Here is a 54,255-nt window from a genome sequence, read left to right as displayed (position 1 = left end):
ACCTCCCACCACTCCTGGAAGGCCAGCGGATCCTCTTTCGTCGGCTTGGCAACCCGCCTGACCTGAACGCCTGTGCCGAGCATCTCGGCGCCCTCCATGAACTGCTTGACCAGCCCTACGTCCTGAGTCATCATGCGCTTCGTCTCACGCGGGTTCTCGACGTAGCCCCCAGTCGGGTCGTCGGGCATGGGCGCCTCCTCCCAACGGCTTTGACGCCAGGCTGGCAGGTGGGGGCCGACGGCTCCAGCCTTGGGCAAGGCTTCCGTAGGCAAGTTCGCTGGGCGTTCGGGCCAGCAGGGGGCCAGCAGGCGATCATGGAAATGCGAGAGCCCCGCCGGGCTACCGGCAGGGCTCTTACCTTTTCGCAGTACAGAAGCTACTAGCTTCACGTTCCACCTTGCAGGGGCGGCAGGATTCGAACCTGCGGCCTTCGGTTTTGGAGACCGGCGCTCTGACCAGCTGAGCTACACCCCTTCGGTGGGACCAACCTTGGCACGGCCCGACGCGGAGATCCACTGTATTTCTCGTTCAACCGGGTGCGAGTCGTTCGCCGGTGTGGGCGCCGGAGCTCCGCAGCCACTCGATCAGTTCGGCGTTCTCGCTCGTGAGGGCGATGTCGAGCGGGGTGAGCCGGTCGTAGCCGATCCAGTCGATGTCCGCTCCGTGGGCCAGCAGACGGCGTGCCGTGGACACCTGGCCGCCGTGGCAGGCCTGCCAGAAGGCGCTGGTGACGTCCTCGGATGAGACGCCGGCCGCGAGGAACTCCTCGACCGCGTCGAGGAGACCGAGGGCGGCGGCGTCCTGCAGGTCGGGGCGGGCCCCGAGGTCGAGCAGTCGGCGCGCGGCCCGCCACTGGCCGAAGCCGCAGGCGTCCGTGAGCGGGGTACCGCCGCCGAGGACGGCGCCCGGGGCGTTGACATCGGCCCCTGCGGCGACGAGGGCATCGACGGCGGCCACGTCGTCGTTGCTGGCCGCCCAGTGCAGCGGGGTCTCGGCGTGCGCCCCGACGAAACGGGCTCCCGGGTCGGCTCCGGCGGCGACGAGCGTACGGATCACCGCGGCCGTGTCGGGGTAGTGGCCGGGCCAGTCGGTGGCGATGTGCAGCAGGCTGCGCTCGCCTGCCGCCGCACCGCGCTTGACGATCCGCGTGGCGGCGAGTCCCGGGTGCGCGTCCAGGAGGTCCCGCAGGCCCGGCAGGTCGCCGGCCCGGATCGCGGCGGTGACGGCGACGGCGAGCGGGTCGCCGGATTCGAGGGGTTGCATGGACCGTCCTTGGCCGCGTTTTTCCTGGTCCATCCCTCGGCCTTTCCCGGGCCTTCCGTGGGCATGCCCTGAGTGTGGCGCCCAGCCTACGGGCCCGTGGTGGCGGGGCAGGGGGACGGCGCGGGTGGCGGGGGTCGCGGGCGGGGAGGATCGTGGGCAGGGTGAACCGTGCGACGGGGGGTTCCTCCGTGCGCCGGAGCCGGGAGACGGGCCGTCCGGGCCCCCGGCCGCGTGCGACGCCGCGCTGCGGCCGGATGCGCCGCGCCCTGGTGGCGCTCGCCCTCCTCGCCCCCGCCCTGCTGGGCGCGGCCCCCGGCGGTTCCGCCGAGACGATCTCCCTCGCGGGGAACGAGCGCGGCCAGCGGCTCGACGTCACGCTGACGCAGGTGGTCGACCCCGCGAGTCCGGCAGCCGGTCCCACGGGCGAGGCCGAGGCCGACGGGCCGGATCGGCTCCTCGCCGTCCGCTTCCGGCTGGAGAACACCGGTACCGCCGTCTACCGGGACTCCCCCGCACCGGCCGCGCACCTCCTCGACACCACCGGCCAGCGGTTCACCGGGCTCAACGACCCCACGACGGCGGGCGTGAACTTCCCCGACACCGTCACGCTCGACCCCGGCGGCACGACGGAGGGCTTCGTCACCTTCCGGCTCCCCCAGGACGCCGACCCGGCCGCGGTCCAGTTCGCCCTCAACACCGGCCTCGCCGACGACGTCGGCCAGTGGAGCCTCCCGTAGCGCTCGGGTCCCCTTGGCGGCGGGCGAGTTTCGGCCGCCCTCTTGACCGCTCTGGTCCAGACCAATAGTTTCCGGCATGCACCGCGCACGCGCTCACGCCCACTCCCCGCCTCCGCAAAGGAAGCCCATGCGCCGCAGCATGCTCGGCAGACTGGCCGTCGCCGCCTGTTCCCTCGCCCTGCTCACCGCCTTCGCGCCCGCCGCCGGTGCGGACGGCGGCGGAGCGAGCGGCGACGGCCGCTCGTACAAGAAGGTCGGTTACTTCACCCAGTGGGGCGTCTACGGGCGGGACTTCCAGGTCCAGGACCTCGAGGCGAACGGCTCCGCCGGCAAGCTCACCCACATCAACTACGCCTTCGGCAACGTCAGCCCGCAGGGCACGTGCTTCACCGGGAACGTGCCGGGCGAGGCCGACGCCTGGGCCGACTACGTCCGGCCGCTCGACGCCGCGAACTCCGTCGACGGGGTCGCCGACACCCCGGAGCAGCCGCTCGCCGGCAACTTCAACCAGCTGCGCGAGCTCAAGGCCAAGCACCCCGGCCTCAAGGTGCTGATCTCGCTGGGCGGTTGGAGCTGGTCCACCCACTTCTCCGACGCCGCGCTCACCCCGGCCTCCCGCAAGGCCTTCGTGGCCTCCTGCATCGACCTCTACATCAAGGGCAACCTCCCGCAGGACGGCAGCCGCGGCGGTGCGGGTGCGGCCGCCGGCGTGTTCGACGGGATCGACCTCGACTGGGAGTGGCCCGGTTCCGCGGGCGACACCGACACGAGGTTCCGGCCGGAGGACAAGCGCAACTTCACGGAGCTCGTCAAGGAGTTCCGCACCCAGCTCGACGCGTACGCGAAGAGCCAGCGCAAGAAGACGAAGTACGAGCTGACCGCCTTCGTCCCGACCGCCCCCGCCAAGATCGACGCGGGCTTCGACGTGCGCCGGATCATGCGCGACCTCGACTTCGTGACCCTCCAGGGCTACGACTTCCACGTCTCCGGCGAGCCGAAGACCGCCCAGCAGTCCGCGCTCTACGCCCGGGGCGACTTCAGCGTCGACGGCACAGTGGACGCCTGGCGGCTGCGCGGCGCGCCCGCGCACAAGCTGGTGATGGGCATGCCGTTCTACGGGCAGGGCTGGACCGGCGTCAGCGGCGGCGGGGACGGCATGGGACAGCCCGCCACGGGCCCGGCGCCGGCCACCTGGTCCGCCGGGTACGAGGACTACAAGGCGCTGAAGAAGCTGGCCGATTCCGGCACCTACCAGGTCCACCGGGACCGGCGCGGCGGCCATGCCTGGCTGTTCGACGGCACCACGCTGTGGACGTACGACGACCCGCAGGTGCTGCGCGCGAAGACCGGCTACGTCCGCGAACACGGCCTGGGCGGCGCGATGTTCTGGTCGCTCGACGCGGACACCTCCGACGGCGAATTGCTGACGGCCGTGGACCGGGGGCTGCGCGGGCGTTGACCCGCGCCCCTCTGGCCCCACCGGCCGACGCCACTGACCGGCGCCGCCGGGCCGCGGAAATCCATCCGGCCCGGCGGCGCCCCTCCACGTACGCTCCCCCGCATGAGGAACTCGACGGTACGGGCGGTCAACCAGCTGACGACGCGTTGGGCCGCGCAGGCACCGGTCGGGGACACGAGCACCGTGTTCACCGCGGCCGGGGTCTGGCCGCTGCTCGCCCTGCTCGCGGACGGCTCGGGCGGCCCGGCCCGCACCGAACTGGCGCAGGCCCTGGGCATACCCGCCGAGGCCGCGGGCGGGGCCGCCCGGGAGCTGCTGGCCGCACTGGCCGACGTACAGGGCCTGCGGACGGCGACCGGGCTGTGGGCCAAGGCAGGACTCCCGCTGGAGGAAGGCTGGACGGCGAGGCTCCCGGCGGGCGCCCGGGGAACACTGACCGGGGATCCGGACACCGACGCCAAGGCGCTCGACGCGTGGGCGTCGGACCGAACGGGCGGGCTGATCGAGCGCATGCCTGTGTCCCTGGACGAGAACACCCTGCTGGTACTCGCCTCCGCGCTTGCGCTGCGGCTGAAGTGGATCCAGCCGTTCGACGAAGGATGCGGGGAGCCGTTCGCAGGACCGTGGGCCGGCCGGCCCGTGCGCACGCTGCACCGCAGCACCTCCCTGCTCGACCGGGTCCGGGTGGCGCACGGCCCGTCCGGTGCGGTCACCCTGCTGGAGGTCGTCGGGGCGGCAGGTGTGGATGTCCACCTCGTGCTGGGCGAGCCGGAGGCATCCGTCGGCGACACGCTCACCGCCGGAATCGCCGCCGTCACCAGGGTCCTTCCCGTTACGGGAGCGAGCCTGCTCCCCGACGGGAACCCCGGTCCGGGACTGGCTGTCGGCACCGTGGCCGACCACTCCCCCGAACCCCGGCTGGACATCGAGACGGTGGCCTTCGATGTGCGGTCCGAGCACGACCTCCTCGACCACGCCTGGCTGTTCGGGCTGGAGACCGCCACTGACAGGGGCCACGGCCACTTCCCCGGCATCAGCTCCCAACCGCTGGCCATCGCTTCGGCCCGGCAGTCCGCACTGGCCAGATTCCACGCCGAGGGCTTCGAGGCCGCTGCTGTCACCGCCTTGGGGGCCAGGGCCGGCTGCGCGCCGCCCCGGCCCCGGTACCGGGCTCGCCGGGCCGTGGTGCGCTTCGACCGGCCGTTCGGGTTCCTGGCCGTCCACCGGACCTCGCGGCTGGTCCTGGCCGCCGGCTGGGTCTCCGAGCCCGAGTCCCCCTAGGGCCTGATCCGAAAGACAGGCCCTAAGCCCTGGCGCGGTGGGCGGCGGCCAGGGCTGCCGTGTCCGTGAAGGCGGGGACGTGGCCGGTGCCGCCGTGGCCGGAGACCGAGAGGGAGGCCGCGGCCGTGCCGTACGCCACGGCGTCCGCGAGGGTGTCGCCGAGGACGAGCCGGGCAGTGGTGGTGCCGGTGAAGCAGTCGCCCGCGCCCGTCGCGTCCACCGGGGCGGGGTTCACGGGCACGGGGTGGTACGCCGTCCGCGTGCCGTCGTCCAACAGCAGCCGGTCCGCTCCGGCGGTGACCGCGACCGTACGTGCGCCGAGCGCGCGGAAGCGGGCCGCGGCGGTGTGCGGATCGGCGGTGTCCACGAGGGCCAGCGCGTCGGCCGGGCAGGAGGTCTTGAGCAGCCCGGTCAGCGGGGCGATCCGGGCGAGCAGTTCCCGGGCCTCGGTCCGGCCGGTCAGCCGGGAGCGGAAGTTGGGGTCGTACGTGAGGTGCCCGCCCGCCCCGTGCACGAGGTGCGCGGCGGCCAGTACGGCGGCCCGGCTGCTCGGCGACAGAGCTCCGGTGATGCCGCTGGTGACGAGTGCGCCGCAGCGGGTCAGCAGCTCGCGCCAGGAGTCGACGTGCGCGGGCGCGAGGGTGGAACCGGCACTGCGGGTGCGCCAGTACACGAACGCGCGGTCGCCGTCGGTGTCGGCGGAGAGCAGGTAGGCGCCGTTGGGGTGGGGGGCGCGGCGCACGTGGGCGACGTCCACGCCGAGTTCGGTGGCCCGGCGCAGCAGCGGGGTGCTGAGCTCGTCGTCGCCGACCACGGCGAGCAGGGCGGTCCGGGCCCCGGCCGCGGCCGCGGCGGCCGCCGCGTTGAGCGCGTCCCCGGAGTAGGAGATGCGTGCCGGGGTGCCGTCGGTGGCCTCGCGCAGGGTGGTGCCCGCGTGGATCTCGACGAGGACCTCGCCGAGTACGAGCACGTCGTAGGCAGGGGCGTCGTACGCCGGGGCGGGTCGTCGGGACACGGTCACCCCTCCGCGCCCGCGCGGGCGGCGCCGTGGGGGTGGCGCGGGCGGGCCAGTCGGGCGAATACGGCGGCCAGTTCGGCGGGGTCGGCCGGCAGGCCGTTGCCGATGCCGACGGCCGTCGCGCCGGCGGCCAGCCAGTCGGGGGCCTCGGCGGGCCGGATGCCGCCGGTCGGGATGAGCACCGCCTCGGGCAGGACCGCCCTGAGGGACCGGACGAACCCGGGACCGCCCACGTGGGCCGGGAAGACCTTGGCCGCGCCCGCGGCCCGTACGGCGGCGGCGATCTCGCCGGGGGTGAACCCGCCCTCGATGAAGACGGCTTGGCGGCGCCGGGCGACCTCGCGGACCTCGGGAGCCGGGTAAGGGGAGATCAGGAAGGCGGCGCCCGCGTCCAGGGCGGTCCCGGCCTGCGCGGCCGTGGTGACCGTGCCGACGCCGATGAGGGCGGGCCGGCCGTGCGCGTCGTCGAGGGGGGCGGTGCGGGTGAGGGCTTCGGCCCAGCCGGGGGTGGAGGTGGTCAGTTCGACGGCGCGGCAGCCGGCAGCGAGCAGGGCGGTGGTGCGGCGGACGGCCTCGTCGGCGTCGGCGTCGCGCAGCACCGGCAGCAGCCGCTGGCCCGCCAGCACCTCGTACGGGTGGTTGGACACGGAAAGACCTCCCGTTGTTCCACGTACCGGAACGCCGTATCGTGTGGCGGAACCGTTTGGTCCAGACCCTACCCACCCCGGGAGTTGCCGTGTCAACGGATGTGGACGAAGACGAAGTCCCCGACGTCCCGCGCGCCGGACGGACCTCCGCTGCCGGTTCCACGCTGGAGAAGTCCCTGCGCGTCCTGGAGGCGGTCGCGGCCCCCGGCGGACCGCACCGGCTGACCGACGTGGCGACCGTGGCCGCGGTGCCCAAGTCGAGCACCTTCCGCATCCTGGCCTCGCTGGTCGAGCAGGGCTTCGTACGCCAGGAGGCCGAGAGCCGGTACGGGACGGGGCCGCGGCTGCGCGAACTGTCCGCCCTCGTCGGCGGCGGGGAGCCGCCGAGCATCGGGCGCATCCTGGGCGAACTCCAGCGGACCACGGGCCAGACGGTCCATCTCGCCCTGCACAGCGGGCAGACCATCACCTACATCCGCAAGCTGGAGGGCGACCAGCCGTTCCGGACGGCCTCGCGGATCGGCATGCGCATGCCGCTGCACTCGACCGCGATCGGCAAGAGCATCCTGGCGCGCCTCCCCGCCGCGGAGGTGCGCGACCTGATCGCCACCACCGGCCTGCCGCGCCGGACCCCGCACACGCTCACCACCGCGCCTGCCCTGGAAGCGGAGTTGGCGGCGGTCCGCGCCCGGGGCCACGCGCTGGACGACGAGGAGAACGAGCCCACCATCCGCTGCATCGGCGCCGCGATCCCGGGCCCGGCGGGACGGCCGGTCGGCGGGGTCAGCGTCACCACCGTCACCTTCCTCGTCTCCCGCGAGGAGATCGAGACGTACGCGCCCGCCCTGCGCGCGGCCGCGGAGGCGCTGGCTCCGCTGCTGTGACGGGCCCGAGGCGCCCAGCGGGTGCGTGCGGCGGGGGGCTGATCTAGCGTCGAAGGTGGAAGGGGAGGCTCTGCCGAGCCGGTCCGGTGCGGGGGCCCGGGCACAGCGGCCGTACAGCGGCCGCATGCGCTCGGCGCCGTTCCCGCGCGGATCCGACACACCAGGTCCCGGGCCGCGCGACGATCCCGGAGAGCAGGTGCATTCCATGCGCACGTCGACCCGTATCGCAGGTGTCCTCACCAGCCTGACCCTCGCCCTCGGTGGCGCGGCCCTCGTGGCCCCCGCCGCCCACGCGGACGTCACGACTTGCATCAACACGGTCGAACGCGAGCTGCAGGGCGGTGAAGCCACGACCGCCATCCGGACGGCGTGCTACGACGCACAGTCCGGCAACCACGAGAAGTGCGTGACCGGCCTGACCGCGAGCAGCGTGACCAACGGGACCGCGGTGAGCGCCTGCAAGGTGGCCCTCGACTAGCGGATCCGTACCCCCGAACCGAGCGCCGCCCTCGGCCGACCGGGCCGAGGGCGGCGCTTCGTCACGCCCGGCCCCGGCGCTCGGTCACGCCCCGCCCCGGCACTCCCCCGGCGCCGCCTCCCGCACGGGGCCGTGCTTCCATGTGGTTCCGCGTTCCTCGCCCGCACGGCCCGCTCCGGAGGCCGGGGAAACGAGTTCCCGAAAAACTTTCGGGAGAAGTGTTATCGGGGCCCCCGTCGACGGTCTCCCATGTATCGGGCATCATCGACCGCCGGTACGGACAGGGAACAACACATGAGTACTCAGCACACGGCAGCGCTGGTGGCAGCAGCCCGCGCGGGCGACCCCCGCGCACAGGACGAGCTCGTCAGCGCCCATCTCCCGCTCGTCTACAACATCGTCGGTCGAGCCCTGGGCGGCTCCTGCGACGTGGACGACGTGGTGCAGGACACGATGCTGCGGGCGCTCGACGGGCTGGGCGGCCTGCGCGCGGACGAGAGCTTCCGCTCCTGGCTGGTGGCGATCGCGATGAACCGGGTGCGGGCGCACTGGCAGGCCAGTCAGAACGGCTTCGGCGAGAGCACCCTGGAGGCGGCCTACGACGTCGCCGACCCGGGCGCCGACTTCGTCGACCTGACCGTCGTACGCCTCAACCTGGCGGGCCAGCGGCGCGAGACGGCGCGGGCGACGCGCTGGCTGGAGCCCGAGGACCGGGGGCTGCTGTCGCTGTGGTGGCTGGAGTGCGCCGGGGAGCTGACGCGGGCCGAGGTGGCTGCCGCGCTGGAGCTGTCCCCGCAGCACGCGGCGGTCCGCGTCCAGCGGATGAAGGCCCAGCTGGAGTCGGCACGGGTGGTGGTGCGCGCGCTGGAGGCCAATCCGCCGTGCGAGGAACTGCGGGCCGTGATGGCGGGCTGGGACGGCCGGCCCTCGGCGCTGTGGCGCAAGCGAATAGCCCGGCACGCGCGTGAGTGCGTACGGTGCTCCGGTCTGTGGAGCGGACTGGTTCCGGCGGAGGGGCTGCTGGCCGGTCTGGCCCTCGTACCGGTCTCGGCGGCCCTGCTGGCAGGGGTACGGACGGCCGGGGCGGCAGGCTTCGCCCCCGTGGCCGCTGCCTTCGCCGACGGCAGCGAGGGGGGCTTCGCGGACGGCGGCGACGCGGGCTTCGCCGACACGGAGACGCAGCTCACCGCGGTCGACAGTGCGGGCGGCGGCCGGGGCGCGCTGCGCAGGCGCCGGCGCAGCGGCCGCCGCCGGGTGGTCGGCGGTGCCGTGCTCGCCGCCTGTGTCGCGGGCGGCGGCCTGGTGTACCTCGGGGGGCTCCCCGGTTCCGGTGAGCCGAAGGACGGCGGCGCCACGCCGGCGGCCCCGCTGGCGCTCTCGGCGACCGAGTCCGCGCTCCCCTCGGAATCGGCCTCCCCGTCGCCCTCCGCTTCCCCTTCGCCCTCGCCGTCGGCCTCCGCCTCGCCCAGCCCGTCCGCGAGCCCGAGCCCGACGCAGAGCCGCAGCACCTCGCCGAGCCCGCGCCCCTCGGCGCCCAAGCCGGCGCCGGCCCCGCCGGGGATGGCCGGGCAGGTCCTGGCCCTGGTGAACACCGAGCGGGCGGCCGCGGGCTGCGGCCCGCTCAAGGAGGACCCGCAGCTGCGTGCGGCCGCTCAGGGGCACTCCGACGACATGGCGGCGCGGGACTTCTTCTCGCACACCAACCCCGACGGCGCGGACCCGGGGCAGCGGACCACCTCGGCCGGATACCGCTGGTCGACCTACGGCGAGAACATCGCCAAGGGCCAGCAGACCGCGCAGTCGGTCATGGACTCCTGGATGAAGAGCCCGGGCCACCGCGCGAACATCCTCAACTGCTCGTTCAAGGACCTCGGCGTGGGCATCCACCAGGGTGCCGGCGGCCCTTGGTGGACGCAGAACTTCGGCGCCCGGTAACCCCGCAGGCCACCGACCACCGGCCGCCGCCGCCCCGGAGGGCGCCGAGGCCTTCGGGCGCGGCGCCCCCGTGGGGGCGCCGCCTTCGTTCAGGGGCGCGGCCGGATGCCGCGCAGCTTCTCCGGGTTGACGATGATGCGCAGCGCGGTGATCCGGCCGTCGACGGCCTCGAAGGTCATCGCGCCGATGTTCACGCCGTCGAGGATGAACAGGAGGCCGGGCTCGCCGTTGATCTCGGCGACGCGCATCTCCCCCTCGGCGGCCTGGGGTTTGGCCAGGACGCCGAGCCACCAGCGGGCGACGTGGTCGGCGCCGTGCACCGGCCGGCGCGCGGCGGTGACGACGCCGCCGCCGTCCGCCCAGCTGACGACGTCGGGGGCGAGGAGTTCGAGCACCTCACCCAGGTCTCCGCCCGCGCAGGCCGCGCGGAACTTCTCGGCGATCTCCCGCTGTTCGGCCACGCCGGCGGTGAAGCGGGGGCGGCGGGCCTGGACGTGTTCGCGGGCGCGGTGCGCGCACTGGCGGACGTTCGCCTCGGACTTTCCGACGACCTCCGCGATCTCCGCGTAGGGGTACCCGAACACCTCGCGGAGCATGAACACCGCGCGTTCGGTCGGCGTCAGGGTCTCCAGTACGACCAGGACCGCCATGGAGACGGTGTCGGTCAATTCGGCCTCCTCTGCGATGTCGGGCGAGGTGAGGAGGGGTTCGGGGAGCCAGGGCCCGACGTACGCCTCGCGGACGGCCTGGGCCGACCTCAGGCGGTTCAGGCTCAGGTTGGTGACGGTGCGCACCAGGTAGGCGCGGGGGTGCTCGACGGCCGTCCGGTCGGCCCGGTTCCAGGCGAGCCAGGCGTCCTGCACGATGTCCTCGGCGTCGGCGACGCTGCCCAGCATGCGGTAGGCGGCGGCGAACAGCAGCCGCCGGTGCTCCTCGAAGTGATCGTTCATGATCGCCACCGTGACACCGGCCTCCTGTCCGATCAAGTGGGTTCACCTGGTCCAGGTGACAAGCGGCCGGCGCCGAACGTGACACCGCCGCGAAGTGACCCGCGTCACTCCTCTCCGGCGGCCTGGAGGTACGCGTTTCACGGGCGTCGGCCCCGGACCGCCCAGGCGCGGGCGGCCAGGGAGACGGAGCCGTCCGGTCCGGTGGGGAGGTTCGCGGCGAGCCGGGTGCGCAGCCGGTCCCGGGCGGCGGGGGCGAGGGTGGTGACGTAGCCGGGGGCCGGTCCCTGGCCGGACAGGAAGGGCTCCCACAGGTCCGCGAAGCCACGGAAGACGGTGGGTACCTCGATGGGGGCGACGGTCACCTCGGCCAGCCCCGCCTCGGTCCAGAGCGCGCGCAGCGGACCCGGGCGGCACAGCGGGAACCGTCGGCCCTCGTCCAGCGGGGCGGCCGCCGGATCGACGGAGGCCGCGGCGTCCCAGAAGCGGCGCAGGAGGCCCATGCCCTCGGTGTAGTCCCACACGTACGCCGCGACCAGCCCGCCCCGCCGGACCACCCGGGCGGCTTCGGCCACCGCGGGCCCGGGCGGTTCCAGGAAGTTGAGGGCCAGCCCGCTGACGGCCGCGTCGAACACCGCGTCGTGGAACGGCAGCGCCGACGCGTCGGCCACGGCGAAGCGGGCCGGCGCGGGCGCGGCGGCCCGGGCCGCGCGCAGGAATCCGGGGGACCGGTCCAGCCCCACCACGGCGCGCGGCCGGCACCGGGCCGCCAACGCCAGGGTCAGCGCCCCGGTGCCGCAGCCGATGTCGAGCCACCGCAGACCGCTCGGGGCGCCGAGCCGTGCCACGAACACCTCGGCGACCTGACGGCTCCACCGGCCCATGTACCGCTCGTAGGCGTGCCCCTCCGCCCACACGTCGGGCGGCCGCTGCTCCATGCGGAGGCTAGTGGTGGAACCCCGAGCGGGGCGCCGTGGTGGGTACGGGCGGGGGTGAGGCCGTGAGGTGCTCCACGGAGCGGCGCAGGTCGGCGACGAGCAGGGCGATCTGGTCCCGGGTCACGCCGTGCCGGACGAGGACGCGTTGGATGACCGTGTCCTGTTGGTCGGCGGGCAGCGGGTACGAGGGCACCTGCCAGCCCCGCATGCGCAACCGTTCGGAGAGGTCGTAGAGGGTGAAGCCGGCCGCTTGCGGGTCGGTGAGCTTGTAGGAGACGGCCGGCAGGCCGCCCTCGCCGTCGTAGAGGAGGGTGAAGGGGCCCATCGCGGCGATCTCGCCGGCCAGGTACCGGGCGGTCTGGGCGCAGGCCTCCTGGACGCGCCGGTAGCCGCCCCGGCCCAGGCGCAGGAAGAGGTAGTACTGGGCGATGATCTCGCCGCCGGGGCGGGAGAAGTTCAGGGCGAAGGTCGGCATGTCGCCGCCCAGGTAGTCCACGTCGAAGACGAGGTCCGCGGGCAGCAGGTCGGCGGTGCGCCAGACGATCCAGCCGACTCCGAGGGGCGTGAGCCCGTACTTGTGGCCGGAGGTGTTCACGGAGGCGACGCGCGGCAGCCGGAAGTCCCACACCACGTCGGGGTGGAGGAAGGGCGCGACGAAGCCGCCGCTGGCGCCGTCCACGTGGATGGGGACGTCCCAGCCGCTCTCGGCCTGGATCCGGTCGAGTTCGGCGGAGATCTCGGCGACGGGCTCGTAGACGCAGGTGTAGGTGACGCCCAGGATGGCGACGACGCCGATGGTGTTCTCGTCGACGTACGCGGCGAGCTGATGGGGCAGCAGGCCGTTGGCGCCGGGCTCCATCGGGACCTGGCGCAGCTCGACGTCGAAGTAGCGGGCGAACTTCTCCCAGCAGACCTGGACCGGGCCGCACACCAGGTTGGGGCGGTCCGTGGGGAGGCCGGCGGCGCGGCGGCGTTCGCGCCAGCGCCATTTGAGGGCGAGGCCGCCGAGCATGGCGGCCTCGCTGGACCCGGTGGTGGAGCAGCCGGTCGCGGTGGCGCCGGAGGGGGCGTTCCACAGGTCGGCCAGGATGTTGACGCAGCGGGACTCGATCTCGGCGGTCTGCGGGTACTCGTCCTTGTCGATCATGTTCTTGTCGAGGCAGTCGTTCATCAGGCGGTGGACGCCCTCGTCCGACCAGGTGGTGCAGAAGGTGGCCAGGTTCTGGGCGGCGTTGCCGTCCAGGAGGAGTTCGTTGCGGAGCAGTTCGTAGACGACCTCGGTGGGCGAGTGTTCCTCGGGCATCCGGTACTTGGGGAGGACCTCGCCGCTCAGTGCGGACGCGAAGACGTCCGTGTCGGCGTCACCGGAGCGTGCGTCCTTCGTCTCATGAAGAGCCATATCGGGACTATAGGGGACAGGGTCGCCCAATTCGGGATGAGATCGAGGCGACGCGAGGGGTGGATGACGCTCTGCTTCCGGCCGACTCTGTGGTGTGACCCTCCACATACGCGCCCGGGTAGTCCGAAAAAATTACTGTCCAGTAGACTCGGGTCCGCAGATCTTCCCGTTCGAACCCCGGGAGCCGGTCTGAACAAGAAGATCATCCAACTTGTTCTATGCGCAACATATCCGCCGATGTCCGGATAGTGGTCCGACATCCTCCCGGCCCTGATACCTCTCTGGCCATGAACAAGATCACCCGCCGTCAGGCCTTGGGGACAACTGCCGGTGCAGTCACCGTCCTTGGCCTGACCGCTGCCGCCGCGAGCATCGCCACAAGCGCCGCCGCGACCCCCACCGCGTCCACACCCCCGGGCACGGTCGACGAGGTCTACAAGGGCCGCCGCATCCAGATCACCCCGGGCGAGGGGGGCCACCACGGCGGCCACCACTCCCCCGGCCAGCCCACCGTACGAATAGACGGCCGCGAACTGCACGTGATGCGCAACGCCGACGGAACCTGGATCAGCGTGATCAACCACTACGAGACGTTCTCCGACCCGACCCTGCTCGCCCGCGCCGCCGTGCGCGACCTCCAGGGCGCCGCCCTCGCCCCCTTCGGAAGTGCGGCATGACCGTCCGCAAGAACCAGGCCACACTGACCGCCGACGAGAAGCGCGCCTTCACCTCCGCCCTGCTGGAGCTCAAGCGCACCGGCAGCTACGACCGTTTCGTCACCACCCACAACGGCTTCATCATGAGCGACACCGACTCGGGCGACCGGGTCGGCCACCGCTCCCCCTCGTTCCTGCCCTGGCACCGCCGGTTCCTGCTGGAATTCGAGGCAGCGCTGCAGAAAGTGGACGCGAACGTCGCGCTCCCGTACTGGGACTGGACCGTGGACCGCACCTCCCGCTCCTCGCTCTGGGCCCCCGACTTCCTCGGCGGCACCGGACGGGCCCGCGACGGACAGGTCCTCGACGGCCCCTTCGCCTACTCCACGGGCAAGTGGAACGTGAACGTACGCGTGGACGGCCGCGCCTACCTGCGCCGCACGCTCGGCGAGGGCGTCGCCCAGCTGCCGACCAAGGCCGAGGTGGACGCCGTGCTCGCCATGACGGTGTACGACGCGGCCCCCTGGAACAGCTCCTCCAGCGGCTTCCGCAACAACCTGGAGGGCTGGCGCGGCGCCAACCTGCACAACCGGGTGCACGTGTGGGTCGGCGGCCAGATGTCCACCGGGGTCTCCCCGAACGACCCGGTGTTCTGGATGCACCACGCCTTCATCGACAAGCTGTGGGCCGACTGGCAGGCGCGCCATCCGCAGTCCACCTACCTGCCGGCCGCGGGCACCGCGAACGTCGTGGACCTGAACGACACGATGCGCCCGTGGAACGACGTGACCCCGGCCGACATGCTGGACCACCGGAAGTTCTACACCTTCGACACCGAACCGGCCGCCGCCAGCCAGCGGTAGTGCAGTTCGGGGCGGCCGACCTGGCCGTACCGGGGGGTGCGGTCCGCGCGGCCGGTGTCCACCAGGTGCTCCAGGTAGCGCCGTGCGGTGATCCGGGAGATCCCGGCCGCCTCGGCCGCCCCCGCCGCGGTCAGCCCCTCGGGCGCCGCCCGCAACAGCGCGGCGACCCGGTCCAGGGTCGGCGCGCTCAGCCCCTTGGGCAGCTCGGCCGGGCGGGGTGCGCGCAGGGCGGCCATCGCCCGGTCCACGTCGTCCTGGCCGGCGGCCTCGCCCGCGGTCGCGCGGAACTCGGCGTAGCGCAGCAGCCGTTCGCGCAGCGTGGGGAAGGCGAAGGGCTTCAGCACGTACTGGACCACGCCGAGGGAGACGCTCTCGCGCACCACGGCCAGGTCCCGTGCGGAGGTCACCACGATCACGTCGACGGGATGCCCGGCGGCGCGCAGCCCGCGTGCGTAGCGCAGGCCGTGCCCGTCGGGCAGACCGAGGTCGAGCAGCAGCAGGTCGACGCGGGTCCGTTCCAGGACCCGGGTGGCCTCGGCCAGGGAGTGGACGGCGCCGACGGCGCTGAAGCCGGGCACCCGGCCCACGTAGAGCGCGTGCGCGTCGGCGGCGACCGGGTCGTCCTCGACCACCAGGACGCGTACGTCGCCCGCGCTCACCGCGGGCCCCCTGCGGCCGGATCCGCCGCGGCGCCCCGTGGGGGCACGGACTGATCCGGCTCCGCCCCCTGCGGGGCCGGCAGGCGGACCGTGAACTCCGCCCCGCCGCCCGGGCCCTGCGCGGCGGTCACCGTGCCGCCGCAGCGCTCGGCCACCTGCCGGACCAGGGCGAGACCGAGGCCTCGCCCCTCGCCCTTGCCGGACCAGCCCCGGCGGAACACGTCCACCCCTTCGGGCAGCCCGGGTCCGTTGTCCGCGACCCGCAGCAGCAGCTCGTCCCGTTCGGGCCGCAGCGTCACCGCGATCCGAGCGCCCGGTACGGCGGTCACGGCGTCGACCGCGTTGTCGATGAGGTTGCCCAGCACCGTGACCAGGTCACGGGCCGGCGGCAGCCCGCCCCCGTCGGCCAGACTGCGGCTGTCCGCGGTGACGACCAGCTCCACGCCCCGCTCGTGCGCCTGCGCGGCCTTGCCCAGCAGCAGCGCCACCAGCACCGGCTCCCCGACCGCGGTGACCACCTCGTCGGTGAGCGCCTGGGCCAGCTCCAGTTCGGCGGTGGCGAAGTCCACCGCCTCGTCCGCACGGCCGAGTTCGATGAGGGAGACCACGGTGTGCAGCCGGTTGGCCGCCTCGTGGGCCTGGGAGCGCAGGGCCTGCGTGAAACCCCGCTCGTGGTCCAGCTCGCCGGTCAGCACCTGCAGTTCCGTGTGGTCCCGCAAGGTGACCACGGTGCCCCGGCGGCCGCCGCCCGCCACCGGCGAGCTGTTGACGACCAGCACCCGGTCCGCGGTCAGGTGCACCTCGTCCACCCGGGGCCGGTCGGCGAGCAGGGCTCCGGTGAGGGGGGCCGGCAGACCGAGGTCGGCGACCCCGGTGCCGGTGATCTCGCCGCCGGGCAGGCCCAGCAGTTCCCGGCCCGCGTCGTTGATCAGGGTGATCCTGCGCTGCCCGTCGAGCATGAGCAGGCCCTCGCGGACCCCGTGCAGGGCCGCCTGGTGGTAGTCGTACATCCGGCTGAGCTCGGCCGCGTTCATGCCATGAGTGTGGCGGCGCAGCCGGGCGTTGACGACGTACGTGCCGACCCCGCCGAGGGCGAGGGCGGCGGCCGCGACCCAGGCGAGGGCGGAGAGCTGCGCCCCGAGCCGGTCGCTGATCGCGCGGACCGTGATCCCGGCGCTCACCATGCCGACGATCCGGCCGTCGTCCTCCAGCGGGGTGACCACGCGGATGGAGGGGCCGAGGGTGCCCGTGTACGTCTCGCTGAAGGTCTCGCCACGCAGCGCGGGGGCGGTGTTGCCCATGAAGGGCTCGCCGATCCGGCGCGGATCGGGGTGGGTCCAGCGCCGCCCGTCGGGGGCCATGATCGTCACGAAGTCCACCCCGGAGTCCGTGCGGACCTTCTGGGCGTAGGGCTGTAGCTCGACCGACGGATCGCTCCCGCGGGCCGCTCCCCGTACGGCCTCGCGTACGGAGGGTGAGTCGGCGACCGCGTGGGCCACGGCGCCGGCCTGCCGCCGGGCGGCGTCCTCGGCCTGGCCCCGGGCGGTGGCGTACGCGTAGACGGCGCAGCCCGCGACGACCAGCGCGACCAGCAGGACCTGCATGGCGAAGAGCTGGCCGGCGAGGCTGCGCGGGGGGCGGGGAAAGCGGAACATGGCGCTCAGTGTGCACCGGGTCGTGAACTCAATGAACGCAAGGGTGACCGGGGTCACAGCCCTGGGCGATGGTCTCCCCGAACGTATTCACCACCGGGAGGCATCGTGGCCGCCAGACGCGACAGAACGCACTATCTCTACATCGCGGTGATCGGCGCGGTGCTGCTCGGCATCGCCGTCGGCTTCGCCGCACCCGGCGTGGCCGTGGAGCTCAAGCCGCTGGGCACCGGCTTCGTCAACCTCATCAAGATGATGATCTCGCCCGTGATCTTCTGCACGATCGTGCTGGGCATCGGGTCCGTCCGCAAGGCCGCCAAGGTGGGCGCCGTGGGCGGTCTCGCCCTCGGCTACTTCATGGTCATGTCCACGGTGGCGCTGGCCATCGGCCTGCTGGTGGGCAACCTGCTGGAGCCGGGCAGCGGGCTGCACCTGACCGAGGCGGCGCGCAGCGCGGGCGAGGCGCAGGCCAAGGCGGGCGGGGCGGAGAGCACGCCGGAGTTCCTGCTCGGGATCATCCCGACCACGCTGGTGTCGGCCTTCACCGGGGGCGAGGTGCTCCAGACACTGCTGGTGGCGCTGCTCTGCGGGTTCGCGCTGCAGGCCATGGGCACGGCGGGAGAGCCGGTGCTGCGGGGCATCGGACACATCCAGAAGCTGGTGTTCCGGGTCCTCGCGATGATCATGTGGGCGGCTCCCGTGGGCGCCTTCGGGGCCATCGCGGCGGTGGTCGGAGCCACCGGCATCGACGCGCTGAAGTCCCTCGCCGTCATCATGATCGGCTTCTACACGACCTGTCTGCTCTTCGTGTTCGTGGTCCTGGGCACCCTGCTGCGGGTGTGCACGGGGGTCAGCGTCTTCGCGCTGCTGCGCTATCTGGGCCGTGAGTTCCTGCTGATCCTCTCGACCTCCTCGTCGGAGTCGGCGCTGCCGCGGCTGATCGCGAAGATGGAGCACCTGGGGGTGTCGCGGCCGGTCACCGGCATCACGGTGCCGACCGGGTACTCCTTCAACCTGGACGGGACCGCGATCTACCTGACGATGTCCTCGCTGTTCGTCGCCGAGGCGATGGGCAAGCCGCTGGCCCTGGGCGAGCAGATCTCGCTGCTGCTGTTCATGATCATCGCTTCGAAGGGCGCGGCCGGGGTGACCGGCGCGGGCCTGGCCACCCTCGCCGGCGGACTCCAGTCGCACCGGCCGGAACTGGTGGACGGGGTCGGCCTGATCGTGGGCATCGACCGGTTCATGAGCGAGGCCCGGGCCCTGACCAACTTCGCGGGCAACGCGGTCGCGACGGTGCTCATCGGGACGTGGACGAAGGAGTTCGACCACGCGCGGGCCGCCGAAGTCCTCGGGGGCCGGCTGCCGTTCGACGAGACCACGCTGGTCGACGACGGGCACGGGGCGGAACCGGCCGGGGCGGAGCCTGTCGGGACCGAGCCGGCCGGGGCGGAACCGGCCGGGCCCGACACGGCGCCGACCGCCATGCCGACCCCGTCGCACGGCGCCAAGGACGGCGTACCGGTCTAGCCGGTCCGCCCGCACGGGCCGGCCGGGCAGGGCTCGCCCCCACGGTGCCCAGCCCGGCCGGCCCGCCACATTCTCCGCACTTGCACCCATAGTCGGTATTCGGCCACCGATATACGAACCTCGGTGCTGCAAAAGGTACTTCCGTAACCGGCCGCGTGCATGACATCTTGCGTCCACCACTTGTTTCGTACGACCCGGCATGACCACCGGGTCTTCGGAGGACGCATTGATACCCCACATATCCAGCCGACCTCGACGTACCCTCGTGCTGGCCGCCACGCTCGGCGCGGCGCTGGCCTTCGGGGCACCCGCCGCGCTCGCCGGCACCGCCCCCGTCTCTCCCTCCGGCTCCCCCGCCTCCGCCCCCGCGGCGGCGGCACCCCAGGCCGCGGCCCCGACTTCCCAGAGTGCGACCTGGGTTGCCGGCACCCGTGCCTACCTCGTGATCACCGCCCCCGGTGACACCACGGCGGTGCGCAATGCCGTCACCGCCAACGGCGGCACGGTGTTCCAGTACTACGACGCGATCGGCGTGATCGTCGCCCACTCCGCGTCCGGCACCTTCGCCACCACCATGCGCGGTGTCAGCGGCGTCCAGCAGGTCGGCGCCACCCGCACCTCGGACGTCCCCGCGGATGCCTACAACCCGGCGCTGCCCGCCAACCCGGCGCAGTCCACGACGCCTTCGGGCGAGCCGGTCCGCGCCGACATGACGCAGATCAAGGCCGACCAGGCCTGGGCCGTCACCACCGGCTCCGCCTCCGTCAAGGTCGGCATCCTGGACACCGGTGTGGACGACCAGCACCAGGACCTGGCCCCGAACTTCAACGCGGCGGACTCCGCGTCCTGCGCGTACGGCAAGCCGGACACCCGTTCGGGCGCCTGGCGGGACGTCGGCACCCACGGCACGCACGTGGCCGGTACGGTCGCGGCCGCCAAGAACGGCAAGGGCGTCATCGGCGTGGCCCCGGGCGTGAAGATCTCCTCGGTGCGCATCGCCGAGCCCGGTTCTTCGCTCTTCTTCGCCGAGAACACGGTCTGCGGCTTCATGTGGGCCGGTGACCACGGCTTCAAGGTCACCAACAACAGCTACTACACGGACCCGTGGCAGTTCAACTGCCCGGACAACGCCGACCAGGCCGCGATCATCGAGGGCGTCAAGCGCGCCCAGGAGTACGCCGAGGGCAAGGGCTCGCTGCAGGTCGCGGCGGCCGGCAACTCCAACATCGACCTGGCCAACAAGACGACCGACACCGAGTCCCCGAACGACTCGACGCCGGTCACCCGCACCATCACCAACGCCTGCCTGGACATCCCGACCGAGCTCCCGGGCGTGGTCACGGTCTCGGCGATGGGCACCACCGCGAAGGCCTCGTACTCCAACTACGGCCTGAACGTCGTCGACGTGACGGCCCCGGGCGGCGACACCGTCGGCATCTACAGCACCCAGCCGGGCGGCAAGTACGGCACGATGAGCGGCACGTCGATGGCGTCCCCGCACGTCGCCGGTGTGGCGGCCCTGCTGGCCAGCACCAACCCGGGCATCACCCCGGCGCAGCTGCGCGACAAGCTGGCCACCCAGGCCAACGACGTCGCCTGCCCGTCGGACAGTCGCTGCAAGGGCACCACGGCGAAGAACGGCTTCTTCGGCGAAGGCCAGGTCGACGCCCTCAAGGCGGTCGGCTCCACCCCGCCGCCCGGCAAGTACTTCGAGAACACCGGTGACTTCGCCATCGGCGACAACACCACCGTGGAGAGCCCGATCACCGTCGGCGGGGTGACCGGCAACGCCCCGGCCACCCTCAAGGTCGGCGTGAACATCGTGCACACCTACATCGGTGACCTGAAGGTCGACCTGATCGCCCCGGACGGCACCGTCTACACGGTCCACAACCGGGCCGGCGGCAGCACCGACAACATCAGCCAGGTCTTCACCGTCAACGCCTCCTCCGAGGTCGCGAACGGCACCTGGAAGCTGCGGGTGAACGACAACGCCGGTGGCGACACCGGCAAGATCGACTCCTGGAACCTGACCTTCTGAGAAGGCGGTCCTAGGACCTGAGCACATCCGCGAGCCAGTCGAACACGACCTCGCAGTGCTGCTGGGGGGCCATCGGGGAGCAGTGCAACTGCGCCCCGGTGGCCTCCGTCATCTTCACGTACTCCTTGCGCGAGCGGAGCAGGTCGTACATCTGCCGCGGCTGGCCCGGGTAGAAGGTCTCGAAGTCGTAGTCCAGGACGAGCACCGGTGCCTTGATCCGCGGCACGACCTTGGTGACGTCGAGTCCGATGGCCACCTGGGCCGGGGTCCAGACGTCGGTGAGGACCTTCCCGGCGCGGGCCTGGAGGAGGGCCTGGCGGTCGAAGATCTCGAAGCGCTTCTTGACCGTGAAGGCCAGCTGCGGGGTCAGCTCCGGAACCACGTCCTCGTTCCAGACCCGGTTGGTCTCCTCCTTGTCGGCCGTGACGATGTCGCGCAGCTCCTTGTCGAAGCCGAGCCACGGGCTGACGCAGCCCGGCTGGCAGACGACCGCCGCGAGCCGGTGCTCGAAGGCGGCGGCGCGGGCCACGAGGTTGCCGCCCATGCTGAGGCCGGTGAGCGCGATCCGTGCGCTGTCCACGTCCTTGCGCCCGTCCAGCCAGTCGACGATCGGGCCGACGACCTCCTCCCACTTGGTGGTGAAGGGGATCTCCTCCACGAAGAGCAGCTGTCCCTGGCCGGGGCCGTCGTAGACGAGGGCGTTCCAGCCGCGGTCGAGGGCCGCGGACACCCCGTAGGTCCACATGTCGAGGTTCTGCCCGTCGCTGCCGTTGGTGAGGATGACGGTCGGGCGGGCGGTCTCGGGGCCGTCGGGGCGGAAGAACCAGACCGGCAGGTGCGTACGGCCGTACGGGACCTTCGCGCGGACGGCGGCCGGGCTGCAGAGCCCGGCGAAGGTGTCCCATGCCGTGCGTCCGGCCTGGTAGACCGCCCTCTCGTCCCCGGGGTGGTCGGTGCCGAGGACGTAGAACAGTGCCTGCGCGTAGTACTGGGCGGCGCGCAGGGAGCGGAAGCGCCGGGTCTGCGAGGGGGACTCGTGGCCGCCCCGGCCGGCGGCCGGCGGTGCGGCGAGCTGGTCGCCCCAGGAACGGAAGGTGTCGCTGAAGCTCTGCTCCGACAGCCCGGCGGCGTTGATCGCGTTGACGGCGGTCAGCACCTCGCCGACCTCGGAGGCACGCATTCCGGCCGCGCCGAGGGCCAACAGGCCGGCGAAGTCGAAGCCCGGGTCGCCGAAGAGCTTCATCGCCCCCGGCGTGGGGTCGGCGGCCGCGGGGGACGGTTCGGCCGACCCGGACGGCGGGGGTTCGGCGGCCGCCGCCGGGGCGACGCCGCCCAGGGCGAGGGAGCCCGCACCGGCGGCGAGTCCGGTGAGCGCGGCGCGGCGGGACAGCTCGGACGGCTGGTGCGATGAAGGAGCGGTCATGCAGCGGACCGTAGGAGCAGCCCCGGTGGCGCCGCAGCCAGCCACACCCTGAGCTCATCCGAACGGCCCCCTGGCGGGCCGGATCCGAAGAAAAGGAAACGAGACGGCCTACCGCGTCCGCAGCACGCAGTCCCCGCAGAGCCCGCCGCCGGGCACCTGGTAGTACAGGCAGCAGCTGCGCCGCACGAAGGCCACCCCGAGGCCCTCCTCGTGGATGAAGGTGCCGGTCCCCGCCAGGGCTCCGCCCTCGGCCAGCAGGGCGCCCGCCAGCGCCGCGGCCGCGCCGCCCGGCACCCGGTCGAGCAGCACCCGCAGCGCGCCGACGAGCCCGGACGCCGCGTTCCCCCGCAGGACCTTCTGCGAGACCCCGAACCGCTCCCGCAGGCCCGCGTCGAGCACGGCCAGGTTGCCCAGGACCGTCTCGCCGAGCGTCTCGGCCGGCAGGTCCGCGGGCTCCGGCAGCCACAGCTCCAGCGACCCCGCGTCCGGCAGCCGCCACCACACCCGGTCGGCGGCCAGATCGGGCACCCGCCCGGCCAGTGCCGCGCATCCCAGCCCGAGCGACCACAGCCGGGAGGCGATCCCGAGCTGGGCCGTCGAGGCGGCGACCCGTCCGGGGCCGCTGCCGATCCGCCGGCCCACCTCGGCCACGTACGGACCCAGCCGCTCCCCGTACAGCGCCGTCAGCGGCCGGAAGCCGGGCCCGGGCGGCTCCGTCCCGTACGGGACGGTGAAGAAGGGCCCCACGGCGGCCAGTCGCCGCAGTACGTCGTCCATGCCCGCCATGATCTCAGGCGCGGCCGGGGCGGCCGGGGCGGGCCCCGGGCGGTCGGCTCAGAGCCCGGCGAGGAACTCCAGCAGCGCCCGGTTGAAGGCCTCCGGCTGCTCCACGCCGGGCAGGTGACCGGCTCCCTCGATGACGGTGAGCACCGCGTTCGGCAGCAGCGCGTGCAGCGCCTCGGCCTCGGCCACCGGGGTGTAGACGTCGTCCGCGCCGACCAGCACCAGGCAGGGCTCGGCGGTTTCGGCGAGCACGGGCCGGTAGTCGGGGCGCTCGGCCCGGCCGCGCAGCGCGGCGGCCGCGCCCTGCGGGTCGGTCGCGCACATCATGGCGCTCACCCGTGCGGCGGCCTCGGGCATGCCGGTCACGTTGTAGGGCGCCAGCATCTTGTCCATGACCTCCTCGGCGTACGGCCGCATGCCCTCGGCGATCAGCCGTTCGGCCGTCTCCCGGCGCAGCTTCGCGCCCTCGTCCGTCTCCGGCACCGGCGAGGTGTCGGAGAGTACGAGGGCCCGTACCAGACCCGGGTGGCGCAGTCGGAGCTCCATCGCGATCTGGCCGCCCATGGACACACCACCGACGACCACCTGTTCGATGCCCAGGCTGGCGAGGAGGGAGGCGAGATCATCGGCGAGATCGGCGAGCAGGGCCTTGCCCGGCACGACCGGGCTTTCCCCGTATCCCCGCAGGTCAGGGGCGATCACGCGGTATCCGGCGGCCGTGAGCGCGGCCGTCTGGGGGGCCCACATCGTGCGGTTGAAGGGATGTCCGTGGATCAGGATTACGGGCGCTCCGTCGCGGGGACCCAAGTCCTCGAAAATCAGCGTCACACCATTGCCAAATTGGGGGTTCATGAGAGGACATTAAGGGGCTACATTGAGCCACTCGCGTTCACCTGACAGCCGGTTGCCTTTCACTCGTGTTTTGCACGGGGGGCGACGTCATGGACGCAGACTGTGCAACCACCCCACCGCCCAGAAGGACCGAAGGCTCCGTGCCCGTACCCGTACACCTCGCGGGCCGCACCGTGCGGCTCGAGCCCCTCGCCCCCCACCACACCGAGGCTCTGGCCGTGGCCGGGGCCGAGGATCGTACGACTTACGCCTTCACCCCCGTACCCCATGGGGTGCAGGCGTCTCACGAGTACATCGACCGTGCCCTCACCGATCATGCGGCGGGTCGATCGCTCCCCTTCGCCATCGTCAGAGCCACTGACGGGCGTGTCGTCGGTTCGACCCGTTTCCTGGAACTCGACTACTGGCAGGGGCCACTGGTGTGGCCCGCCGTGCCGGGCGTCCCGTTCGGCGATCCGGCGACGGCGATCCCCGATGCCGCCGAGATCGGCAATACCTGGCTGTCCCCCGCCGCCCAGGGAACCGGCATCAACACCGAGGCGAAGCTGCTCATGCTCCGCCATGCCTTCGATACCTGGGGTGTGAGGCGCATCTCGCTGCGCGCCGATGCGCGCAACGGCCGGTCGAGAGCCGCGATGGAACGTCTCGGCTTCACCTGCGAGGGGGTCCGCCGGGCCCATTCGCGGGGACTGGACGGCGCCGTCCGCAGTACCGCCTTCTACTCGATCCTCGACGAGGAGTGGCCGGCCGTGCGGTCGGTCATCGAGCTGAGGCTGTCGGCCGGCGCGCAGCGCAAGCGGCGCCGCAAGACGCTGATCCCGGCCTAGCCGGAACGGACGCCGGAACAGACAAACGGAAAAACGGTCCTGCCCCGGCCCCGGCCTGTCACCGGCCGGTCGTGGGGGTGGGCCTTCCCGGGCCTCGCCGCGGCCTCCTCATCCGAGGAAGGCCGGGGCGAGGGCCGAGTCCATGAGCCGGGTGGGGGCGCCGCTCCCGTCGGCCGGTACGGAGTACAGGTCGGCTCCGAAGTCCCCCGGCAGGGCGTAGACGACGTTCCGGTCGTCGGTCCACACCACCTGGTCGTCGACGCTGCGCTCCTCACCGAGCGGGGTCTCCGCGCCGGAGGCCAGGTCCAGTGCGTACAGCCGCCACGGCGCCTCGGCCGGCCGGCCCGGCACCCGCTTCTTGAACACCACCCGGGTCCCGTCGGGCGACAGCGACGGGCACTCGACGTTCTCGCGCAGGGTGGTCACCGTGCGCGCGCCCACGTCCCCGCGGACCAGGTGGGTCCGGCCGCCGGTGTCCAGCGTCGCGTAGAAGGTCCGCTCGTCGGCGGCGAAGGTGACGCCCCAGAAATTCACGTCGGCGCTGCGGTACGGCTTGCCGTCCTTGAGGATCGTGAAGTCCTCCAGCGAGGCGTCGAGCCTGCCCGTGCGCAGGTCGAGCACCGAGGTCCGCGTCGAGAAGTTCGTACCCGCGTACGAGTCCCCGCCGACGAAGACGGTCCAGGCGGCGAGGTGCCCGCCGGGCGAGACGCGGGCGCGGGTGGGGACGCCGTTCAGCGGATGCGCCGACACCTCCTTCAGGCGGGCGTCGAGGACCACGGCCTGGTAGCCGTCCTGGACCCCGCTCCGGTCCGCCCGGAGGCAGATCCCGGTGCCGCCGGCCGCGTGGAAGCGCAGGCAGCTCACCCCGGACGTGGTGCGGGCCCCCTCGGGCGCGCCGGCCGGGACGGTGGCGAGCTCGTCGCGGTGCGGGCCCCAGGCCATGTTCCGGAACACGATCCGCCGGCCGCCCTCGCCCGCGGCCAGTGAGACCGCGCCCGCCGAGATCCGCGGGCCGCCCGCCTGGGCGTGGTCCTTCTCCTCGGCCCGCGACGACGCCCGCAGGACGGCGACCACGCCCACGGCGGCGAGCAGGAGCACCAAGGTCGCGAAGAGCAGGATCCGGCGCTGCAAGGTCATGGAGGCTCCGGGCGGAGTGGGGGTCCGGGGGCTGGGCGGGGGCACCATACCCAGCGGCCCCTGCATGAGCCAGGGACGTACGGCGTCGGGTGGGGGAACTCCATGTGCCGTGTGGGCGGCAGGCAATGACCTCCCCCAGGGCACCCCAAGAGAAGGGAAAATGCGGAACCCTGACATGCTTTCGTTCATCCTTCGAACGGAAGGATCCAGCTTCCAGACCACCCCGCCCCTCTGGGGCAGCACCAGCCGGAGAGCCACCGCACATGTCGTACGCACCCGACGGGCAGCAGTACCAGCCGTACCGGCCGCAAGGGCAGGCCCCGCAGCCGCCCTACGGCGACCAGTACGGCCAGCCGTACGGACAGCAGCCGTACGGGGCCGGCGGCGGTCAGCAGCCGCCCCCCGGCCGGCCGCAGCCTCCGTACGGGCAGCAGCCTCCTTACGGGCAGCAGCCGCAGTACGAGTACGAGCCGCAGGACCACCAGGAGCAGCCCGAGCCCCCGCGCCGCAAGTCCCGGGGCAAGCGCTGGGCGATCGCGGGCGCCACCGTCCTCGCGCTCGCGGGCATAGCCGCGCTCGTGATGAACCACTTCGAGATACCCCCCTTCACCGACAAGGGCTCCGCCGTTTCCTTCGGGCAGCCGTCCGGGGGCGGCGGCGGCAAGAAGAACGACGCGCCGCAGCAGGCGGCGAACTCCAAGATGCTGATGCCGACGGGTCCGGCCGCCGACTTCAAGAACTCGATGACCCTGCCCGACGGCACCCACGTGGCCGTCACCACGCTGGACGGCAAGAAGTCCGGCTTCAAGGGCAAGGTCTGGGTCTGGGCGCCCAAGGAGTACAACGACCCGAAGTTCGCCAAGAGCGGCTTCCCGGTCATGATCGCCCTCCCTGGCGGCGCCGGTTACCCCAGCAACTACTGGATGGGCACCGACCTCGGGCTGCAGACCAGCATCGGCAAGTGGTACGCCGAGGGGAAGAGCAAGCCCTTCATCCTGGCCATGCCGGTGCTCAACCCGGGGCCGGACGACAAGGGCATCTACTGGGACGGCTCCGACATACCCGGCCAGCCCAAGATGGGCACCTGGCTGACCGAGGACGTCCCGGACCTGATGAAGGCGAACTTCCGCACCGTCAAGTCCCGTGACGGCTGGGCCTTCATGGGCTCCTCGACCGGCGGGTTCGCGGGTCTGAAGGCCGTGCTGAAGCACCCGGACAAGTTCAAGGCCGTGATCGCCTCCGGCCCGGACATCGTCCCGGACTCCTCCCTGTGGAAGGGCCACGAGAAGGAGAAGGCCGAGAACAACCCGGAGGTGCTGGCGAAGCAGCTCATCGACAGCAAGGGTCCGGACGTGTACCTGGCCTTCCAGGTCGGAGACAGCGAGAACAACAAGAAGACCCTGCCGGACGTGCAGAAGTTCATCGCCACCTACGGCAACAAGGGACCCATACACACCGAGTTGAGGGTCATCAAGGGCGGCCAGCACAACGCCAAGACCTACGTCCCCAACATGGGTGAGGGACCGGTCCAGTTCATCAGCAAGGTCATGGAAGGACCCGTCGAGTAGCCACCGACGCCCCCGCACGATCCGGTTCCGGCCCGCCGAACACCTTCGGCGGGCCGTTGCCGTCCCAGGCCGCCCAGCCCGGGTCGCCCGTCACGGCGAACCGCACCCAGGCCGCGTGCATCTCGTCGGCCAGCGCCTGCGGGGCGTCCGGCCCGGCCAGCCAGGAGGCCTCCGGCGCCGCGAGCGTGTCGAACACGAAGCCGATCTCCAGGGCGTGGCAGGCCCCGAGCCCCGGGACTCCGGAGGGCCAGCCGAACTCGTACAGGAAGCTCGGCGCCGCCCGCCGCGCCCCGGCGAGCCTGCGCAGCGGATCGCGCAGCAGCCGGTCGGTGAGCAGCTGGCCGGCGAGCTCGGCCGGACCCGCCCCGGGCAGGGCGGCGCGCAGCGCCCGTACGTCGGCCCGCTCCTTGCCGGCGCGGGCCCGGGCCAGCGCCACGGCGAGCGGACCCAGCCGGTCCAGCAGTCGCATCCCGCCGGTGGGGGCGAGCCAGAGCCGGTACTCGTCGCTGGTCCATCCGAGGAGCAGGGGTACGTCGGCGGAGACGGCGGAGCCGGTCAGGGCGTCGAGGGGGTCGCCGGGGACCGTGCCGGGATCGGCGACCAGGCCGAAGGCGGGGCCGCCGAGGAGCGGGCCGGAGCGGCGCAGCACGGCGGCCTGGGCGGCGAGCAGGGTGGGCAGGGCGGTGGCCGTGAAGGCCTCGGCGGTGGCGTCCACCTTGAGCAGTGAGGCCATCCGCCGGACCATGGTGCGCACCTTGTCGCGCGGCAGGACCTCGGGGGCTCCGCTCTGCAGGACGGCCCGGGCGAAGAGCCCGGTGGCGCGCGGTGCGGTCAGGAGGGCGCCGATGCTGATGGCTCCGGCGGATTCGCCGAAGACGGTGACGCGGGCGGGGTCTCCGCCGAAGGCCTCGATGTTGTCGCGGACCCATTCCAGGGCGGCGATCTGGTCGAGCAGGCCGCGGTTGGCGGGGGCGTCGGGGAAGAGGCCGTAGCCGAGGACGCCGAGGCGGAAGTTGCAGGAGACGAGGACGACCCCGTCGCGGGCGAAGGCGGAGCCGTCGTACACGGGGACGGCCGAGGAGCCGCGGGTGTGCGCCCCGCCGTGGATCCACACCATGACGGGCAGCCGGGCTCCGGGCGCGGGATCGGGGGTCCACACGTTCACGCTGAGGCAGTCGTCCCCGGGGATCTCGGGGTCGGGCAGCAGGGCCGCGAAGGTGTCCGGGTAGGGCACCTTGGGCGCGGTGGGGCCGAAGGCGGTGGCCTCGCGCACGCCGTCCCAGGCGGCCGGGGGCCGGGGCGCCGCGAAGCGGAGGGCGCCGACGGGCGGGGCGGCGTACGGGATGCCCCGGAAGACGGCGGTGCCGTCGGCCCCGGTCAGGCCCTCGACCACGCCGGACGTGGTCCTGACCCTCGGCCCGCTCCCGCCGCCGGCTCCGTCGTCGCCCACTGTGCTCATCCCGTCCTCCTGTAAGCCTCGTGCCGGGCGCACGGTCGCACAGCCGTCCAACGGGTGACAAGGCGTGACCGTGCCCGGGCCCGCCCAGGTTGGACGGGCATGCGATTCCTGCGTATCCACCACACCACGGTGCCCGTCCTGCTGCTCGCGGGCGCCACGCTCCTCGGCGGCCCGGCCCTGGCCGCGGCCGGGCCGGAGTTCCAGTACGTCGGCCAGGACGACCAGGTCCACGGGCTCACCGCGCCGAAGGGCTGCGTCGGGACGGAGGGCGGCGGCGCCCGGGCGGTCACGAACGGGACCCGGGGCACGGCGACCCTCTACCGGGAACCGGGCTGCTCGGGCCGGGTGGTCGGGGTGCTACGGCCCGGCGAGGTCAGCCAGGTGCGGCCCTACTTCGCCTCGGCGCGTTTTCCCGTCACCGGGTAGGCCCAGCGGCCGTGACCCCTCGGCCGCCCCTGCGTTGTATGCCATGTCAAATGCCGCAGATTCTGCGGCGCCCCACATCTCACGAGGAGATCTTGATGTCGCGTATCGCGAAGGCATTCGCCATCACCGCTGTCACCGGTAGCGCCGTGGTCGCCGGTGCCGGTCTGGCCGTAGCCGATGCCGGAGCGCACGGTGCGGCGGTCGGCTCCCCCGGTGTCCTGTCGGGCAACCTGCTCCAGGTTCCGGTGCACGTCCCGGTCAACGTCTGCGGCAACACGGTGAACGTGGTCGGTCTGCTGAACCCCGCGTTCGGCAACACCTGCGTCAACGCGTCGGGCCACGGCGACAAGCACCACACCGAGGGCGAGGGCTACGGCCACTGATCGCCTGATCGACTGAAGGGCCCCCGCCGGATCGGCGGGGGCCCTTTTCACGCGGGGAGAAGGGCCGACAGAGCGTCCTCGAGGTCTTCGATCCGGCGGTAGTGGACGGCGGTCATCCCCACTGCGCGGGCCGCGACGACGTTGTCGGCAGTGTCGTCGATGAACAGGCAGCGCCGGACCGGGGCTCCGACCCGTTCGGCGGCCATGCGGTAGACGTTCGCGGACCTTGGTGAGCAGGGATACGACGTCCTGATCGACGCGTGGCACGAGTTCGGACCAGGCGGTGACGACGTCTCGGGCGCGGTCTGCCGATCCGCACGCGTCGGCGAGGTCCGCGGCCACCGCGGCGCGCCACTGCTCGTCGGTGACCTCCCCCGTGATCGCCGGCTGCAGGCGGGACGGCGCGAAGGCGGCCGCCGCGATCGTGCCCGCGGGAAGTCTGTGGACGTGGTCGAGGTCGGTGGGGCCGGGAGCGGGCCAGTGCCGGAGCACGCCGTCGATGTCGCAGAGCACGGCGTCGTAGGGGCGGACCGTCATGATCGGGACTCCTTGGTGGTGTTCCACCCGTGACGGATCGCCACGGGACGGGTACCGAAGGAATCCTCGCAGGCCGCCCCCGCCGTATCACTCGTAGCGGTAGAGGGTGTGGTGGCCGAGGATCTCGCGTGGGGGGATGTTCCACGGGGGCATCGGCTCGTCGAGGGAGATCACCCGGCCCTGCTGGAGGTCGCCGCGGGTGAGGGGGGTGGCGGGCAGGTAGCCGGCGGTGGGGTGCTTCTGCTGCCAGCGGTCCCAGATCAGGTCCACGAAGGCGTGGTGCAGCCAGAAGGCCGGGTCGTTGGGCGCCGTGCCGCCCGTCATGTGGCCGCCGATCCACTGGTGGACCTTGTTGTGGTTGCGCCAGCGCTCGCTCTTGGGGGCGGCCCAGCCCTCCAGCTTGTTCCGGAAGCCGCCCGCGCGGGCGGTGGAATCCCACGGCGCGGAGTCGTAGACCGGGTCGTCGATCGCCCACTGCAGTTCGGCCGCGGTGGGCAGGGTGATCGGGTTCTGCGGCCGGCCGAGGTTGCGGGTGAGGAAGGCGGACTCCGTGATGCCGACGGTCACCGTCCAGTTGCCCTTGTCGTAGGCGAACGGCCCGGTCATCACCTTGCGGTCGGTCGCCCGGCCGGTGCCGCCGAGGAAGTCGTCGGCCCAGAGGGAGGAGACCGGGCTGGTGTCGGTGGTCCAGTCCCAGTACGGGATGGACACGCCCGCGTCGATCTCCTGCAGCTTCCGCTCGAACTCCAGCAGGTAGAGCCGGTGCCAGGGGAAGAAGGAGGGCGACATGTGCCCGACGCGCAGCTTGCGGTCGCGGTCGGGCACGAAGTACTTGTCGTGCGTGCGCACGAACGTGTCGTAGGTGCCGTTGCGTTTCAGCTCCAGCACCGCCGTCGTGAACCGCTTCTTCTGGGCACTGGTCAGGTTCTTCTGGTTCTGCCGGGTGTGCAACGCGGGGCTCCTCCCGTTCCCGTGGGGTGTGTCAGCCGTGGTGCGGGGCGGCCGCGAACGCCAGCTGGGCCGTGCCGAGTTCGTCGACGGCGGCCCGGGCCAGTTCCATCGGCGTCCCATAGGACTGGAAGTGGTTGATCCCGCTGAGGTAGCTGCCGTCGGCCCGGCGCATGACGTGCAGCGGACGGCCGTCGATGCGGACCCCGGCGACGTCGACGGCGATGTGCCGGCCCCGGTACGTCTCCTCCTCCGCGAGCGGCGCCGGGGTGAGGGTCTGCCGGGGGCGCCGGGCGCGCAGGACGGGCGCCAGGGCGGCGGCCGTACCGGCGAGCACGGCCGCGGTGAAGGCCGTACGGAGGATCGCGCGGCGGGTCGGTGGTGCGGCCTCGGATGCAGCGGACATACGGTCTCCCTCGCTCGGTGGCCGACGGCTACGGGTCTAACGCCGCGCGGCGGGCGAGGTCACCCCTGAGCGTTACGGGGCCGCTTCCAGTAGAGGGTGGTGGGGTGCAGACGGCCGGCCGGATCGGTGGCGTAGTCGGGGATGGTGCCGGCCTCCGTCCAGCCCGCGGAGCGGTAGACGCGCTCGGCGCCGCTGCCCGTCTCGGTGTCCAGGAACAGCAGCACCACGCCGGCGCGGGCGGCGGCGCTCTCGGCCTCGGCGAGCAGCGCGCGGGCGGTGCCCCGGCCGCGGGCGGCCGGGTGGACCATGAGCTTGCGCAGCTCGGCGCGGTGGCGGCCGTTGGGCTTGGACTCCCGGTACCAGCTGACGGTGCCGTCGATACGGCCGTCGTCGCCGGTGCGGGAGACCCACAGGGCGAGGGATCCGTCCTCGACGGTGGGCAGCAGGGAGTCCCACCAGGCGGCGGCGCCCTCGTGGTCGAGGCCGGCGAGGAAACCGAGGGAGGAGCCGCCCTCGACCACCGCGAGGAGGAGGGCGGCGAGTTCGTCGCGGTGGGCGCGGAGTCCGGCCGTGTCGAGCGCGGTGATGGTCTTCGTCATGCGGTGAGCGTAGGGATCACCCGGGGATGGGCCGCAGGCGGGGCAGGTGGAGGTCGAGGAAGACCGCGGCCATGCGCAGGGTGAACACGAGGCCGGCCGAGACGGGGGTGTCGACCGTGTCCGGGACCCCGGCCCGGTGCAGGCCGAGGTAGGCGGCGGCGCCGGCGAGCGCGGCGGTCGCGTACACCTCCCCGCGCAGCAGCAGGGGCGGGAACTCCCCGCAGAGCACGTCGCGGACGACCTCGCCGCCGCCACCGCATCGGCCGTCCGGCCGGGACCGCCTCAGCCGAAGGTGCGGACGAGGTACGCATCACGGCGCACGGCGGAGTCGCCCCCGTGGGCTCTCCTCATGTCCCGGCCGACGGCGCTGCTCCTCCCCCTGTCAGTACAGCTTGTTCACGGCAGTGCGCAGGACGTTCTTCCATGCGTCCACCGGTGGGGCGCCCCAGTAGCTCGACCACTCGACGAGGGTGACGGTGTCCCCGTCGCGGCCCACGCCCCACAGGTAGTTGAAGTAGGGGCGCTCTTGGGCGGCGGCATCGACGGTGTGCATGCCCTGGAGCGTGGCGCCCTCCTCCACGTTCACCACACCGTGGTCGGATCCCGTCGCGGTGATGCCGGGCCGCTCGTTCTGGCGGCGCGGGCAGTCCGCGAAGTTCCGTCGGGCCGTGTCCGCGAAGGCGGCGGCCTCGGCCTCGGTCGCGAAGACCACCACCTTCTGCTGGGCGGAGGCGGTCTCCGCGGTGGTGAAGTCCCGGTGCCAGACGTTCACTTCGGGGGGCTGCCAGGACCAGTCCTGCAGGCAGTTGTACCGCGAGCCCCAGCCCCGCTGGACCGGCGGCGCGGACCATCCGACGCCGTCCCCGAGGCGGATGTCGGAGATGTACAGGGTCCCCGGCCTCGGCCGCCATGGCTCGGCGCCCGCCGCCGGTCCCGCCGTCACGACGGCCAGCACCGCGGCCGCCGCCACGGCGGCCGATCCGCGCCTCACCGCACGTACCCCCATCACTTTCCCCCTGAGTGTCCCGGTGTCCGCGCCCCGGCCGGGGCGCGGATACGCTCCAGCCTGCGCAACCCCGGCCCGGTCACGGAGGCCCTTCAAGGGAAAATGACCTGAATTCCCGTCGGACTGTCCGAAAACGACAAAGACCCCAACTGGGTACGTCTACGGCGCGGGCAGTTCGGCGAAGTCCGCGACCAGGCCGCGGTGGTGGCCCGCCGTGCCGAGGGCCAGGGAGTCGGCCTTGGCCCGCTTGAGGTAGAGGTGGGCCGGGTGCTCCCAGGTCATGCCGATGCCGCCGTGGAGCTGTACGCACTCCTCGGCGGCGCGGACGGCCACGCCCGAGCAGTAGGCCTGGGCGACGGCGACGGTGAGTGGCGCGTCGGGGGCCTCGGTGGCGAGGGCGTCGGCCGCGGCTCTGGCCGCCGCACGCGCGGAGGCCACGTCGAGCCAGAGCCGGGCCAGGCGGTGCTTGAGGGCCTGGAAGGATCCGACGGGCCGGTTGAACTGGTGGCGGGTGCGGACGTGCCCGACGGTCTCCGTCAGGCACCATTCGGCCAGCCCGAGCTGCTCGGAGGCGAGCAGTCCGGCCCCCGAGAGCAGCGCTCCGGCCACGGCCGCCCGGGCTGTGGCCGCGTCGGCGAGGCGGGTGCCGGCGGCCGACCGCAGGGTGACGGTGGCGAGCGGGCGGGTCAGGTCCAGCGGGACCCGCGCGGTCAGCTCGGCGGAGGCGGCGGGGACGGCGTACAGCCCCGTGTCGGCGAGGACCAGCAGGACGTCGGCGGCCACCGCGTCCGCGACGGAGGTGACGGTGCCGGTCAGCGCGCCGCCGCCGGAGTCCCGGACCGCGGGCGGGAGGGGCGCCCCGGGGGCGAGGGTCAGCGGCACGGCCGGTACGCACACCGTCTGTCCGGAGGCCAGCTCCCGCAGCAGCGGGGTGGCCTCCGCGGTGTCGCAGCCGAGCAGGATCTCCGTGGCGAGCACGGAGCTCGTCAGGTACGGGACGGGCGCCACGGCCCGGCCCAGCTCCTCCAGGACCACGGCCGCCTCGCGGTGGCTCGCGCCCTGTCCCCCGAGCTTCTCGGGTACGAGGAGCCCGGCGGCACCGATCCCGACGGCGAGGGTGTTCCACAGCGCCGGGTCGTGCGGCCGGCCGGTCTCGGCCCGGGCGAGGACGCCCTTCGCGTCGCAGCGGTCGGCGAGGAGGGACCGTACGGCGGAGCGGAGCTCCTCCTCGGTCTCGGAGTAGAGCAGGTCGGTCGGCGCGGCCGGTGTCGGCCGGGTCGGACTCGTCGACTGCGTTGACCGCGTTGGCTGCGTTGTCGGCGTTGTCGGCGTTGTCGGCGTCGGCTGCGTGTTCATCGGGAGAGGTCCTTCCACGCGATGTCCTTGTCGTCGCGCGGCTCGGGGGGCAGGCCGAGGACGCGTTCGGCGACGATGTTGAGGAGGATTTCGCTGGTGCCGCCCTCGATGCTGTTGCCCTTGGCGCGCAGGTAGCGGTAGCCGGCGTCGCGGCCGGTGAAGTCGACCAGCTCGGGCCGGCGCATGGTCCAGTCCTCGTACAGGAGGCCCTCCTCGCCGAGGAGTTCGACCTCCAGTCCGCTGATCTCCTGGTTGAGCCGGGCGAAGGTGAGCTTCATGCCCGATCCCTCGGGGCCGGGCTGTCCGGCGGCGAGTTGCTGGCGCAGCCGTTCCCCGGTGAGGCGGGCGACCTCGGCCTCGACCCACAGTTCCAGCAGCCGCTGGTGGAGGGCGTGGGTGCGCAGTGCGGGGCGCTCGCGCCAGGCGGCGGCGACCGGTGCGATCATGCCGCCCTCGCGCGGGATGCGCATGCCGCCGATGGAGACGCGTTCGTTCATCAGGGTGGTGCGGGCGACGGCCCAGCCCTCGCCCACCGCGCCCAGGCGGTGGCTGTCGGGGATCCGGACACCGGTGAGGAAGACCTCGTTGAACTCCGCCTCGCCGGTGATCTGGCGCAGCGGCCGGACCTCGACACCGGGGGCGTGCATGTCGCAGAGGAAGTAGGTGATGCCCTGGTGCTTGGGGAGTCCGGGGTCGGTGCGGGCGATCAGGATGGCCCAGCGGGCGGTGTGGGCGCTGGAGGTCCACACCTTCTGGCCGTCCACGATCCAGTCGCCGGAGCCCGTCTCGCGGACCGCGCGGGTGCCGAGCGCGGCGAGGTCGGATCCGGCGCCGGGCTCGCTGAAGAGCTGGCACCAGACCTCCTCGCCGACCCACAGGGGGCGCAGGAAGCGGTTCTTCTGTTCCTCCGTGCCGTACGCGAGGATCGTGGGCGCGGCCATGCCGAGGCCGATGCCGATCCGGCGCGGGTCGTTGTCGGGGGCGCCGGCGGCTTCCAGCTCTGCGTCGACGACGGCCTGGAGGGTGCGGGGTGCGCCGAGGCCGCCGAGGCCCACCGGGTAGTGGACCCAGGCGAGTCCGGCGTCGAAGCGGGCGCGCAGGAAGTCGGTGCGGGCGGTGTCCCCGGGCGGGTGGGCGGCGAGCAGGTCCCGTACCCGGGCGCACAGGTCCTCGGCGGTGGGGGCCGCGGCGGTCATCGCGGGCCCCCGTCCTGTGCCGGTACGACGACCAGCCGGCCGGTGGTGGTCCCGTCGGCGAGGCGCTGCACGGCGTCGGCGGCCGCGGCGAGCGGAACCCGTTCGCTGACCAGCGGTTTCACGGCGCCCTCGGCGGCGAGGCGGGTGAGCTCGGTGTGGCAGGCGAGGATGGCGGCGGGCTCCTTGGTGGCGTAGAGCCCCCAGTGCAGGCCGAGGATGGCGTAGTTCTTCACCAGTGCGTGGTTGAGCGCGGGGGCCGGGATGGTGCCGCTCGCGAAGCCGACGACGACGATGCGGCCCTCGAAGGCCACGCATTTGGCGGAGGCGGTGTAGGAGTCGCCGCCGACCGGGTCGTAGACGACGTCGGCGCCGCGGCCGCCGGTGAACTCCTTGACGCGGGCGACGAGGTCCTCCGCCGTGCGGTCGATCACCAGGTCGCAGCCGAGCTCTTCGGCGGTTCGGGCCTTGGCCTTGCCTCCGACCACCCCGATGACGGTGGCCCCGGCGGCCTTGCCGAGCTGGACGGCGGCGCTGCCGACCCCGCCGGCGGCGGCGTGCACGAGGAGGGTCTCGCCGCTCTGCAGGCGGGCGCGGCGGTGCAGGCCGAACCAACCGGTCTGGTAGCCGATGTGCAGGGCGGCCGCCTCGGCGTCGTCGAGGGTGTCCGGGGCCGGGAGCAGGGCGCGTGCGGGCGCGGTGACGTACTCGGCGAAACCGCCGTGCGGCAGGCTCGGGTTGGCGATGACGCGGCGGCCGTCCTCGGTCTCGCCGCAGATCTCGACACCGGGGGTGAAGGGCAGCGGGGGCCGGATCTGGTACTGCCCGCGGACGAGCAGCGCGTCGGGGAAGTTGACGTTCGCCGCGAGCACTTTGAGCCTCACCTCGCCCTCGCCGGGTACCGGCTCGGGAACCTCTTCGAGGCGCATGGCCTCACGGGGCTCACCGGGGGTATGTACTCGCCATGCCTGCATCCGGGGCCTCCAGCCGCCGTCGAGGAATCACGCTCCGCGCGCATACTAAGCGGTCGCTTGCCCTTCTGTGAACCCATCGCCTCCGAAGGTGTGTGCAGGGGGCCTGTTTGTCGTGCAGCATGTGTCCCGTAGATCAAGAGTGATCGACATCGGTCAACAGGCAGCTGCCGCAGGGCATATGACCCGCACCATCGGGGGGACTCGCACCGTGAACAGAATCGGGATGAGAAGCGTGACGGCCGCGGCGGGGGCCGCAGCCGTCCTCGCAGGGCTGATCACCGCCGCCGGACCGGCCGCCGCGGCCTCCGCCGCCGCGTGCAGCCCCGCCATCGAGCTGCTCCCCTCCCTGCCGGGGGTGAGCGGAGGCGCCGTGGCGGGCTTCGGCACCGGTGGGCTCGTGGTCGGCGACAGCGGCGACCGACCCGCCTACTGGACCGGCGCCGAGCACACGGTCCACGCCGTTCCGCTGCCCGCGGGCTTCGACCGGGGCAGCGTCAAGGCCGTCAGCGCCAAGGGGCTGATGGTGGGCATCGCCACCCGCGACTCGGACCGGTCCAGGGCCGCCTTCACCCACCGGCTGGGCTCCGCCACCTCCGAGCCGCTCACCGCGCCCGCCCTGGAGGGGGGCGCCGTCGACGTCGACGTCAACGAGTCGGGGCGGGTCGTGTACGCCGACGGGGGCGTCGCCAAGGAGTGGGTGAACGGCAAGGTGGTGCGCGAACTGCCGGTTCCCGCGGGCGAGATCCCCGGCACCCGGATCACCTCGCTGAACGGCATCAACAAGCGGGGCGACATCGTCGGCACGGCCACCGGCTCCTACTTCGACGCCGAGAACGACATCATGGTCACCAAGACCTTCCCGGTGGTCTGGCCGGCCGGCGGCGGCTACCCGCCGTACAGCCTCCAGGTGTGGAACGGCTACCACTACTCGTACTCCACGATCGGCAGGGACATCGACGACCGCGGCCGCGTCGTCGGCCTGGAGGACTACTACTACCGCAACGACCCGAAGCTGACCCCGGCCGTCTGGAAGAAGCCGTACGACGCCCTGCCCGCCGACCCGGGCCGGCTGAACGGCTACCGCGACCTGGAGCTCTCGGGCAGCAGCCCCACCACGAACGTGGCCGTCGGCACCGCCACCACCTTCGAGGAGAGCTGGCCCAGCTACTTCCAGGCCGTCTACTGGCCCGGGAAGGGTGCTCCGCTGGCGCTCCCCTTCCCGACGGGCGCCCCGGGCGCCGTGCCGCGCACCCGCGCCTTCGCCGCCACCGACGACGACCGCGTCGGCGGCACCGTCAGCGACCGGGAGACCGGGGCGAGCAGCGCCGTGATCTGGACCTGCGCGAGCAGGCAGGCGTACGCGCCGAAGAGCTGATCCTGTCCGGGGCATGGTGATCTCGGCGCCCGCGCGCTATCGATGCCCCATGACGGACGAGATCCCGCGCGGCCTGCCCGCGCCCCCGCCGCTCGGTGCCGCCGCCCTGCCCCCCGGTACGTACGCGGGGCAGGTGGTCCTCGTGACCGGCGGCGGCACCGGGCTGGGCAAGGCCATCGCCACCGAGTTCGCGCGGCTCGGAGCCGATCTGGTGATCGCCGGCCGGCGCTCCGAGCAGCTGAAGGCGGCACAGGAGGAGCTGGCGGCCGTACCCGGCGCGGGCCGGGTGACGGCCGCGGTGTGCGACATCAGGGATCCCGAGCGGATCGCGGAGGTGTTCGACGCGGCCGAGGCGGCGCTCGGGCCACCGGACGTCCTGGTCAACAACGCGGCCGCGAACTTCCCGTCCCCCGCGGAGGACCTGTCGCCGAACGCCTGGCGGGCGGTGGTGGACATCACCCTGACCGGGACCTGGTTCGTGACCCGCGAGTTCGGCCGCCGCCACCTCGCCGCGGGCACCCCCGGTTCGATCGTGAACATCGGCGCCTCGTACGCCTGGACGGGCGGGCCCGGCTTCGCCCACAGCGCCGCCGCCAAGGCCGGGGTGAAGAACCTGGTGGAGACCCTCGCCGTCGAGTGGGGCCCGTACGGCATCCGGATCAACGGCCTGGTGCCGGGGCTGTTCCCGCACGCCGACATGACCGAGGACATCCGCGGCGGCCTGGAGCGGGCCGCGCCCGACTCGAAGGACGCCCGGCAGCCCGCGCTGCGGGTCGGCGCCCCTCGGGAACTGGGCTGGGCCGCCACCTTCCTGGCCTCGCCCTACGCCCGCTTCGTCTCCGGCCACACGCTGGTGGTCGACGGTGCGAACTGGCAGCGCCGCTCGGTGGTCAATCCGGCGGTCGTCCCGGTGCGGGAGCAACTGGGGCGCGGCCCGTTCATCCCCTGAGCGACGCGGATTGTCAGTGGCCGGTGCGAGGATCGGATCATGTCTCTCGCCGATCTGACTTTCGACCGCTGGCGTTCGCTCGACCCGGCCGCCGCCGGACGCATCGCCCACGAGGCCGCCGCGCAGGTGGGCGGCCGGGTGGTGCTGCTCGACGCCGTCGAACACCTGGGCGGCGCGCTGCACCGCGTCCGCATCGAGCGCGAGGGGCTGGAGTTCGCCCTCATACCCGGCGGGACGGTGCGGCTGGGGTTCGACGCGGACGCCTTCGCGGCGACGCCCGCGCAGAACGCCGACTACGCGGAGAGCGTGGACGAGGGGTACGGGTACGGTCACCCCGACCTGAAGTCCTATCTCGCCGACGTGCTCAGCCCGCTGCGCACCGTGACGCTGGATACCGTCCTCATGGCCGTGGAGGCCGAGGCCCTGAGCGACCACCCGTCCGGCATGCCGGACGCCCTCGCGGTGCGCGGGCTGCGGATGCCGAGTGCCGACGAGTGGGAGCACGCGTGCGGGGCCGGGGCGGGCACCCTGTTCCGGTGGGGGAACGAGTGCCCCCTGGACGAGCCGTCGTACGGGGGCAGCGGCGGCGTGCGGCACGAACCGAACGCCTTCGGGCTCCACATCGCCTACGACAGCTACGGCACGGAGCTGAGCGGGGACCCGGCCGCGGTGCACGGGGGCGACGGCGGCGAGGCCGTCTGCGGTGGGTACGGCGACCTGCTCGGCTGGCTGCCGCTGGCCACCGCCAACCGCAATCCGTACATGGCCGAGTTCGTGTACGGGCCGGAGGGCGAGGGCATGTACGAGGACTTCTCGACCCGGCCGGTGCTCAGCCTCCGCTGAAGCGCGGGGGCCGGCGGGCCGCCTTGGCGCCGTAGCCCTCGCGGCAGTCGTCCGAGGTGAGGGTGAGGGCCGCGGTCATCGCCACCCGGTCGAGGGCCGCGGGCAGGGCGGCGTCGGCGTACGCGTCGACCGCGCGCTTGATGCCCTGGACGGCGAGGGGCGCGTTCGCGGCGATCTCCGCGGCCAGGGCGCGGGAGGCCAGCTCCAGCTCCTCGCCGGGGACGAGCAGTTGGACCAGGTTCAGCCGGTGCGCCGTCGCCGCGTCGATCCGGCGGCCGGTCAGGGCCAGGTACTTGGCCCAGCCCGCCCCGGCCTCGCGGGCGATGCGGAGGTCTCCGCCCGCGTCCACCGCCACGCCCAACCCGGCTTCGGGCAGGGCGAAGACGGCGTCCTCGGCGGCGACCCGGATGTCGGCCATCAGGGCGAGTTCGAAGCCGAAGCCGAGGCAGTAGCCCTGGACGGCGGCCACCACCGGCTGCGGGAGGCGGGCGAGGACCGCGAAGCGCTCGTGCACCCAGCGGATGCCCTCGTAGTAGTTCCGGGTGCGCTCGGCGGCGGATCCGCCCGTGATGGCACCGCCGGGGGCGGTCACGTCGATGCCCGCGCAGAAGGCCCGGCCCTCGGCCTGCAGCAGCACCGCCCGGACGGACGTGTCGAAGCGGATCCGGTCCGCGAGCAGCCCCAGCTGGCGGGTGGACTCCCAGCTCCAGCCGTTGAGCTTGTCCGGGCGGCAGAGGGTGAGGACCGCGAGGCCGTCCGCGACCTCCAGCCGGATCCGCTCCTCACCCTCCGCGATCTCCGTGGAGATGGTGTCGATCACCGTGTCCCGCACCCCCGGCCGATGGCTGACGAACTGACGAACTGACGCCCCAATGACTTGACGGTCCGTCAGACTAGGGGGGACGGGTCAGCGGGGGAAGACCTCGAAGGGCACGGCCGGACGGCCGCCGAAGCGGGCCGCCGCCTGCTGGGCGTTCCCGGCGAGGAAGGTACGGACGTACTCCTCCGGGTCCTGGTCCGTGAGCACCTCGATGTACGCCTTGTGCTCCAGCAGGGACTTCACCGATCGCTCCAGCCCGGGACCGGCGTCGGCCGCGTGCGTCGGGGTGCTGGAACCGGCCACCGCGACCCAGCGCACGCCGCTCCACGGCTCCAGGCCCTGCTCGATGAGCTCGGGGAAGATCCAGCGGTTCCCGGCGTCCCCGGCCGCGTCCAGGACGGCGCGGCCGACGGCCTTGTGGTCGGGGGTGTTCCAGAAGCCGCCGCCCTGCGCGCCGCCCCACGTGTCACGGTGGTTGAGGGTGACGATCAGCTCGGGCCGGTGCCGCCGGATGGCCGCGGCGATGTCCCGGCGCAGATCGAGCCCGTACTCGACGACGCCGTCGCGGTAGTCCAGGAACTCCACCTCGGACACGCCGACGACCGCGGCGCTCGCCCGCTGCTCCGCCTCCCGCAGCGGACCGCAGTCGGCGGGGGCGATGCTGTCGATGCCCGCCTCACCACGCGTGGCGAGGAGGTAGACGACCTCCCGCCCCCCGTCCGTCCAGTCCGCGACGGCCGCCGCGCACCCGTACTCCAGGTCGTCGGGATGGGCCACCACGGCGAGAGCACGCCGCCAGTCGGTGGGCATGGGCTGCAAGGCACCCTGCTGATCAGGTTGTTCGGTCATGATCACAGCCTAGGAGATCCGGCCCCCGCCGGGCGGGTGACGGCGCCGCCGGATGACCGAGGCGGCGCCGTCACGGGCGCCTCAGGCATCGTCGCGTACGAGGGTGAGGAGGCGGTCCAGGACGCGGGGGCCGCTCGCGCGGACGCCGTCGTGCTCGAACTCGTCCGTCACCCAGGTGCGCAGGCCGCGTACGGTGCGGGCCGTGGCCAGGGAGTCGGCGGTGTCCACGTACATGTCGTCGTGGTAGACGGCGGCCGCCACCGGCACCTCGTTGGCCGCCAGGCGAGCCGGGTCGTAGAGCGGCTGCCAGCCGGTGCGGGCGGCGAGCAGCTCGGCGGTCTCGCGGAGCGGGACGAGGGACGGGTCGGTGGTGAAGTGCCAGGGGTGGATGGTCTCGCCGGTGAAGAGGAGGGGTTCGTCGCCCGCGAGGGCCTTCGCCGCGTCGAACCGGGGGTGTCCGGCGCGGACCCGTTCGGCGGCCCAGGCGGTGGGCGTGGCCGGGTCCTGGGCGTAGATCGCCTCGTGGACCAGCGCGTAGAGGGGGTGACCGGCGAAGGAGAGCAGGGCGCGGGCGCCCTCCAGGAAGGTGTCGGAGAGGGCCGGGCCGGCCGGGGTCGGCACGAAGGCGTCCTCCAGCAGGTAGTGGAGCTGGTGGCTGCCGTCGCCGCCGCCGAGGAGGATGCCGAGGGACTGGAAGGCCTCGACGGTGAGGCGGTGGCCGCCGGGGAGTTCGGCCGGCCGGTCCGCGAGGTGGGCGGCGATCCGGCGGGCGCGCTCGACGTCCATCGGGTAACGGGCGTAGTGGGCCAGGTTCTTGCGCTCGATGCGGGGGAACGCGGCCTCGTACACCTCGTCGGCGGTGGCCGTGAGGGAGGGCAGGCCGCCGGTGATCAGGGCGGCGCTGAGCCCCTCGGGCGCGGTGGAGAGGTAGTGGGTCGCGCAGAAGCCGCCGAAGCTCTGGCCCAGGACGGTCCAGGGCGCGCCGCCGGTCAGGCCGGGGCGGATGGCCTCGGCATCGCGCACGATGGAGTCGGAGCGGAAGTGGGCGAGGAACTCCGCCTGCTGGGCGGGGGTTCCGCGCAGGGGCAGGGTCTGCCGGTTCAGCGGGGTGGAGCGGCCGGTTCCGCGCTGGTCGAGCAGGAGCACCCGGTATTCGGTGAGGGCCCGCGCCAGCCAGGCCTGCCGGCCGACGAAGCGGCGGGCGCCGAAGCCCGGACCGCCCTCCAGGTACAGCAGCCACGGCAGCGTCTCGGGGTCCTTGCCGGTGGCGACCACCTCACGGGCGTACAGCTCGATGTGCTCCCCGTCCGGGCGGGCGTGGTCCAGGGGGACGGTGAACCGGTGGTCGGTGAGGACCGTGCCGGGCTGACGGTAGCTGTGGGCGATGGTCACGGGCGGCCCCCTGGGGTACGAGGTGCGGAACGGCGCGCCCCGGCCGGGTGCGGCGGGGCGCGGTGGTGGCGGTCGGCCGAGTCTATGGGGTGCCCCACCACCGGCCGGGCCGGGCCCGCCGGGCCGAAGACCCCACGGAGCCCGGCCCGGCCGGTGGGCGCGGGGTCAGAACTCGACGACCGAGCGGAGCACCTCGCCGCGTTCCATCCGGGCGAAGGCGTCCTCGACCCCGTCGAGCGGGATGGTCTCGGAGACGAAGGCGTCCAGGTCGAGCCGGCCCTGCAGGTAGAGGTCGATGAGCAGCGGGAAGTCGCGCTCGGGCAGACAGTCGCCGTACCAGGAGGACTTGAGGGCGCCGCCGCGGCCGAAGACGTCGAGGAGGGGGAGTTCGAGCTTCATCTCCGGGGTCGGCACGCCCACCAGGACCACCGTCCCGGCGAGGTCGCGCGCGTAGAAGGCCTGCCGGTAGGTCTCGGGGCGGCCCACCGCGTCGATGACGACGTCCGCGCCGTTGCCTTCGGTCAGGCCCTGGACGGCCTTGACCACGTCCTCCGTGCGGCCGTTGACGGTGTGGGTGGCGCCCAGGCCGCGCGCCCACTCCAGCTTCCGGTCGTCCAGGTCCACCGCGATGATCTTCGAGGCGCCCGCCAGTCGGGCTCCGGCCACCGCCGCGTTGCCCACTCCCCCGCAGCCGATGACGGCGACGGAGTCGCCCCGGCCGACGTTGCCGGTGTTCAGGGCGGCGCCGAGGCCGGCCATCACCCCGCAGCCGAGGAGTCCGGCGGCGGCGGGGGCCGCGGCCGGGTCCACCTTGGTGCACTGGCCGGCCGCCACCAGGGTCTTCTCGGCGAAGGCGCCGATCCCGAGGGCCGGGGAGAGCGGGGTGCCGTCCTCCAGGGTCATGCGCTGCGTGGCGTTGTGCGTGGCGAAGCAGTACCAGGGCCGCCCGCGCTTGCAGGCGCGGCAGGTGCCGCACACCGCGCGCCAGTTGAGGACGACGAAGTCGCCGGGGGCCACGGAGGTGACGTCCGCGCCGACGGATTCGACGATCCCGGCGGCCTCGTGGCCGAGCAGGAAGGGGAACTCGTCGTTGATCCCGCCCTCGCGGTAGTGCAGGTCGGTGTGGCAGACCCCGCAGGCCTGGACCCTGACGAGCGCCTCGCCGGGTCCCGGGTCGGGCACGAGGATCGTCGTCGTCTCCACCGGTGCGCCCTTGCTCCGGGCGATGACCCCTCGTACGCGATGCGTCACGTCTTACCCCGCTCTGATCGAATCGGTCTGGATCAACGAACGTACACGGGCGGCACGCGGTACGGGAGTTGTGTCACGTTTCGGCGCGCTACCCGGCCAGATCCGGTGGTACGGCGGCCCGGAGCGCCGCGCCGAAGGCGGCCACGGCGGGATGGGCGCCGGCCCCGCTGCGGAAGGCGAGGCCGGTACGGCGCCGCACGGGCAGCCGGGTGAGGCGCACGGCCGGATCCGCGGGGCCGGTGACCCCGAGCTGCGGTACGAGGGCCACGCCCTGGCCGGCCGCCACCAGCGCGAGCACGGTGGCGAACTCGTCGACCTGGTGGCGGACCCGCGGCGAGAAGCCGGCGGCCTCGCAGGCCCGTACGGTCATGGCGTGGCAGAGCGTGCCGGGCGTGGCGGTGATCCAGGGCGCTCGCGCGTGTGCGCGCAGGGCCGCGCCCGGGTCGGGCCCCTCGGACCCCTCGGACGGCTCGGGGGCCTCCCCGGCGGGCGCGGCCAGGTACATCGCCTCGACGAAGAGCGGCTCGGTGGCCAGCCCCGGCTCCTGCGGGGCGGGGACGAAGTCGTACTCGTGGACCAGGGCCACGTCCAGGTCGCCGGCCCGCAGGGCGTGCGCGACCGCCGCCGGGTCGGTCTCGGAGACCATCGGCTCGAGGGCGGGGTGGCGCCGGGCGAGGGCGGCCAGCGCGGCCGGGACGATGGCCCGGGTGGCGGTGGGGAAGGCGCCGATCCGCAGGGCTCCGGCCAGGCCGCCGCGCGCCTCGGCGAGGTCGGCTTCGGCCTGCTCCAGCCGTTCGAGGACGGCCTCGGCGTGCCGGACCAGGTTCTCGCCGGCCGGGGTGAGCCGTACGCGGCGGCCGGTGCGCTCCAGCAGGGGCAGGCAGGCCTCCCGTTCCAGCACGCCGAGCTGCTGGGAGACCGCCGAAGGGCTGAACGCGAGGGCTTCGGCCACGGCGGCGATGGTGCCGCGGCGGGCGAGCTCGCGCAGCAGGCGCAGGCGTCGTACATCGAGCATCGGCCCAGCTTACGGTTCCGGTAAGAAATGCGAACTGGATTTGACGCTCCGGGCGGGCGAGGCTCTTCGGCATGGCACAGAACACGGCACAGGACATGGCCCAGGACACGGCACACGGCACGGCTCAGGGCACGGCTCAGGGCACGGCGCAGGACGCGGCAGGAGACCTTTCGCTCCGCGGGATCCACGTACCACTGGTCACCCCCTTCACCCCCGCCGGGGACGTGGCCGCCGGGGCCCTGGAGGCCCTCGCCCACGAGGTGCTCGACGCGGGCGCCACCGGGATCGTCGCCCTCGGCACCACCGCCGAGGCGGCCTGCCTCGACGAGGCGGAGCGCGACCTCGTCACCGGCGTGTGCGCGGAGGTCTGCCGGGAGCGGGGTGCGCTGCTGACGGTCGGCGCGGGGGCGAGCGGCACCCGGGCCGCCGAGGCCTCCCTGGCCCGCCTGGCGCGGTGGCCGCAGGCGCGGGCGGCGCTGGTGACCGTGCCCGCGTTCGTACGGCCCTCGGCACCCGGGGTGCTGGCGCACTTCGCGCGGCTGGCGGAGGTGAGTCCCGTACCGCTGATCGTCTATCACATTCCGTACCGCACCGGGCAGCCGTTGGACGCGGCCGCGCTGCGGGCCCTCGGGGCCCTCTCCGGGGTCGCCGGGATGAAGTACGCGGGCGGCGGCATCGACCAGGACACGGTGGCGCTGCTCGGGGACCTGCCGGCCGGGTTCGAGGTGCTGGCGGGCGACGACGCGTACCTGTCGCCGCTGCTGGCGCTGGGCGCGACGGGCGGGATCCTCGCCTCGGCACACCTGGCGACGGAGCGGTTCGCGGAGCTCGCGGCGGCCTGGCGGGCCGGTGACGTGGCCCGGGCGCGGCCGCTGGGGCACGCGCTGGCCCGGATGTCGGCGGCGGCCTTCGCGGAGCCCAATCCGGCGGTCGTCAAGGCCGTGCTGCACGCACAGGGCCGCATTCCGAGCCCCGGCGTACGGCTCCCGCTGCTGCCGGCCTCGGAGGCGGCGGTGGCGGCCACCCTGGAACGGCTGGGCGAGCTTCCCGCCGGCCTGCCGCAGTAGGCGGCGAGTGCCGGAAAGGGTCCACGATGGGCGATTTGCCACCTAAGCGCCTGTCGCCCGAATGCGGCGCATGGAGACCGAACTTGCCTGTATTGGGAAGAGGGGCTCCGACCCGTGATGTCAGTCACGCGGGAGAGGTCAACATCATTTCCATGGAACAGCTGATTCCCTTTTCCCGGAAAGGGAATCGGCTATTTCACCAAGGGGCCTTCATGGTCATTTAACGGGTCGATGGCGGGATGTCGATCTATCGGTGGAATTCGGGGCTTGTTCGCGCCCTCAGAGCTCACTTACCTTCACCTCACTCCAGGTGGTCCGCTCGCCGAATAGGCCGCCGCCCGGGCTCTTCCGTCCCCCCACGTGAGGAATTCCGCCATGCCTGCAAAGGGTAAGCACCGTCGGCCGAAGCACCACCCGATCACCCGCAGGCTGGCCCTGGCCGGCACCGGTGGAGCGGCCCTCACCCTGCCGCTGATCAGCGCGACCACCGCGGGTGCGGTGCCGACGACCGCGGCGACGACCACGACCGCCGTGACCGCCACCACCGCGGCGAACGTGGTGACGGCGGCCGCCAAGACCTATTCCGTGGTCGCCGGCGACACCCTTTCGGAGATCGCCGCGGACCATTCCGTGAGCGGTGGCTGGCAGCAGCTCTATGCGGCGAACCGAAGCGTCATCGGCGACAACCCGTCGATCATCCGGCCCGGCATCAAACTGGAGCTCGGCACCCAGGCGGAGCCCGCGCGTGCGAGCAGGTCAGCCGCCCGGACCGCCCTCAAGCCCGCGGCCCAGACCGCCGCCAAGCCGGCCGCCAAGCCCGCCGCCGCCTACCCGAACAACCTCGACGGGTGGATCCGCGAGTCCCTCGACGTCATGGCCAAGCACGGAATTCCCGGCAGCTACAACGGAATTCACCGCAATGTGATGCGGGAGTCCTCCGGCAATCCGATGGCGATCAACAACTGGGACATCAACGCCCAGAACGGGATCCCGTCCAAGGGTCTGCTCCAGGTCATCGACCCGACGTTCCAGGCCTACCACGTGCCCGGCACCTCGCAGAACTCCTACGACCCGGTCGCCAACATCACCGCCGCCTGCAACTACGCGGCAGCCCGCTACGGCTCGATCGACAACGTCAACGGGCCCTACTAGACCCCGCCTCGGTGACGGGCGGCGCGGACCGACGGGCGGCGCGGACGAGGATCCGCAGGGGCGCCGCCAGGCCGTAGCCGACGTCCCGGCGCAGGGCGCCCACGCCCGCCCGCTCCACGCGGGTCAGCTGGTGCTCCATGAGCTCCCTCATCGTCGCGATCACCGGACGCAGTCCGGGTTCGGCGAGGTCGAGGACGCCGTGGGTGGCGTCGAGGGCCGTACGCGCACGTCGGCTCTCGTCGGCGAGGAGGGCGCGCACGCCCGGGGTGTCACGGGCCTGTTCGAGGTCGGCGCGGGTCACGGAGTGCTCCGCGAGCCGCTCGCGCGGGATGCAGAGCCGGCCGTCCGCGAGGTCCCCGCAGAGGTCGGCGAGGAAGTCCACGCGCTGGGCGGCGTCGACGAACCGCCGCCAGCCGGCGGCCTGTTCGGGGTCGGGGCCGCCCTGGTACTGGAGTCCGGTGAAGACCAGCACGCCGGGCCACGCGTAGGCGTCGAGATAGTTCTGGAAGTCCTCCTCGGCGGCGAAGCCGTCGAAGGCGGCCTCGGCGGTGGCGGCGCCCTCCAGGAAGCGGGAGACCCAGTGCGCGGGGAGGGCGCGGGAGTCCACCGCGTGGGCGTAGGCGCGCAGCACGGGGTCCGCGCTGTCCCCCGATGTCAGGGCCGCCTCGGTCCGCCCGGCCAGCGCGGCGAGTCCGTCGGCCCGCTGCCGCGGGGTGCCGGTCTCGGCCACGTCGTCGACCAGGTTCATGAAGGCCAGTCCCGCGGCCAGGTACGGCACCAGCGGCGGCGCGGCGAGCAGCCGCAGCGCGAGGTACGGGGCCGGTTCACGGCGGAGCACCCGGCGGGCGGCGTGCGTGTAGTCGTCCCGCAGCCGGGGGCCGGATATCCCGGCCGCCGTGAGGGTGGTGCGCCAGCTGGGCATGGGGGTGGAACTCCTCGGTGTACACATGGGGGGAGGGGAGGGCGCGTGCGTGCGCACCCTCGCTCGGCTCCGTGCGGCCCTGTTCGGGCACGCGGGATCAGGTGGCGGTGACCTTCCTGAGGCTGCCGTCGGTCTTCCACAGGACGTAGCCGCCGCGCCCGTACTCGTCGCTGAGGTACGTGCGGATGGAGGGGACCTGGTCCATCATCCACGGGTCGACGATGACGTGGCGCGAGGTCGGCTTCTCGACCTTCAGGTGCTTCTTGGTCTCCTCCAGCATGCCGGGCAGCGCGTCCCAGTTGACCGTGGCCATGTCGATCAGCGGCTCCCCCTCCTCGACCGTCCCGTCCGGGCCCGTGCGCGAGGCCGCGCCGTCCCGGTACTGCCAGGAGTCGACGGTCTCGGCGCCGGCGGCGGTGGGGATGGACGCGAGGATGTAGCCGTCGTAGAGCGTCATGTCGACGAAGGTGGTCGTCCCCGTCTCCTTCTTGAACGCCTCCAGTGCGGTGCGGATGTTCTCCGGCGTCATCATGCTGCCCTTGGGGGCGTCCGCCTTCTGCGCGCTCGCCTTGGGGCTGGGGGCCGAGGAGGCGTCCCTCCCGGGCGGGGTGGCGGAGGTGGCGACGGCCGGGCGGCTCGCCGCGCCGCGCTTGGCGTCGTCGTCGCCGGAGTTCCCGTCGGGCAGCAGCTGGACGATGCCGACGACGCCGGCCGCCAGGACCGCGGTGATGGCGGCGCCGATCAGGGCGGGGCGCCTGCGCGGGGCGGACGCCACCGGAACGGGCGTCGTGGCCGCGGCGTACGGGGAGCCACCGGACCCGTACGGCGGCGGGGTGGGCGGTGCGCCGGCCGGCGCGTACGGACCGAACTGCCCGTACGGGCCCGGTACGACCGGCGAGGCGACGGGCGGCGGGGGGACGGCCCCGGGGCCGGTGCCGGAACCGAGAGCAGCGCTCGCGTCGCGGAGCAGTTGTTCCAGCTGCGCTCCGTCGGGCCGCGCGGCCGGGTCCCTTACGAGCAGCCGTTCCAGTACGGGCCCCAGCGGGCCGGAGCGCACCGGCGCCGGGATCGGCTCGTCGAGCACGGCGACGACCGTGGCCAGGCTGGTGGCCCGGCGCAGCGGATTGGCTCCCTCGGCGGCCACGTAAAGGAGCATGCCGAGCGACCACAGGTCCGAGGCGGCCAGCCCCTCCTCCCCGCGGACCCGCTCGGGTGCGATGTACTCAGGCGAGCCGATCAGCACTCCGGTCGCGGTGAGCCCGGTGGAGTCGTGCAGCGCGGCGATGCCGAAGTCGGTCAGCACGGCCGACCCGTCGGGTCGCAGCAGGACGTTGGCGGGCTTCACGTCGCGGTGGAGGATGCCCTCCGCGTGTGCGGCGCGCAGCGCGGACAGGACGTCGAGGCCGAGCCGCACCGCTTCCGCGGGCGGCATCGGTCCGGACTCCAGGCGGTCGTGCAAGGAGCCGCCCCTGACCATCTCCATGACGATCCACGGGTGCCCGCCGGTGCCTTCCGGCGGTTCGACGATGTGGTGGATCGTCACGACGTGGGGGTGGGCGAGGCGGGCGAGGGCGCGTGCCTCGCGGACGGCGCGTTCGCGCATCTGGTCCGCGAGGCCGGGCTGGGCGGCGGCGGTCGCCGGGTCGGGCGGGCGTACCTCCTTGAGCGCGACCTCTCGGTGCAGGGCTATGTCTCGCGCCCGCCAAACGGTACCCATGCCGCCGCTGCCCAGGGGCGCGACCAATTCGAAGCGCCCGTCGATCAGCTGTCTGCCGGCCTCACTCGTGTCCATGGCGGATCATCGTAGGCGCCGCCACCGTCAGCAGCGTCGGCGGTCCACCGTGACCGTTCCCTGGACGGTGCCCACCGTGCGGTCGTAGCACCCGCCGGGTGCTTGCGACCCGTACAGCCGGTAGCGGGCGGAGGTGGTGGCGACCGCGTGGCGCTGGTCGCGCGGGACGTTCGCCGTGTAGGTGGCGTCACCCGTGTACTGGTCGTCGAGCCGGTTGGAGTCCACCGGCCGGCCGCCGCGCAGGGTGAGGGTGTCCGCGCGGTCGCCGAGCGAGAGGACGGTGCGCAGCCGGTCACCGGCGCCGAGGGTGGTCTCGCCGTTCATCGTGTGGGTGCGGGCGGTGCGGGTGGTGGTCGGCCCGTGCGTCACGCTCTCCTCGTCGGTCCAGGTGGCGTCGAGGGCGTCGAGGTTCTCGCCGTCGGTCCAGCGGTGGACGGAGGTGCCGTGCACGGTGCGGGTGACGGTGGTGGCCACCCGGCCGTGGGAGGTGTTCAGGTGCCCGGCGACGGTCAGGCGATGGCTGCCCTCGGTGTCCAGGCGGTGCTGTCCGCCGGGCGCGGCGGGTGTCCAGCGGGAGTGGCCCGCCGGATCGCTCTGCTCGTGCCGGGTCAGGGCGCCGGTGACGACCCGTCGGGCCTCGTCCTGCCACAGCAGCAGGTTGGTGGGGGTGCTCCAGCCGCTCTGACCGGCCGGCACCCCGGCGACGGACACCTCGATCCGGTGCGGGCGGCCGTCGTTGAGGAGGGCGGCGTAGGGGGTGAGGTCGTAGCGGATCGGCTGGACGTCGAAGGCGCGCGGGCCGGGGGTGACGTACCAGAGGAAGGGGTTGGACCAGCCGCCGGTCCAGACGGTGGGGAAGGGCGCGGCGATGCCGGCGAGCTGCCCGTCGACGGAGACGCGGACCTCACGGTGGGGGCCGTGGGCGGCCTTGCAGGAGTACGGGGCCGCGTCCGGGGTGGTCATGTACCAGTACTCCTCGCAGCCGCCGCCGGAGCCGGTGGCGTACACCTCGGCCAGCAGGTGCTCGGTGTTGCGCGGGGTGGTGACCGTCGGGGAGGTGAGGGGCAGGACGCGGTCGGGGGTGTCGGGGGCCGCGGCGCCGCCCTCGGCGGCGTAGAAGGTCAGGGTCACCTTGACGTCGATGACGCCGGTGTACGTGTCGTTGACGACGTTGCCGATGAGCATCTCGACGGGCTGCGGGCGGGCCAGGGTGTCGCGGTAGCGGGTGACGTCCTTCTCCACGGACCAGGTGATCCCGTCGGGCGAGGGCTGGGGGGTGGAGGTCCGCAGGATCTCGACCCCGCCGAGGGAGAGGTGGCCGAGCCGGTCGTACTGGCGGCCCTTGACCTTGCCGTCGAGGCGCAGGACCACCTTCGCCCAGGGGCCGGTGCCGCAGGCCGCGGGCGGCGCGTAGCTGCCCTGGTACGGGGTGAAGTCGCGGAACTGCGCCTCGGCGAGGGTCACCTCGCAGGACCGGGTCGCGGGGCGGGTGACGGGCGGGGCGGGGGTGAGCGGGTCGTGCCAGTCGGTGCCGAACTCGGCGGGCGGCGGGTCGGCCGGGGGCACGCCGTGCGCGGGCGCCGGAGCCATCGGGGTGAGGCCGTGCGCGGGTCCCGCGGCGGCCAGGGTGCCGGCGGCCAGCGCGATCGCGCCGAGCAGGCCCGTGATCCTGTGTCGTCTCATGGACCCGCAGTGAAACGCGGGCCGGCCCGGCGCTGCCAGGGCCGGTGCGCGGGCCCTGGCCGGTTCTCGCCGTCAGCCGCGCACGACGACCACGCCGTCGTCGTCCGCGTGGACCGTGTCCCCGGGGCGGAAGGTGATCTCGCCGATGGTGACGGGCTCGTCCACCGCGCCCTCGCCGGTCTTGCCGCTCTTGCGCGGGACCGTGCCCAGCGCCTTGACGCCGAGGTCGAGGCCGCCGAGGGCGACGCTGTCGCGGACCGAGCCGTTGATGATCAGACCGGCCCAGCCGTTGCTCTCGGCCGCGCCGGCGAGGAGGTCGCCGACCAGGGCGGTGCGGGGCGAACCGCCGCCGTCCACGACGAGCACGGCGCCGTCGCCCGGCGTGTGCACGAGGGCGCGCAGCAGGGCGTTGTCCTCGTGGCAGCGGACGGTCCGTACGGGACCGGCGAACAGGCGGCGGCCGCCGAACTGGCGGAACGCGGTGGTGCAGATGCCGAGGGACTCGCCGTACTCGTCGTACAGGTCGGCCGTGGGGACGGGGGTGACGCTCATGTCGGTACCGGTTTCCTCGCTGCTCGTTCTCGTACTTCGCGTGGTCCGGCCAGGGTAGTGGGGCCTTGCTCCGACCCGGCGAGCGGTGCCGTACGCGGGCTCTCGGGGCCCGGACATCGGCCGGAACCTGACGGGGCGTGGTGCGAGCGCGCGGAGCCGGGTCAGTCCCGGGAGTTGCCGAACAGGATGCGGTAGCCGATGAGCAGGACCAGCGAGCCCGCGATGGCGGAGCCCCAGGTGGCCAGGTCGAAGAACTCCGTCTGGATCGGCTTGTCCAGGATCTTCGCCGAGAGCCAGCCGCCGATGAAGGCGCCGGCGACGCCGATGAGGGTGGTGCCGATCAGACCGCCGGGGTCCCGGCCGGGCAACAGGACCTTGGCTATGCCGCCGGCCAGCAGTCCCAGGATGATCCAGCTGACGATCCCCATGCCCAGTCACTCCGCTTCGGTGGTTCGGTGGTCGTTCGTCGTCGTTCGGTGGTCGTTCCGTCGCGTCCGGTCGCTGCCTGCGTCCGGACGTTCACCTGGGAGGACGCCACCGTGGCCGAAACGGTTCTCTCCCGCTCTCTCCCGCTCAGACCGCCACGCGGCCGGCCGGCACCGCGGGTTCGACGGCGGCCGGCGCCACGGGGGGCACCGCCCGCGGGGGCGCCGCCTCGGCGGACGGCGTCCGGGTCAGCAGGACCACTCCGCGGGCCGCCAGCAGGGCCCCGGCCGCGGCGAGCAGCATCCCCGGCGCACCGCCTTGGAGGCGTTCGCCGAGCAGGACCATGCCGATGGCGGCCGCCGCGAGCGGGTTGGCCAGGTTCACCACGGCGAGCGGGGCACCGAGTCCGCCGCGGTAGGCCCGCTGTGACAGGAGCATCCCGCCGACGGCGAAGAACACGACGAGCAGGGCCACGGCGACGACCCGGAAGCTGAGCAGGGCTCCGCCGCGGCCGCCCGCGACGGCCACGGTCTGGGTCAGGGCGGAGGCCGCGGCGGAGGCCAGCCCCGACGCCGTCGCGTGCCGCAGCCCCGAGCGCGGGTCCTTGGACGCGGTCAGCACCAGGATCACGGCGGCCGTCGCCCCGGAGACGGCCAGCGCCTCGGCCAGGGTGAGGGTGTCGTCCGGGGCCGGCCCGGAGGCCGGGAGGAGGAGCAGGCCGAGCCCGGCGACGGTGGCCAGGGTGCCCCGCCATTCGGTGGCCGCCACCCGGCGTCCGGACCGCCGCGCGCCCAGCGGCACGGCGGCGACCAGGGTGAGCGCGCCCAGCGGCTGCACCAGGGTGAGGGGGCCGTAGCGCAGGGCGGCCGCGTGCAGGAGCGCGGCGGCCGCGTTCAGCCCGGCCGACCACCACCAGGCGCCGGAGCCCATCAGGGCCTTGGCGCTGCGTGCGACGGCGGCGCGGGCGAGGCGTTCCTGGGCGACGGCGCCGGCCGCGTAGGCCACGGCCGAGGCGAGGCAGAGCGCGAGGGCGAGGACGGTGTCGTTCATTGCCCGGCCCCCACCGCGGCCGCGGCGCTCTGCCGGTCCGGCAGCCCTCCCGCGGCGGCGTCGGCGTCAGCGTTCGCGCCCACGGCGGCGTCCGTGCCCGCGTCCGTGCCCGCGTCGGTGCCCGGGTCCGTACGCGGGTCCGCGCCCGGGCCGCCCTCGCGCGGCCGGGGGATCAGCAGGAGGGCCACCCCGAGCAGGACGGCGGCCACGACCGCGTCGAGCCAGTAGTGGTTGGCCGTGCCGACGATCACCAGCAGGGTCAGCAGCGGGTGCAGCAGCCACAGCAGGCGCCACCGGGAGGGGGGCTTCCCGCCCGGGGACGGGGTGCGGGTGGCGGCGATCACGCCGAGCGCGAGCATCAGCGCCCAGCCGAAGTGCAGCGAGGGCATCGCGGCGAACTGGTTGGCCAGGGTGTCGGCGTCCGGTGCGGCCCGGTAGACGGTGGGCCCGTAGACCTGCCCGGTGTCGATGAGCCCCGCGGCTTCGAGCATCCGCGGGGGCGCCAGCGGGTAGGCGAGGTGCAGGACGAGGGCGGCTCCGGTGAGCACGGCCAGGACCCGGCGGGTCCACAGGTAGTGCGCGGGGCGGCGGACGTAGAGCCAGATCAGGAAGAGCGCGGTAGCGGGGAAGTGGACGACCGCGTAGTAGGTGTTCGCGGTGTGCACGAGGGCGTCCCCGTGGAGCAGCAGCCGCTGCACCGCGCCTTCACCGGGCAGGCGCAGCGCCCGCTCGGCGTCCCATATTCGCTCCGCGTTGCGGAACGCTTCCCCGGTGCGGTCGGTCGAGAGCAGCCGGCCGGCCTTGTAGACGGTGAAGAAGCCCGCGACGAGCAGCAGCTCGCGTATGAGGCGAC

Annotated in this window: 54 protein-coding genes and 1 tRNA gene (2 of these 55 cut by a window edge); 20 read left to right on the top strand and 35 right to left on the bottom strand. The window is 73.4% G+C overall.

Translation table 11 applies throughout. The features are described 5' to 3' along the window. Positions 1–383 carry the end of a hypothetical protein gene (locus ACFYZ4_RS26985; protein WP_390785044.1) on the top strand. 568 nt of this gene lie to the left of the window's left edge, so the window shows 383 of its 951 coding nt (coding positions 569–951); its start codon lies beyond the left edge, outside the window; it ends in the stop codon at positions 381–383. 17 nt (positions 384–400) lie between these two features. Here the strand turns inward: ACFYZ4_RS26985 and ACFYZ4_RS26980 are convergent. Further along, positions 401–474, bottom strand: a tRNA-Trp gene (locus ACFYZ4_RS26980). A gap of 54 nt (positions 475–528) precedes the next feature. Continuing rightward, positions 529–1,263: an ankyrin repeat domain-containing protein gene (locus ACFYZ4_RS26975; protein ID WP_390785043.1), complete on the bottom strand. Its 735-nt coding sequence runs from the start codon at positions 1,261–1,263 to the stop codon at positions 529–531. Between the two features lie 161 nt (positions 1,264–1,424). Here ACFYZ4_RS26975 and ACFYZ4_RS26970 point away from each other — a divergent pair, with 161 nt between their 5' ends. The 3 genes from ACFYZ4_RS26970 to ACFYZ4_RS26960 all read left to right on the top strand — a co-directional run bounded on the left by ACFYZ4_RS26970 (position 1,425) and on the right by ACFYZ4_RS26960 (position 4,740). Further along, complete coding sequence (locus ACFYZ4_RS26970) at positions 1,425–2,000, top strand: hypothetical protein (protein WP_390785042.1); 576 nt, start codon at positions 1,425–1,427, stop codon at positions 1,998–2,000. A gap of 127 nt (positions 2,001–2,127) precedes the next feature. Next, a complete protein-coding gene (locus ACFYZ4_RS26965) occupies positions 2,128–3,459 on the top strand; it encodes a glycoside hydrolase family 18 protein (protein WP_390785041.1) in 1,332 nt (443 codons plus the stop codon). 102 nt (positions 3,460–3,561) lie between these two features. Continuing rightward, positions 3,562–4,740, top strand: coding sequence for a serpin family protein (locus tag ACFYZ4_RS26960; RefSeq protein ID WP_390785040.1), 1,179 nt, complete (start codon positions 3,562–3,564; stop codon positions 4,738–4,740). A gap of 22 nt (positions 4,741–4,762) precedes the next feature. Here ACFYZ4_RS26960 and ACFYZ4_RS26955 read toward each other — a convergent pair whose 3' ends face one another. After that, entirely contained in the window at positions 4,763–5,755 is a 993-nt protein-coding gene (locus ACFYZ4_RS26955) for a PfkB family carbohydrate kinase (RefSeq protein WP_390785039.1), read from the bottom strand. Between the two features lie 2 nt (positions 5,756–5,757). Continuing rightward, the gene (locus ACFYZ4_RS26950) at positions 5,758–6,405 is read right to left on the bottom strand and encodes a bifunctional 4-hydroxy-2-oxoglutarate aldolase/2-dehydro-3-deoxy-phosphogluconate aldolase (RefSeq protein ID WP_390785038.1); all 648 of its coding nucleotides are present in this window, start codon (positions 6,403–6,405) and stop codon (positions 5,758–5,760) included. Between the two features lie 89 nt (positions 6,406–6,494). On the opposite strand from ACFYZ4_RS26950, the gene ACFYZ4_RS26945 reads away from it, so the two are divergent. From ACFYZ4_RS26945 to ACFYZ4_RS26935, 3 genes are all read left to right on the top strand, one after another. After that, a complete protein-coding gene (locus tag ACFYZ4_RS26945; RefSeq protein ID WP_390785037.1) occupies positions 6,495–7,289 on the top strand; it encodes an IclR family transcriptional regulator in 795 nt (264 codons plus the stop codon). 205 nt (positions 7,290–7,494) lie between these two features. Beyond that, positions 7,495–7,767, top strand: coding sequence for a hypothetical protein (locus ACFYZ4_RS26940; protein WP_351304304.1), 273 nt, complete (start codon positions 7,495–7,497; stop codon positions 7,765–7,767). 294 nt (positions 7,768–8,061) lie between these two features. Beyond that, on the top strand, positions 8,062–9,702 hold the full coding sequence (locus tag ACFYZ4_RS26935) for a sigma-70 family RNA polymerase sigma factor (protein ID WP_390785036.1): 1,641 nt from the start codon (positions 8,062–8,064) through the stop codon (positions 9,700–9,702). A gap of 89 nt (positions 9,703–9,791) precedes the next feature. Here the strand turns inward: ACFYZ4_RS26935 and ACFYZ4_RS26930 are convergent, their stop codons facing one another. The 3 genes from ACFYZ4_RS26930 to ACFYZ4_RS26920 all read right to left on the bottom strand — a co-directional run bounded on the left by ACFYZ4_RS26930 (position 9,792) and on the right by ACFYZ4_RS26920 (position 12,986). Beyond that, entirely contained in the window at positions 9,792–10,652 is an 861-nt protein-coding gene (locus tag ACFYZ4_RS26930) for an RNA polymerase sigma-70 factor (protein ID WP_390785035.1), read from the bottom strand. A 137-nt stretch (positions 10,653–10,789) separates the two neighbouring features. Then, positions 10,790–11,587 carry a class I SAM-dependent methyltransferase gene (locus ACFYZ4_RS26925; protein ID WP_390785034.1) on the bottom strand — a complete coding sequence of 266 codons (798 nt, stop codon included), beginning with the start codon at positions 11,585–11,587 and terminating at the stop codon, positions 10,790–10,792. Positions 11,588–11,594: 7 nt separating this feature from the next. Beyond that, on the bottom strand, positions 11,595–12,986 hold the full coding sequence (locus tag ACFYZ4_RS26920; protein WP_351295914.1) for a glutamate decarboxylase: 1,392 nt from the start codon (positions 12,984–12,986) through the stop codon (positions 11,595–11,597). Positions 12,987–13,273: 287 nt separating this feature from the next. Here ACFYZ4_RS26920 and ACFYZ4_RS26915 point away from each other — a divergent pair, with 287 nt between their 5' ends. After that, a complete protein-coding gene (locus ACFYZ4_RS26915; protein ID WP_390785033.1) occupies positions 13,274–13,663 on the top strand; it encodes a tyrosinase cofactor in 390 nt (129 codons plus the stop codon). Beyond that, entirely contained in the window at positions 13,660–14,505 is an 846-nt protein-coding gene (locus tag ACFYZ4_RS26910; RefSeq protein ID WP_351295908.1) for a tyrosinase family protein, read from the top strand. Before ACFYZ4_RS26915 ends, ACFYZ4_RS26910 begins: the two co-directional genes overlap by 4 nt. Here ACFYZ4_RS26910 and ACFYZ4_RS26905 read toward each other — a convergent pair. Together ACFYZ4_RS26905 and ACFYZ4_RS26900 are read right to left on the bottom strand one after the other, a co-directional pair. Further along, the gene (locus ACFYZ4_RS26905) at positions 14,463–15,164 is read right to left on the bottom strand and encodes a response regulator (protein WP_351295905.1); all 702 of its coding nucleotides are present in this window, start codon (positions 15,162–15,164) and stop codon (positions 14,463–14,465) included. The genes ACFYZ4_RS26910 and ACFYZ4_RS26905 overlap by 43 nt on opposite strands. Further along, positions 15,161–16,768, bottom strand: coding sequence for an ATP-binding protein (locus tag ACFYZ4_RS26900; protein WP_390785071.1), 1,608 nt, complete (start codon positions 16,766–16,768; stop codon positions 15,161–15,163). Before ACFYZ4_RS26900 ends, ACFYZ4_RS26905 begins: the two co-directional genes overlap by 4 nt. A 156-nt stretch (positions 16,769–16,924) precedes the next feature. Between ACFYZ4_RS26900 and ACFYZ4_RS26895 the strand changes: the two genes are divergently transcribed. Further along, positions 16,925–18,346, top strand: a complete 1,422-nt coding sequence (locus ACFYZ4_RS26895; RefSeq protein ID WP_351295902.1) for a cation:dicarboxylate symporter family transporter — start codon at positions 16,925–16,927, stop codon at positions 18,344–18,346. 265 nt (positions 18,347–18,611) lie between these two features. After that, the gene (locus ACFYZ4_RS26890; protein ID WP_351295934.1) at positions 18,612–20,387 is read left to right on the top strand and encodes a S8 family serine peptidase; all 1,776 of its coding nucleotides are present in this window, start codon (positions 18,612–18,614) and stop codon (positions 20,385–20,387) included. 10 nt (positions 20,388–20,397) lie between these two features. On the opposite strand, the gene ACFYZ4_RS26885 is transcribed toward ACFYZ4_RS26890, so the two are convergent. The 3 genes from ACFYZ4_RS26885 to ACFYZ4_RS26875 all read right to left on the bottom strand — a co-directional run bounded on the left by ACFYZ4_RS26885 (position 20,398) and on the right by ACFYZ4_RS26875 (position 23,445). Beyond that, positions 20,398–21,810, bottom strand: a complete 1,413-nt coding sequence (locus tag ACFYZ4_RS26885; protein ID WP_351295899.1) for an alpha/beta hydrolase — start codon at positions 21,808–21,810, stop codon at positions 20,398–20,400. Between the two features lie 108 nt (positions 21,811–21,918). Then, positions 21,919–22,587 (bottom strand): (2Fe-2S)-binding protein, encoded by a 669-nt coding sequence (locus ACFYZ4_RS26880; protein WP_351295896.1) that lies wholly within the window; start codon positions 22,585–22,587, stop codon positions 21,919–21,921. Positions 22,588–22,644: 57 nt separating this feature from the next. After that, positions 22,645–23,445 (bottom strand): alpha/beta fold hydrolase, encoded by an 801-nt coding sequence (locus ACFYZ4_RS26875; protein WP_351295893.1) that lies wholly within the window; start codon positions 23,443–23,445, stop codon positions 22,645–22,647. 140 nt (positions 23,446–23,585) lie between these two features. On the opposite strand from ACFYZ4_RS26875, the gene ACFYZ4_RS26870 reads away from it, so the two are divergent. After that, complete coding sequence (locus ACFYZ4_RS26870) at positions 23,586–24,272, top strand: GNAT family protein (protein ID WP_351295890.1); 687 nt, start codon at positions 23,586–23,588, stop codon at positions 24,270–24,272. A gap of 108 nt (positions 24,273–24,380) precedes the next feature. Here the strand turns inward: ACFYZ4_RS26870 and ACFYZ4_RS26865 are convergent, their stop codons facing one another. Then, positions 24,381–25,409, bottom strand: a complete 1,029-nt coding sequence (locus tag ACFYZ4_RS26865) for a hypothetical protein (RefSeq protein ID WP_351295887.1) — start codon at positions 25,407–25,409, stop codon at positions 24,381–24,383. A gap of 263 nt (positions 25,410–25,672) precedes the next feature. On the opposite strand from ACFYZ4_RS26865, the gene ACFYZ4_RS26860 reads away from it, so the two are divergent. Continuing rightward, positions 25,673–26,977 (top strand): alpha/beta hydrolase, encoded by a 1,305-nt coding sequence (locus ACFYZ4_RS26860; RefSeq protein WP_390785032.1) that lies wholly within the window; start codon positions 25,673–25,675, stop codon positions 26,975–26,977. Here the strand turns inward: ACFYZ4_RS26860 and ACFYZ4_RS26855 are convergent. Beyond that, the gene (locus ACFYZ4_RS26855) at positions 26,955–28,436 is read right to left on the bottom strand and encodes a carboxylesterase family protein (protein WP_351295884.1); all 1,482 of its coding nucleotides are present in this window, start codon (positions 28,434–28,436) and stop codon (positions 26,955–26,957) included. The two genes, ACFYZ4_RS26860 and ACFYZ4_RS26855, sit on opposite strands and share 23 nt — an antisense overlap. A gap of 99 nt (positions 28,437–28,535) precedes the next feature. Between ACFYZ4_RS26855 and ACFYZ4_RS26850 the strand changes: the two genes are divergently transcribed. Both ACFYZ4_RS26850 and ACFYZ4_RS26845 read left to right on the top strand, forming a co-directional pair. Continuing rightward, entirely contained in the window at positions 28,536–28,862 is a 327-nt protein-coding gene (locus tag ACFYZ4_RS26850) for a hypothetical protein (protein ID WP_351295881.1), read from the top strand. 95 nt (positions 28,863–28,957) lie between these two features. Then, on the top strand, positions 28,958–29,245 hold the full coding sequence (locus ACFYZ4_RS26845; protein WP_351295878.1) for a chaplin: 288 nt from the start codon (positions 28,958–28,960) through the stop codon (positions 29,243–29,245). A gap of 47 nt (positions 29,246–29,292) precedes the next feature. On the opposite strand, the gene ACFYZ4_RS26840 is transcribed toward ACFYZ4_RS26845, so the two are convergent. From ACFYZ4_RS26840 to ACFYZ4_RS26800, 9 genes are all read right to left on the bottom strand, one after another. Beyond that, the gene (locus tag ACFYZ4_RS26840) at positions 29,293–29,451 is read right to left on the bottom strand and encodes an HAD-IA family hydrolase (RefSeq protein ID WP_390785031.1); all 159 of its coding nucleotides are present in this window, start codon (positions 29,449–29,451) and stop codon (positions 29,293–29,295) included. A 418-nt stretch (positions 29,452–29,869) separates the two neighbouring features. Then, positions 29,870–30,733, bottom strand: a complete 864-nt coding sequence (locus ACFYZ4_RS26835; protein WP_351295872.1) for a tyrosinase family protein — start codon at positions 30,731–30,733, stop codon at positions 29,870–29,872. Between the two features lie 31 nt (positions 30,734–30,764). Continuing rightward, positions 30,765–31,136: a tyrosinase family oxidase copper chaperone gene (locus ACFYZ4_RS26830; protein ID WP_351295869.1), complete on the bottom strand. Its 372-nt coding sequence runs from the start codon at positions 31,134–31,136 to the stop codon at positions 30,765–30,767. Between the two features lie 59 nt (positions 31,137–31,195). Further along, positions 31,196–31,735, bottom strand: coding sequence for a GNAT family N-acetyltransferase (locus ACFYZ4_RS26825; RefSeq protein ID WP_351295866.1), 540 nt, complete (start codon positions 31,733–31,735; stop codon positions 31,196–31,198). A 16-nt stretch (positions 31,736–31,751) separates the two neighbouring features. Beyond that, positions 31,752–32,021 (bottom strand): TRIC cation channel family protein, encoded by a 270-nt coding sequence (locus ACFYZ4_RS26820; RefSeq protein ID WP_390785070.1) that lies wholly within the window; start codon positions 32,019–32,021, stop codon positions 31,752–31,754. 96 nt (positions 32,022–32,117) lie between these two features. Further along, positions 32,118–32,726 carry a hypothetical protein gene (locus tag ACFYZ4_RS26815; protein WP_351585230.1) on the bottom strand — a complete coding sequence of 203 codons (609 nt, stop codon included), beginning with the start codon at positions 32,724–32,726 and terminating at the stop codon, positions 32,118–32,120. Between the two features lie 174 nt (positions 32,727–32,900). Next, entirely contained in the window at positions 32,901–34,097 is a 1,197-nt protein-coding gene (locus ACFYZ4_RS26810) for an acyl-CoA dehydrogenase family protein (RefSeq protein WP_390785030.1), read from the bottom strand. After that, positions 34,094–35,293, bottom strand: a complete 1,200-nt coding sequence (locus tag ACFYZ4_RS26805) for an acyl-CoA dehydrogenase family protein (RefSeq protein ID WP_390785029.1) — start codon at positions 35,291–35,293, stop codon at positions 34,094–34,096. The genes ACFYZ4_RS26810 and ACFYZ4_RS26805 overlap by 4 nt, the downstream gene beginning before the upstream one ends. After that, a complete protein-coding gene (locus ACFYZ4_RS26800) occupies positions 35,290–36,264 on the bottom strand; it encodes an NADPH:quinone oxidoreductase family protein (RefSeq protein ID WP_351295854.1) in 975 nt (324 codons plus the stop codon). The genes ACFYZ4_RS26805 and ACFYZ4_RS26800 overlap by 4 nt, the downstream gene beginning before the upstream one ends. Positions 36,265–36,487: 223 nt before the next feature. Between ACFYZ4_RS26800 and ACFYZ4_RS26795 the strand changes: the two genes are divergently transcribed. Genes ACFYZ4_RS26795 through ACFYZ4_RS26785 form a run of 3 tightly spaced genes read left to right on the top strand, consistent with a single transcriptional unit; the run spans position 36,488 to position 39,431 of the window. Next, entirely contained in the window at positions 36,488–37,639 is a 1,152-nt protein-coding gene (locus ACFYZ4_RS26795) for a hypothetical protein (RefSeq protein WP_390785028.1), read from the top strand. Positions 37,640–37,688: 49 nt separating this feature from the next. Then, positions 37,689–38,588: an SDR family oxidoreductase gene (locus ACFYZ4_RS26790; RefSeq protein ID WP_390785027.1), complete on the top strand. Its 900-nt coding sequence runs from the start codon at positions 37,689–37,691 to the stop codon at positions 38,586–38,588. Positions 38,589–38,627: 39 nt separating this feature from the next. Continuing rightward, entirely contained in the window at positions 38,628–39,431 is an 804-nt protein-coding gene (locus ACFYZ4_RS26785) for a hypothetical protein (RefSeq protein WP_390785026.1), read from the top strand. Here the strand turns inward: ACFYZ4_RS26785 and ACFYZ4_RS26780 are convergent. The 5 genes from ACFYZ4_RS26780 to ACFYZ4_RS26760 form a co-directional block, all read right to left on the bottom strand. Then, positions 39,418–40,251 (bottom strand): enoyl-CoA hydratase/isomerase family protein, encoded by an 834-nt coding sequence (locus ACFYZ4_RS26780; RefSeq protein WP_390785025.1) that lies wholly within the window; start codon positions 40,249–40,251, stop codon positions 39,418–39,420. The two genes, ACFYZ4_RS26785 and ACFYZ4_RS26780, sit on opposite strands and share 14 nt — an antisense overlap. A gap of 87 nt (positions 40,252–40,338) precedes the next feature. Further along, a complete protein-coding gene (locus ACFYZ4_RS26775) occupies positions 40,339–41,100 on the bottom strand; it encodes a PIG-L deacetylase family protein (RefSeq protein WP_390785024.1) in 762 nt (253 codons plus the stop codon). 81 nt (positions 41,101–41,181) lie between these two features. Further along, entirely contained in the window at positions 41,182–42,486 is a 1,305-nt protein-coding gene (locus tag ACFYZ4_RS26770) for an alpha/beta fold hydrolase (RefSeq protein ID WP_390785069.1), read from the bottom strand. A 171-nt stretch (positions 42,487–42,657) separates the two neighbouring features. Further along, positions 42,658–43,743 (bottom strand): S-(hydroxymethyl)mycothiol dehydrogenase, encoded by a 1,086-nt coding sequence (locus ACFYZ4_RS26765; RefSeq protein WP_351295836.1) that lies wholly within the window; start codon positions 43,741–43,743, stop codon positions 42,658–42,660. An 88-nt stretch (positions 43,744–43,831) separates the two neighbouring features. After that, the gene (locus ACFYZ4_RS26760; protein ID WP_390785023.1) at positions 43,832–44,758 is read right to left on the bottom strand and encodes a LysR family transcriptional regulator; all 927 of its coding nucleotides are present in this window, start codon (positions 44,756–44,758) and stop codon (positions 43,832–43,834) included. Positions 44,759–44,829: 71 nt separating this feature from the next. Here ACFYZ4_RS26760 and ACFYZ4_RS26755 point away from each other — a divergent pair, with 71 nt between their 5' ends. After that, positions 44,830–45,825, top strand: a complete 996-nt coding sequence (locus tag ACFYZ4_RS26755) for a dihydrodipicolinate synthase family protein (protein ID WP_390785022.1) — start codon at positions 44,830–44,832, stop codon at positions 45,823–45,825. A gap of 375 nt (positions 45,826–46,200) precedes the next feature. Continuing rightward, positions 46,201–46,977, top strand: a complete 777-nt coding sequence (locus tag ACFYZ4_RS26750; RefSeq protein WP_384352707.1) for a transglycosylase SLT domain-containing protein — start codon at positions 46,201–46,203, stop codon at positions 46,975–46,977. On the opposite strand, the gene ACFYZ4_RS26745 is transcribed toward ACFYZ4_RS26750, so the two are convergent. From ACFYZ4_RS26745 to ACFYZ4_RS26715, 7 genes are all read right to left on the bottom strand, one after another. Continuing rightward, positions 46,961–47,899, bottom strand: coding sequence for a phytoene/squalene synthase family protein (locus tag ACFYZ4_RS26745; RefSeq protein WP_390785021.1), 939 nt, complete (start codon positions 47,897–47,899; stop codon positions 46,961–46,963). The genes ACFYZ4_RS26750 and ACFYZ4_RS26745 overlap by 17 nt on opposite strands. Before the next feature lie 97 nt (positions 47,900–47,996). Next, positions 47,997–49,691 carry a serine/threonine-protein kinase gene (locus ACFYZ4_RS26740; protein WP_390785020.1) on the bottom strand — a complete coding sequence of 565 codons (1,695 nt, stop codon included), beginning with the start codon at positions 49,689–49,691 and terminating at the stop codon, positions 47,997–47,999. Between the two features lie 27 nt (positions 49,692–49,718). Beyond that, complete coding sequence (locus tag ACFYZ4_RS26735) at positions 49,719–51,374, bottom strand: peptide-N4-asparagine amidase (RefSeq protein ID WP_390785019.1); 1,656 nt, start codon at positions 51,372–51,374, stop codon at positions 49,719–49,721. 72 nt (positions 51,375–51,446) lie between these two features. Continuing rightward, a complete protein-coding gene (gene rraA / locus ACFYZ4_RS26730) occupies positions 51,447–51,926 on the bottom strand; it encodes a ribonuclease E activity regulator RraA (protein WP_390785018.1) in 480 nt (159 codons plus the stop codon). A 161-nt stretch (positions 51,927–52,087) separates the two neighbouring features. Beyond that, on the bottom strand, positions 52,088–52,354 hold the full coding sequence (locus ACFYZ4_RS26725; RefSeq protein ID WP_384352694.1) for a GlsB/YeaQ/YmgE family stress response membrane protein: 267 nt from the start codon (positions 52,352–52,354) through the stop codon (positions 52,088–52,090). Between the two features lie 145 nt (positions 52,355–52,499). Beyond that, positions 52,500–53,402, bottom strand: coding sequence for a DMT family transporter (locus tag ACFYZ4_RS26720; RefSeq protein WP_351300415.1), 903 nt, complete (start codon positions 53,400–53,402; stop codon positions 52,500–52,502). Further along, positions 53,399–54,255: the 3' portion of a phosphatase PAP2 family protein gene (locus tag ACFYZ4_RS26715; RefSeq protein ID WP_390785017.1), read on the bottom strand. 64 nt of this gene lie beyond the right edge of the window; the window shows 857 of its 921 coding nt (coding positions 65–921); its start codon lies beyond the right edge, outside the window; the stop codon is at positions 53,399–53,401. Before ACFYZ4_RS26715 ends, ACFYZ4_RS26720 begins: the two co-directional genes overlap by 4 nt.

It is taken from the genome of Streptomyces sp. NPDC001513 (assembly GCF_042894695.1).
GTDB lineage: Bacteria > Actinomycetota > Actinomycetes > Streptomycetales > Streptomycetaceae > Streptomyces.
This window is presented reverse-complemented; position numbering and strand designations above follow the sequence as displayed.

Excerpts from the sequence above, each read along its gene's own strand:
- ACFYZ4_RS26900 (WP_390785071.1), bottom strand. The coding sequence starts at position 16,768 with ATGCAGGTCCTGCTGGTCGCGCTGGTCGTCGCGGGCTGCGCCGTCTAC.
- ACFYZ4_RS26845 (WP_351295878.1), top strand. The coding sequence starts at position 28,958 with ATGTCGCGTATCGCGAAGGCATTCGCCATCACCGCTGTCACCGGTAGC.
- ACFYZ4_RS26865 (WP_351295887.1), bottom strand. The coding sequence starts at position 25,409 with ATGACCTTGCAGCGCCGGATCCTGCTCTTCGCGACCTTGGTGCTCCTG.
- ACFYZ4_RS26745 (WP_390785021.1), bottom strand. The coding sequence starts at position 47,899 with ATGCCCAGCTGGCGCACCACCCTCACGGCGGCCGGGATATCCGGCCCC.
- ACFYZ4_RS26910 (WP_351295908.1), top strand. The coding sequence starts at position 13,660 with ATGACCGTCCGCAAGAACCAGGCCACACTGACCGCCGACGAGAAGCGC.
- ACFYZ4_RS26725 (WP_384352694.1), bottom strand. The coding sequence starts at position 52,354 with ATGGGGATCGTCAGCTGGATCATCCTGGGACTGCTGGCCGGCGGCATA.
- ACFYZ4_RS26795 (WP_390785028.1), top strand. The coding sequence starts at position 36,488 with ATGAGAAGCGTGACGGCCGCGGCGGGGGCCGCAGCCGTCCTCGCAGGG.
- ACFYZ4_RS26885 (WP_351295899.1), bottom strand. The coding sequence starts at position 21,810 with ATGACCGCTCCTTCATCGCACCAGCCGTCCGAGCTGTCCCGCCGCGCC.
- ACFYZ4_RS26875 (WP_351295893.1), bottom strand. The coding sequence starts at position 23,445 with ATGAACCCCCAATTTGGCAATGGTGTGACGCTGATTTTCGAGGACTTG.
- ACFYZ4_RS26750 (WP_384352707.1), top strand. The coding sequence starts at position 46,201 with ATGCCTGCAAAGGGTAAGCACCGTCGGCCGAAGCACCACCCGATCACC.
- ACFYZ4_RS26800 (WP_351295854.1), bottom strand. The coding sequence starts at position 36,264 with ATGCAGGCATGGCGAGTACATACCCCCGGTGAGCCCCGTGAGGCCATG.
- ACFYZ4_RS26810 (WP_390785030.1), bottom strand. The coding sequence starts at position 34,097 with ATGAACACGCAGCCGACGCCGACAACGCCGACAACGCCGACAACGCAG.
- ACFYZ4_RS26830 (WP_351295869.1), bottom strand. The coding sequence starts at position 31,136 with ATGTCCGCTGCATCCGAGGCCGCACCACCGACCCGCCGCGCGATCCTC.
- ACFYZ4_RS26850 (WP_351295881.1), top strand. The coding sequence starts at position 28,536 with ATGCGATTCCTGCGTATCCACCACACCACGGTGCCCGTCCTGCTGCTC.
- ACFYZ4_RS26930 (WP_390785035.1), bottom strand. The coding sequence starts at position 10,652 with ATGAACGATCACTTCGAGGAGCACCGGCGGCTGCTGTTCGCCGCCGCC.
- ACFYZ4_RS26975 (WP_390785043.1), bottom strand. The coding sequence starts at position 1,263 with ATGCAACCCCTCGAATCCGGCGACCCGCTCGCCGTCGCCGTCACCGCC.
- ACFYZ4_RS26775 (WP_390785024.1), bottom strand. The coding sequence starts at position 41,100 with ATGACCGAACAACCTGATCAGCAGGGTGCCTTGCAGCCCATGCCCACC.
- ACFYZ4_RS26915 (WP_390785033.1), top strand. The coding sequence starts at position 13,274 with ATGAACAAGATCACCCGCCGTCAGGCCTTGGGGACAACTGCCGGTGCA.
- ACFYZ4_RS26965 (WP_390785041.1), top strand. The coding sequence starts at position 2,128 with ATGCGCCGCAGCATGCTCGGCAGACTGGCCGTCGCCGCCTGTTCCCTC.
- ACFYZ4_RS26720 (WP_351300415.1), bottom strand. The coding sequence starts at position 53,402 with ATGAACGACACCGTCCTCGCCCTCGCGCTCTGCCTCGCCTCGGCCGTG.
- rraA (WP_390785018.1), bottom strand. The coding sequence starts at position 51,926 with ATGAGCGTCACCCCCGTCCCCACGGCCGACCTGTACGACGAGTACGGC.
- ACFYZ4_RS26940 (WP_351304304.1), top strand. The coding sequence starts at position 7,495 with ATGCGCACGTCGACCCGTATCGCAGGTGTCCTCACCAGCCTGACCCTC.
- ACFYZ4_RS26855 (WP_351295884.1), bottom strand. The coding sequence starts at position 28,436 with ATGAGCACAGTGGGCGACGACGGAGCCGGCGGCGGGAGCGGGCCGAGG.
- ACFYZ4_RS26790 (WP_390785027.1), top strand. The coding sequence starts at position 37,689 with ATGACGGACGAGATCCCGCGCGGCCTGCCCGCGCCCCCGCCGCTCGGT.
- ACFYZ4_RS26760 (WP_390785023.1), bottom strand. The coding sequence starts at position 44,758 with ATGCTCGATGTACGACGCCTGCGCCTGCTGCGCGAGCTCGCCCGCCGC.
- ACFYZ4_RS26805 (WP_390785029.1), bottom strand. The coding sequence starts at position 35,293 with ATGACCGCCGCGGCCCCCACCGCCGAGGACCTGTGCGCCCGGGTACGG.
- ACFYZ4_RS26735 (WP_390785019.1), bottom strand. The coding sequence starts at position 51,374 with ATGAGACGACACAGGATCACGGGCCTGCTCGGCGCGATCGCGCTGGCC.
- ACFYZ4_RS26840 (WP_390785031.1), bottom strand. The coding sequence starts at position 29,451 with ATGGCCGCCGAACGGGTCGGAGCCCCGGTCCGGCGCTGCCTGTTCATC.
- ACFYZ4_RS26935 (WP_390785036.1), top strand. The coding sequence starts at position 8,062 with ATGAGTACTCAGCACACGGCAGCGCTGGTGGCAGCAGCCCGCGCGGGC.
- ACFYZ4_RS26880 (WP_351295896.1), bottom strand. The coding sequence starts at position 22,587 with ATGGACGACGTACTGCGGCGACTGGCCGCCGTGGGGCCCTTCTTCACC.
- ACFYZ4_RS26825 (WP_351295866.1), bottom strand. The coding sequence starts at position 31,735 with ATGACGAAGACCATCACCGCGCTCGACACGGCCGGACTCCGCGCCCAC.
- ACFYZ4_RS26920 (WP_351295914.1), bottom strand. The coding sequence starts at position 12,986 with ATGGCTCTTCATGAGACGAAGGACGCACGCTCCGGTGACGCCGACACG.
- ACFYZ4_RS26860 (WP_390785032.1), top strand. The coding sequence starts at position 25,673 with ATGTCGTACGCACCCGACGGGCAGCAGTACCAGCCGTACCGGCCGCAA.
- ACFYZ4_RS26785 (WP_390785026.1), top strand. The coding sequence starts at position 38,628 with ATGTCTCTCGCCGATCTGACTTTCGACCGCTGGCGTTCGCTCGACCCG.
- ACFYZ4_RS26925 (WP_390785034.1), bottom strand. The coding sequence starts at position 11,587 with ATGGAGCAGCGGCCGCCCGACGTGTGGGCGGAGGGGCACGCCTACGAG.
- ACFYZ4_RS26740 (WP_390785020.1), bottom strand. The coding sequence starts at position 49,691 with ATGGACACGAGTGAGGCCGGCAGACAGCTGATCGACGGGCGCTTCGAA.
- ACFYZ4_RS26755 (WP_390785022.1), top strand. The coding sequence starts at position 44,830 with ATGGCACAGAACACGGCACAGGACATGGCCCAGGACACGGCACACGGC.
- ACFYZ4_RS26960 (WP_390785040.1), top strand. The coding sequence starts at position 3,562 with ATGAGGAACTCGACGGTACGGGCGGTCAACCAGCTGACGACGCGTTGG.